Origin of the sequence: Candidatus Amarolinea dominans (genome assembly GCF_016704685.1) — a bacterium.
GTDB lineage: Bacteria > Chloroflexota > Anaerolineae > SSC4 > Amarolineaceae > Amarolinea > Amarolinea dominans.
In genome coordinates, this window is the sequence record NZ_JADIZS010000025.1 from 57672 (window position 1) to 115342 (window position 57671).

Annotated in this window: 40 protein-coding genes, 2 tRNA genes and 4 pseudogenes (2 of these 46 cut by a window edge); 18 read left to right on the plus strand and 28 right to left on the minus strand. The window is 62.2% G+C overall.

Features of this window, described 5'->3' with window-relative positions:
- Positions 1 to 248, plus strand: a pseudogene (locus tag IPF85_RS17205) (AAA family ATPase); it begins 1465 nt to the left of the window's first position.
- Positions 249 to 537: 289 nt separating this feature from the next.
- Positions 538 to 3471 carry a hypothetical protein gene (locus IPF85_RS17210; RefSeq protein WP_343409296.1) on the plus strand — a complete coding sequence of 978 codons (2934 nt, stop codon included), beginning with the start codon at positions 538 to 540 and terminating at the stop codon, positions 3469 to 3471.
- A gap of 166 nt (positions 3472 to 3637) precedes the next feature.
- On the opposite strand, the gene IPF85_RS17215 is transcribed toward IPF85_RS17210, so the two are convergent.
- The 7 genes from IPF85_RS17215 to IPF85_RS17245 form a co-directional block, all read right to left on the minus strand.
- Positions 3638 to 4426, minus strand: coding sequence for an enoyl-CoA hydratase-related protein (locus IPF85_RS17215; protein WP_343409297.1), 789 nt, complete (start codon positions 4424 to 4426; stop codon positions 3638 to 3640).
- A gap of 186 nt (positions 4427 to 4612) precedes the next feature.
- Positions 4613 to 5569: a hypothetical protein gene (locus IPF85_RS17220; RefSeq protein WP_343409298.1), complete on the minus strand. Its 957-nt coding sequence runs from the start codon at positions 5567 to 5569 to the stop codon at positions 4613 to 4615.
- A 26-nt stretch (positions 5570 to 5595) separates the two neighbouring features.
- The gene (locus tag IPF85_RS17225; protein WP_343409299.1) at positions 5596 to 5925 is read right to left on the minus strand and encodes an SCP2 sterol-binding domain-containing protein; all 330 of its coding nucleotides are present in this window, start codon (positions 5923 to 5925) and stop codon (positions 5596 to 5598) included.
- A 68-nt stretch (positions 5926 to 5993) separates the two neighbouring features.
- Positions 5994 to 7178 (minus strand): acetyl-CoA C-acyltransferase, encoded by a 1185-nt coding sequence (locus IPF85_RS17230; RefSeq protein ID WP_343409336.1) that lies wholly within the window; start codon positions 7176 to 7178, stop codon positions 5994 to 5996.
- Positions 7179 to 7209: 31 nt separating this feature from the next.
- The gene (locus IPF85_RS17235) at positions 7210 to 9639 is read right to left on the minus strand and encodes a 3-hydroxyacyl-CoA dehydrogenase/enoyl-CoA hydratase family protein (protein ID WP_343409300.1); all 2430 of its coding nucleotides are present in this window, start codon (positions 9637 to 9639) and stop codon (positions 7210 to 7212) included.
- A 28-nt stretch (positions 9640 to 9667) separates the two neighbouring features.
- Entirely contained in the window at positions 9668 to 10951 is a 1284-nt protein-coding gene (locus tag IPF85_RS17240) for an acyl-CoA dehydrogenase family protein (protein WP_343409301.1), read from the minus strand.
- A gap of 61 nt (positions 10952 to 11012) precedes the next feature.
- Entirely contained in the window at positions 11013 to 12104 is a 1092-nt protein-coding gene (locus IPF85_RS17245; protein ID WP_343409302.1) for an acyl-CoA dehydrogenase family protein, read from the minus strand.
- A gap of 262 nt (positions 12105 to 12366) precedes the next feature.
- On the opposite strand from IPF85_RS17245, the gene mutL reads away from it, so the two are divergent.
- From mutL to clpX, 4 genes are all read left to right on the plus strand, one after another.
- Positions 12367 to 14193 (plus strand): DNA mismatch repair endonuclease MutL, encoded by a 1827-nt coding sequence (gene mutL, locus IPF85_RS17250; protein ID WP_343409303.1) that lies wholly within the window; start codon positions 12367 to 12369, stop codon positions 14191 to 14193.
- Between the two features lie 154 nt (positions 14194 to 14347).
- Positions 14348 to 15820 carry a trigger factor gene (gene tig / locus IPF85_RS17255; protein WP_343409304.1) on the plus strand — a complete coding sequence of 491 codons (1473 nt, stop codon included), beginning with the start codon at positions 14348 to 14350 and terminating at the stop codon, positions 15818 to 15820.
- 18 nt (positions 15821 to 15838) lie between these two features.
- Positions 15839 to 16474 (plus strand): ATP-dependent Clp protease proteolytic subunit, encoded by a 636-nt coding sequence (locus IPF85_RS17260; protein WP_343409305.1) that lies wholly within the window; start codon positions 15839 to 15841, stop codon positions 16472 to 16474.
- Complete coding sequence (clpX, locus tag IPF85_RS17265) at positions 16464 to 17774, plus strand: ATP-dependent Clp protease ATP-binding subunit ClpX (protein WP_343409306.1); 1311 nt, start codon at positions 16464 to 16466, stop codon at positions 17772 to 17774. The genes IPF85_RS17260 and clpX overlap by 11 nt, the downstream gene beginning before the upstream one ends.
- Before the next feature lie 99 nt (positions 17775 to 17873).
- Here clpX and IPF85_RS17270 read toward each other — a convergent pair whose 3' ends face one another.
- Complete coding sequence (locus IPF85_RS17270; RefSeq protein WP_343409307.1) at positions 17874 to 20216, minus strand: histidine kinase N-terminal 7TM domain-containing protein; 2343 nt, start codon at positions 20214 to 20216, stop codon at positions 17874 to 17876.
- Positions 20217 to 20458: 242 nt separating this feature from the next.
- Between IPF85_RS17270 and glp the strand changes: the two genes are divergently transcribed.
- The 3 genes and pseudogenes from glp to moaC form a co-directional block, all read left to right on the plus strand.
- Positions 20459 to 21682, plus strand: coding sequence for a gephyrin-like molybdotransferase Glp (gene glp, locus IPF85_RS17275; protein WP_343409308.1), 1224 nt, complete (start codon positions 20459 to 20461; stop codon positions 21680 to 21682).
- Between the two features lie 80 nt (positions 21683 to 21762).
- Positions 21763 to 22788: a hypothetical protein gene (locus IPF85_RS17280; RefSeq protein ID WP_343409309.1), complete on the plus strand. Its 1026-nt coding sequence runs from the start codon at positions 21763 to 21765 to the stop codon at positions 22786 to 22788.
- A gap of 17 nt (positions 22789 to 22805) precedes the next feature.
- Positions 22806 to 23297 (plus strand): annotated as a pseudogene (moaC, locus tag IPF85_RS17285) (cyclic pyranopterin monophosphate synthase MoaC); the annotation flags it as partial.
- A 382-nt stretch (positions 23298 to 23679) separates the two neighbouring features.
- On the opposite strand, the gene IPF85_RS17290 reads toward moaC, so the two are convergent.
- Positions 23680 to 24885: a response regulator gene (locus tag IPF85_RS17290; RefSeq protein ID WP_343409310.1), complete on the minus strand. Its 1206-nt coding sequence runs from the start codon at positions 24883 to 24885 to the stop codon at positions 23680 to 23682.
- 360 nt (positions 24886 to 25245) lie between these two features.
- On the opposite strand from IPF85_RS17290, the gene hisS reads away from it, so the two are divergent.
- Complete coding sequence (gene hisS / locus IPF85_RS17295) at positions 25246 to 26508, plus strand: histidine--tRNA ligase (protein WP_343409311.1); 1263 nt, start codon at positions 25246 to 25248, stop codon at positions 26506 to 26508.
- Positions 26509 to 26536: 28 nt separating this feature from the next.
- Here the strand turns inward: hisS and IPF85_RS17300 are convergent, their stop codons facing one another.
- From IPF85_RS17300 to IPF85_RS17315, 4 genes are all read right to left on the minus strand, one after another.
- Complete coding sequence (locus tag IPF85_RS17300) at positions 26537 to 27880, minus strand: trypsin-like peptidase domain-containing protein (protein WP_343409312.1); 1344 nt, start codon at positions 27878 to 27880, stop codon at positions 26537 to 26539.
- Between the two features lie 79 nt (positions 27881 to 27959).
- A complete protein-coding gene (locus tag IPF85_RS17305; protein ID WP_343409313.1) occupies positions 27960 to 28670 on the minus strand; it encodes a zinc metallopeptidase in 711 nt (236 codons plus the stop codon).
- 136 nt (positions 28671 to 28806) lie between these two features.
- Positions 28807 to 30720 (minus strand): molecular chaperone DnaK, encoded by a 1914-nt coding sequence (gene dnaK / locus IPF85_RS17310; RefSeq protein ID WP_343409314.1) that lies wholly within the window; start codon positions 30718 to 30720, stop codon positions 28807 to 28809.
- 215 nt (positions 30721 to 30935) lie between these two features.
- Positions 30936 to 31232 (minus strand): YkgJ family cysteine cluster protein, encoded by a 297-nt coding sequence (locus IPF85_RS17315; RefSeq protein WP_343409337.1) that lies wholly within the window; start codon positions 31230 to 31232, stop codon positions 30936 to 30938.
- A 393-nt stretch (positions 31233 to 31625) separates the two neighbouring features.
- Between IPF85_RS17315 and IPF85_RS17320 the strand changes: the two genes are divergently transcribed.
- Positions 31626 to 33644, plus strand: coding sequence for a hypothetical protein (locus IPF85_RS17320; RefSeq protein ID WP_343409315.1), 2019 nt, complete (start codon positions 31626 to 31628; stop codon positions 33642 to 33644).
- Positions 33645 to 34493: a NotI family restriction endonuclease gene (locus IPF85_RS17325; RefSeq protein WP_343409316.1), complete on the plus strand. Its 849-nt coding sequence runs from the start codon at positions 33645 to 33647 to the stop codon at positions 34491 to 34493.
- Between the two features lie 94 nt (positions 34494 to 34587).
- On the opposite strand, the gene IPF85_RS17330 is transcribed toward IPF85_RS17325, so the two are convergent.
- Positions 34588 to 35361: an SDR family NAD(P)-dependent oxidoreductase gene (locus IPF85_RS17330; RefSeq protein ID WP_343409317.1), complete on the minus strand. Its 774-nt coding sequence runs from the start codon at positions 35359 to 35361 to the stop codon at positions 34588 to 34590.
- Positions 35362 to 35659: 298 nt separating this feature from the next.
- Here IPF85_RS17330 and lspA point away from each other — a divergent pair, with 298 nt between their 5' ends.
- Together lspA and IPF85_RS17340 are read left to right on the plus strand one after the other, a co-directional pair.
- Positions 35660 to 36205: a signal peptidase II gene (gene lspA / locus IPF85_RS17335; protein WP_343409318.1), complete on the plus strand. Its 546-nt coding sequence runs from the start codon at positions 35660 to 35662 to the stop codon at positions 36203 to 36205.
- Positions 36202 to 36744 (plus strand): hypothetical protein, encoded by a 543-nt coding sequence (locus IPF85_RS17340; RefSeq protein ID WP_343409319.1) that lies wholly within the window; start codon positions 36202 to 36204, stop codon positions 36742 to 36744. The genes lspA and IPF85_RS17340 overlap by 4 nt, the downstream gene beginning before the upstream one ends.
- 56 nt (positions 36745 to 36800) lie before the next feature.
- Here IPF85_RS17340 and IPF85_RS17345 read toward each other — a convergent pair whose 3' ends face one another.
- From IPF85_RS17345 to IPF85_RS17365, 5 genes are all read right to left on the minus strand, one after another.
- On the minus strand, positions 36801 to 37700 hold the full coding sequence (locus IPF85_RS17345; RefSeq protein ID WP_343409320.1) for a UbiA family prenyltransferase: 900 nt from the start codon (positions 37698 to 37700) through the stop codon (positions 36801 to 36803).
- A gap of 72 nt (positions 37701 to 37772) precedes the next feature.
- On the minus strand, positions 37773 to 38336 hold the full coding sequence (locus IPF85_RS17350) for a M64 family metallopeptidase (protein WP_343409321.1): 564 nt from the start codon (positions 38334 to 38336) through the stop codon (positions 37773 to 37775).
- A 10-nt stretch (positions 38337 to 38346) separates the two neighbouring features.
- On the minus strand, positions 38347 to 39144 hold the full coding sequence (locus IPF85_RS17355) for a hypothetical protein (protein ID WP_343409322.1): 798 nt from the start codon (positions 39142 to 39144) through the stop codon (positions 38347 to 38349).
- 157 nt (positions 39145 to 39301) lie between these two features.
- Positions 39302 to 39374 (minus strand) — tRNA-Ala (locus IPF85_RS17360).
- A 30-nt stretch (positions 39375 to 39404) separates the two neighbouring features.
- Positions 39405 to 39477, minus strand: a tRNA-Ala gene (locus IPF85_RS17365).
- 162 nt (positions 39478 to 39639) lie between these two features.
- Here IPF85_RS17365 and IPF85_RS17370 point away from each other — a divergent pair.
- On the plus strand, positions 39640 to 43044 hold the full coding sequence (locus IPF85_RS17370; RefSeq protein WP_343409323.1) for a caspase family protein: 3405 nt from the start codon (positions 39640 to 39642) through the stop codon (positions 43042 to 43044).
- A gap of 263 nt (positions 43045 to 43307) precedes the next feature.
- Here the strand turns inward: IPF85_RS17370 and IPF85_RS17375 are convergent, their stop codons facing one another.
- From IPF85_RS17375 to IPF85_RS17385, 3 genes are all read right to left on the minus strand, one after another.
- On the minus strand, positions 43308 to 44549 hold the full coding sequence (locus tag IPF85_RS17375) for a sigma-70 family RNA polymerase sigma factor (protein WP_343409324.1): 1242 nt from the start codon (positions 44547 to 44549) through the stop codon (positions 43308 to 43310).
- Between the two features lie 98 nt (positions 44550 to 44647).
- Positions 44648 to 44929, minus strand: coding sequence for an acylphosphatase (locus IPF85_RS17380; RefSeq protein WP_343409325.1), 282 nt, complete (start codon positions 44927 to 44929; stop codon positions 44648 to 44650).
- Positions 44930 to 45013: 84 nt separating this feature from the next.
- Positions 45014 to 46894, minus strand: a complete 1881-nt coding sequence (locus tag IPF85_RS17385; protein ID WP_343409326.1) for a VanW family protein — start codon at positions 46892 to 46894, stop codon at positions 45014 to 45016.
- A gap of 388 nt (positions 46895 to 47282) precedes the next feature.
- Here IPF85_RS17385 and IPF85_RS17390 point away from each other — a divergent pair, with 388 nt between their 5' ends.
- The 3 genes from IPF85_RS17390 to IPF85_RS17400 are packed head-to-tail and all read left to right on the plus strand — an operon-like array spanning position 47283 to position 48842.
- Positions 47283 to 48284 (plus strand): NAD-dependent epimerase/dehydratase family protein, encoded by a 1002-nt coding sequence (locus IPF85_RS17390; protein WP_343409327.1) that lies wholly within the window; start codon positions 47283 to 47285, stop codon positions 48282 to 48284.
- A gap of 22 nt (positions 48285 to 48306) precedes the next feature.
- Positions 48307 to 48591, plus strand: coding sequence for a ubiquitin-like small modifier protein 1 (locus tag IPF85_RS17395; RefSeq protein ID WP_343409328.1), 285 nt, complete (start codon positions 48307 to 48309; stop codon positions 48589 to 48591).
- Entirely contained in the window at positions 48585 to 48842 is a 258-nt protein-coding gene (locus IPF85_RS17400; protein ID WP_343409329.1) for a DUF1952 domain-containing protein, read from the plus strand. The genes IPF85_RS17395 and IPF85_RS17400 overlap by 7 nt, the downstream gene beginning before the upstream one ends.
- A 148-nt stretch (positions 48843 to 48990) precedes the next feature.
- On the opposite strand, the gene IPF85_RS17405 is transcribed toward IPF85_RS17400, so the two are convergent.
- The 6 genes and pseudogenes from IPF85_RS17405 to IPF85_RS17430 all read right to left on the minus strand — a co-directional run.
- Positions 48991 to 52245 carry a hypothetical protein gene (locus tag IPF85_RS17405; protein WP_343409330.1) on the minus strand — a complete coding sequence of 1085 codons (3255 nt, stop codon included), beginning with the start codon at positions 52243 to 52245 and terminating at the stop codon, positions 48991 to 48993.
- A gap of 799 nt (positions 52246 to 53044) precedes the next feature.
- A pseudogene (locus IPF85_RS17410) lies at positions 53045 to 54864 on the minus strand (aldehyde ferredoxin oxidoreductase family protein).
- 249 nt (positions 54865 to 55113) lie between these two features.
- Positions 55114 to 55803, minus strand: coding sequence for a DUF4143 domain-containing protein (locus IPF85_RS17415; RefSeq protein WP_343409331.1), 690 nt, complete (start codon positions 55801 to 55803; stop codon positions 55114 to 55116).
- Between the two features lie 72 nt (positions 55804 to 55875).
- The gene (locus IPF85_RS17420) at positions 55876 to 56211 is read right to left on the minus strand and encodes an AAA family ATPase (protein ID WP_343409332.1); all 336 of its coding nucleotides are present in this window, start codon (positions 56209 to 56211) and stop codon (positions 55876 to 55878) included.
- Between the two features lie 878 nt (positions 56212 to 57089).
- Complete coding sequence (locus tag IPF85_RS17425) at positions 57090 to 57440, minus strand: serine hydrolase domain-containing protein (RefSeq protein WP_343409338.1); 351 nt, start codon at positions 57438 to 57440, stop codon at positions 57090 to 57092.
- A 77-nt stretch (positions 57441 to 57517) separates the two neighbouring features.
- Positions 57518 to 57671: pseudogene (locus IPF85_RS17430) on the minus strand (hypothetical protein); its annotated part runs 191 nt beyond the window's last position; the annotation flags it as partial.

Below are 57671 nucleotides of genomic sequence, written 5' to 3' on the forward strand. Positions count from 1 at the left end.
TGGGCATCATTGATGAATTCTTTACCGGGCAGAACCTGACCTTGCCACCAGGTAGGAACTGGCGCAGTATCACTGCAAACGTGTTTAGCGTGGTAGATGGTAAGCGCATGTTGTTCGAGAACGACGATTCGCTGTTTCACCAGTTAAGAAATGCTAAGCCGCAGTTAAGCGCAATCGACCGCCGACGAAACCACGAGGATGCAAGGTTCTTCAGCAAACTAGTTGCACTGACCAAACCTGTGGGGTGAGCGCCTGAAACTGGGTGGGATGGCACTACCCCCTATGTGGCCTGCACACGGGCGCGCGATCACCTGTTGGTGACGAGCGTCTACCCGGCATCGGAATTTCTGGACGATTTGAGAGTATAGCCGGATGGTAGTGGCTGCCGGCTACGGGCCTGGCTAATGTCCGCTGTTAGGAAATGGGCTGAAACCCAGATCCTCTCCAAGCCGGTCGTCAAGAAGGTGCTGCCGCCGTCGTCATAGGACGATAGCCTGCCCGCTCTCATTTTCATCAAACACGACGAGGGAGGTTCTCATGTCAACGTGGCGGATTGAAATTCATCGGTCGGTGGTGTGCTCCCTTGCGCTACTCCTCCTTGTGCTCCTGATTCCGCCCTTGTCCATCCAGGCCGCCGCGCAGACGCCCGTTGATGGCTGGACCGTGCTGGAAGTGATGCCGCCCGGCCCGCCGACTCAACCCAATCTCCTGCTGAATTCTGGCCTGGAGAGCGGCAGCGCCACCAGCGCCGATCATTGGGCGCCGTATGGGCAGGGCTACGCCGTGGATGCGGTCGTCGCGCACAGCGGCAGTCGCTCCATCCGCCTGACCAACGCCAGCGCCGGCGATGAACGCGGCGCGTCGCAGGTCGTGCAGCTCAACCAGGCCGTCGCGCAGCCGCTCTACTTTGGCGGCTGGAGTCGCGCCGCCAACCTCACCGGCCAGCCCGGCTACGCCTACTCGATCTACCTAGACATCCAGTACACCGACAACACCTGGCTCTGGGGCCAGGTGGTCACCTTTGCCACCGGCACGCACGACTGGGAATACCAGGAAAGCTACGTCCTGCCGGCCAAACCGATCAAGACCGTCTATTTCTACCTCCTGCTGCGCTGGGAATACACCGGCTCCGTTTGGTTCGACGACCTGACCCTGCAAACGCTGCCCGGCGAACTGGCCGTCTTCGATGACGTGCTCGTCGCCGCGCCGCCCACACCGCCCGACCTCAGCGGCCAGCCGCTCCTGAACCTGAGCACCGGCGATGGCCTCGACCTGTCGCTCACCCAAGCCGGCGGCGCGGTCGCGGCCCTCACCCTGGATGGCGCGCCGCTCGTCCCGACCGGCCGCGCCTACACCGGCGGCTTCTTCGTGCGCGATGTTGCCAACGGTTCTGACTTTGTCCACTTCGGCGGCGCGGTCAGCCAGGCGGGCGGCGCCTTACAGCAGACGGCCAGCCTGCCTGCCCTGGGCCTGACCCTGACCGCCACGCTGACTGTGCAAAACGGCCACCTGGACATCAGCGGCGACCTGGGCGATACCAGCGGCCTGGATCGCGCCGTCACCCTCTACTTTGCCCTGCCCTTCGACGCCAGCGGCTGGACGTGGGGCGATTCCCTGCGCAGCGGCCGGCCCATTGCCGGCGCGGCCGAATTCCGCAACACCACGTCCGACGGCTGGAGCGACGGCCCCGTCAGCCGCACCCCCTGGTCGGCCGTCACCGCGCCTGGTTCATCCGCGGCCGGCCTGAGCCTGGCCTTTCCTCTCGACGCGCCGCGCCAGGTGCGCCTGGTGCAGGGTCCGGTCACCCGCCAGTTCTACCTCGCCTTCGACCTGGGATTATCGTCAGCCGCCAGCCTCAATCCGAGCCGCGCCTCTTTCCGCTTCTTGATCTACCGCCACAGCGTGAGCGCCGGCGTCAACGGCATGCGCGCGGCCGCGCAGCGTTACTACGACGCCCTGCCCGCCCTGTTCACGCGGCGCACGCCGCCGGGCGGCGAGGGCATCTGGGTCGCCTTTTCCGATCTCGACGCCATCCCCAACCTGCAAGATTTCCACATCGTCTATCACGAGGGCGACCTGACGCAGGTGCCGTTCGACGACGGCGCGGGCGTCAGCACCCTGCGCTACGTCTCGGAGCCGTGGTCGTACTGGATGGCGATCAGCGATCCGAACGTCAACAACACCGATTACAACCAGGTGTTGGCCTATCTGCAGAATCAGTATGTCAATGGCAGTGGTTGGGAACAGCAAATGGCCGAGGCGACCCTCAGCGCGGGCAGTTTCGACGAGGCCGGCCGCTATCGCTACGAGGCCACGGCCGCGCCCTGGTGCAACAACGGCGGCAACTGCGCGGTCTTCACCGTCAACCCCGACCCGGAGGTCAGCGTGGCGCCGTACACGCGCAACAAAGCGCAGATGGATTGGAATTCTTCGGTGTGGGGCGCGTACAGCACCGTGCCCGGGCTGGACGGCGAGTACATTGACAGCTTCCTATCGCAAGCGCCCGTCTACAACTTCCGCCGGGAACACTTCGCCGCGGCCGCCGAGCCGCTGACGTTCGACCCGGCCAGTCATGCCCTGGCGATTCCGGAGGTGTTTTCGGTCTACGAGTTTGCGCGCTGGCTCAGCCAGGATGTGCATGCCCGCGGCAAGCTGATGATGGCGAACGCGATGTTCCTGGGGCTGCCGTGGGGCGGCGATCTCTTCGACTTCAACGGTTCAGAGGTCAACTGGTACGAGAGCGGGCAGTTCACCCCGCCCAGCGATGACCGGCTGCTCTACCTGCGCACCCTGTCCTACCAGAAGCCGTATGGCACGCTGATGAACATGAACTTCAATCAACTGACCTACAACCGCGTGGAGACCTACTTCCAGATCAGCCTCTTCTATGGCATTTTCCCCAGCATGTTCAGCGCCGACGCGTCCGGCAACCGCTACTGGGATCAGCCCGCGCTCTACAACCGCGACCGGCCGCTGTTCATCAAGTACATTCCGCTCATCCAGGCCATCAGCCAGGCCGGCTGGCAGCCGCTGACCAGTGCGCAGAGCAGCAGCGCCAGCGTCTACCTGGAGCGCTACGGCGCGGGCGTTGGCCTCTACCTGGCCGGCCGCAACATGACTGCCGGCACCGTGGCTCCCACGCTGACCATCTTCAGCGCCGGCGCAGGGCTGCCCGCCAACGGCGCGTTCAGCGTGCGGGAGCTGATCGCCGGCACGCGGCAGCGCGTGGACGCCAGCGGCGGTCAACTCACCTGGACGCCCACCCTGCCGGCCGCCGGCGTCGCCCTCTTTCGCCTTTGTCCGCTCGGCGATGTGGACGACACCTGCGCCGTAGATGTAGTGGATGTGCAGGCCGTCGCCAGCTTCTTCGGTCAGACCGTCCCGCCCGCGCCCCTCGCCTACGATTTCGATCAGGATGGCACCGTTGACCTGGACGATGTGATGTTAGCGGCCGGGCAGTGGGGCTGGTGAAAATATTCTCTCACGAATCGTAACTGCTCACCCTGCAGGCCGATTTGGACAGGATGAACAGGATGTACAGGATTCTTGCTCTGTGGTGTGCAAAACTATCGGCACGAGAGTTCGAATATCCTGTCAATCCTGTGAATCCTGTCTGAATTCCAGGCAGACCCAGCAGTTACCACGAATCGCTAAATTGGGGCGGCCGCTTCTCCACGAACGCGCTGAAGCCCTCCCGCGCATCGCTGCTGCCCAACAGCGCCACCATCTCGTCCACTTCCAGCTTGAGACCGTCGGCCAGCGGCATTTTCAGCCCTTCGCAGATGGCCTTGACGCTGGCCCGGATCGCCAGGCCGCCTTTGGATGCAATTTTGACCGCCAGCGCCAGCGCCTCGTCCAGCACCTTGCCCGGTTCCACCACCTTGTTGACCAAGCCCAGCCGCTGCGCCTCGGCCGCGTCCAGCAGATCGCCCGTCAGGATGATCTCCATCGCCCTGGCTACGCCGATCTGCCGCGTCAGGCGCTGCGTGCCGCCCCAGCCGGGGATGATACCCAGGTTGATCTCCGGCTGGCCCAGCCGCGCCGCGCTGCTGACGATGCGCATGTGACAGGAGAGGAAAAGCTCCATCCCGCCGCCCAGACACACGCCGTTGACGGCCGCGATGACCGGCTTGCGGCTGGCTTCGATCATGGCAAAGGTCGCCTGCCCGAATTCGATCATCGCCCGACCCTGCCCCTGCGCGCCGGCCGCGGCCAGCTCCTTGATGTCCGCGCCGGCCACGAAAAAGCGCGGCCCCGCGCCGGTGATGATGATGACCTTTACCGCCGCATCCTCATGCACCTCCCAAAACGCCGCGTTCAAATCGCTCATCGTCTGCCCATTGAACGCATTCGCCGGCGGATGGTCAATCGTCAAAATCGCAATTCGCTCATGGATGTCTGTTTTTACAAATTGTCGCTCTGTCATGCACATTTCCCTTCTTTACAAACGCTGCTGAATGCTCCGAGATCAGAGATCAGAGACCAGAGATCACCACTTGCCACTCCTCACTTCGTGCCTTCGTGCCTTCGTGCCTTCGTGCCTTCGTGCCTTCGTGCCTTCGTGCCTTTCGCGCCTTCGTGCCTTCGTCGCGCTCCAAACGCCCTCACTCCCCTACCTCCACGCCGGCCAGCGATCATCCCCCGGTCGTTTGACCACCACGCGCGGGGCGCGATCGCCGTCCACCTCCAGCGCGTAGAGATCATAATCGCCCAGGCTGTCGGGCTGCGCGGTGTACACCAGCCAGGCCCCGTCGGGCGACCAGGCCGGCAGTTCATCCGGGAAGCTGTTGCGCGTCAACCGGTACTGCTCGTGCCCGTTCGCGGCCATCACGTACAGCTCGAACTCCCCATCGTCCCGATCCGACATGAACGCGATGCGCCCACCGTCAGGACTCCACGCCGGCTCGATATTGCGCGCCCGGATCGTGGTCAGCGGCCGGGCTTCGCCGCCCTCCGCGTCAACGACAAAGATGTTGGCGTACGGTTCGCCGCTGGCGAAGCGATGAAATACAATCTGTCTGCCATCCGGCGACCAGTCTGGCCCGCCTTCGTCCTGGGCCGCCGCGGCGTTGCCGGTCAACAGGCCGCGCAATCCACTCCCATCGCGGTTGATGACAAAGATCGTGCGGCTGCCCGTGCGGTCCGACACGAAGGCCAGGCGGGCGCCGTCGGGACTCCAGGTTGGTTCGCTGTCTGACTGATCGAGGCTGGCGCCTGAATCAATGGCCTGCGGCTCGGCAAGAGCGTCTGTGACCTCCAGCAGATAAAGCGCCGCGCCGCTCTGGCGAAAACCCTGCACCGCCAGCCGCCTGTGCTCAGGCGACCAGGCTGGCGCGCCTTCCAGCAGGTCGGTCGTGGCCGTGAGTTGACGCGGCGCGGCGCCGGCATCCTCCAGCAGCCAGATGTCATAGTTTTGACCGGTGCTCGCCATCCAGGCGATGGCGCCCAACCCGTCGGGTAGTGCCTTGGCGCAAGCCGTGAGGAAGAGGGCGGAAGAAGCGACCAGCAGAAGAACGAGCAGACGCGAGAGGCGCCGCGTCCACAACCGGCCCAAACGTGCAGGGTCCATGAAAGCGGCGCCTCCTTTAGAAATTGTTACCTGCCCATCTTGAACATCGTGAACAGCCGCGTGGCCAGCATGATGTCACCATCGAGCTGCAGCTTGCCGCTCATGAACGCGCTCATGCCGTTCAGGCGACCGGCGATCATATCCACATAGTCCTGGCTGTCCATCGTCAGCGTCAACGTCGGGTTCTCCAGCAGGCCCTCATTCACCGTACACGCGCCATCCGCGATGTGAATGCCCCAATCGCTGGCGCCCTCACCGGTCAGGTGATACTGAATGGTCGCCTCAACCCCCTCAGCGGCCTCCGGAATGAATGCCGTCGGCATCGAAGCCATCATGCCACGTAGTTTTTCTTCCATGGTTGTTTTTCCCTCGTTTTCGTATTTCGACTCACGTCGTGACCGCTCACTGGGAGCGGCTCGCTATCTTACTGAAGATTCTCGAAAATGCCGGCTGCGCCCATGCCGCCGCCGATGCACATCGTCACCATGCCATAGCGGCTGCCGCGGCGCTGCATCTCGTGGATGATCTGCACCGTCAGCTTGGCGCCACTGCAGCCCAACGGATGCCCCAGCGCAATCGCACCGCCGTTGACATTGACCTTGTTCTCGTCAATGCCCAGCTCCCGCACCACTGCCAGCGACTGCGCGGCAAAGGCTTCGTTCAGTTCGATGAGATCCATGTCCTCCAGGTTGAGTCCGGTCAACTTCAGCACCTTGGGAATGGCCGCGATGGGACCGATGCCCATCACCTCCGGCGGCACGCCGCCCACTGCAAAGCCCACAAAGCGCACCAGCGGCTTCAGGCCCAGGCGCTCCGCCTCCTCCCGTTCCATCACCAGCACCACCGCCGCGCCGTCGCTCGTCTGGCTGGAGTTGCCCGCCGTCACCGTCCCCTTGACATGGAAAACCGGCCTGAGCTTGGCCAACGCCTCCAACGTGCTGTCGCCGCGCGGCCCCTCATCCGTGTCGAAAACAAAGCTGCGTGTCAGGCGCTTGCACGTTCCCATCTCGACCTCGACGATCTCGACCGGCACCGGCGTGATTTCATCCCTGAACCTGCCGCCCTGAATCGCGGCCGTCGCCCGTTGATGCGAGCGCAGAGCGAACGCGTCCTGATCCGCGCGCGTGATCTTGAACTGGCGCGCCACGTTTTCCGCGGTAATGCCCATGCTGGTGTAGGCCGCGGGATGATTGCTCGCCAGCCACGGGTTCGCCATGAACTTGTTGCTGCTCATCGGCACCATGCTCATGCTCTCCACGCCGCCGGCCAGAATGGCCTTGCCCATACCGGTCATAATCTGCTGACTGGCGAGGGCAATGGTCTGCAAACCCGACGAGCAGAAGCGGTTGACGGTCTGTCCGGCCACATCGTGCGGCAGTCCGGCCCGCATCGCCGCGATGCGCGCCACGTTCATGCCCTGCTCGGCTTCTGGCATCGCGCAGCCCAGGATCACATCCTCAATCTGCGACGCTTCGACGGCCGGCGCCTGTCTCAGCACGTCCTGGATCACCCGCGCGGCCAGGTCGTCCGGTCGCGTGGTGCGTAGCGACCCTTTGCCCGATTTTCCCACTGCCGTGCGCGCGGCCGCCACAATGACTGCTTCTTTCATCATCATCATCATTCTATTCCCCTCGTTCGGCCTAGTTGCGCAGCGGCTTGCCCGTCTGCAACATATGGAAAATGCGCTCCAGCGTCTTCGGTTCACCCAACAGGGACAAGAACGCTTCACGTTCCAGGTCCAGGAAGTATTTCTCATCCACCCACTGCGGCTGGCTGATGTCGCCGCCGCACAGGACATAGGCCAACTTGCGCCCCACATGCGCATCGTACGCGCTGATGAAACCGCCCTCCTGCATCAGGTGGATGCCGATCATCAGGTTAGCCAGCGCGTCGCGCCCTGCCGCATAGCAGTTGCGCACGGGATGGTCCGCCTTGTAACCGGCCGACGCCATCGCCAGCACTTCGCGCTTGGCTTCGGCCAGCAGATAATCCTTGTTCATCACCACCACATCGTCCGGGCTGAGGAAGCCAATGCTGCGCGCTTCTTCGGCGCTCGTGCTCACGCGCGCCTGCCCAATGGTCATGAACGCGTTCTGCAGCCAGGGGCCGGGGAACGGATTGTCAACCTTCATGTGTGGCGATACCAGTCGTCGCACGATCTCTTTGCAGCCGCCGCCGGCCGGGACCAGGCCCACACCCACTTCCACCAGGCCCATGTAGGTCTCGGCCGCGGCCACCACGCGGTCGCCGGCCATGGCGACTTCCGCGCCGCCGCCCAACGCCAGCCCAAAAGGCACCGTCACCACCGGCTTGTTGGCTCGGCGTATTCGTTGCAGCGTCTCTTGCAGCCGGCTGACGGCCAGCTCCAGTTGCCCCCACTGCTTCATCTGCGCGCCCATGCCGATCGCGGCCAGGTTGGCGCCCACACAGAACTGCTCGCCCTGGTTGCCGATCACCATGCCTTCATAGTCGGTGCGCAGGCGGTCCATGCCCAGCTCGATCATCTTGGTGACGTCGTCGTCCAGCGCATTCATCTTGGAGTGAAACTCCACCAGCAGCACCCCGTCGCCCATGTCCAGCAGACTGGCGCTTGGGTTGCGCTCGATCAGGCGGTGATGCCGGCGCTCCTTCCACATCGCCAGCGAAACCAGGTTCTCGTCCAGGTCATCCGCCTCGAACTGGCGCCGCAGGGGCCGATAGTGGAACAGATAGTCGCCCTCGCGTGAGTAGAAGTGACGATGCCCGCGCGCCACCATCTGCTTGACCCATGGCGCCACCTTCAGCCCGTCCGCCTCCATGCGCTTGACGGTCTCTGGCACCCCCAGGGCGTCCCAAATCTCGAATGGCCCCAGTTCCCAGTTGAAACCCCAGCGCAGCGCCTGGTCCACCGCTTCTACCGTCTCGCTGATCTCCGGCACCTGGTTGGCCGCGTAGGCCAACGTGCGGCTGAGAACGAACCAGATGAGCTGGCCGGCGCGGTCGTCCGCCGCGGCCAGGGCGCGCAGGCGTTCCGCCAGCGGTTTCGAGCGCTGTTCGCCCACACTCTTCCAGCGCGGCTTCTGCGGCTGCAGGTACTCGAAGGTTGCCGGATCGAGGTGCCAGAACTCCTTCACGCCCCCCGCGCCCGTCACCTGCTTGTAGAAGCCCTGGTTGGTCTTGTTGCCCAGCCAGTTGCGGCTCAACATCCCCTCGAACAGCGTCACCAGGCGCGGCGAAGCCAGCACCTCTCGCTCCGGATCGTCCGGCAGCAGCCCGTATAAATTCTTGCTCACATAATAGGCCACATCAATGCCGGCCAGGTCCGCCAGGCGAAACGTCCCCATCTTCGGCCGGCCGATCAGTTCACCCGTCAGCGCGTCCACTTCTTCCACCGTGTAGCCGTTGGCCAGCCCGTAGTCAATGGTGTAGGACGCCGCGATCTGCCCGATGCGGTTGGCAATGAAGTTGGGCGTGTCTTTGCACACCACCACCCCTTTGCCCAGGGTGCGCGCGCAAAAGTGCGTGATGAACTCCACCGCGCCGGGCAGGGAATCGGGCGTCGGAATCACTTCGATCAGTTTCATGTAGCGCGGCGGATTGAAGAAGTGCGTGCCCATGAAGTGCTGGCGGAAGTCCAGGCTGCACCCTTCGGCAATGGCATGGATGGGCAAGCCAGAGGTGTTGCTGGTCACCAGGCTGCCGGCGCGATTGTCCTCGCCCGGCTTACGGCGCACGGCATCGATGCGCGCCATCAAGGCCCGCTTCATCTCCAGCTTTTCTACGATCACCTCGATGATCCAGTCGGCCGTGGAGACCGCGGCCTCGAAGTCATCTTCCAGGTTGCCCAACTTGATCAGGTTGGCGGTTTCAGACGAAAACAGGTTATCGGGTTTTGTTTTCACCAGGCGGTCGAAGCCGGCCTGCACAATCCGGTTACGTGCTTTGGGGTTGGTCATCTCCGCCGGCTTCAGGTCCGGCGGCACAATGTCCAACAGCGTGACAGGAATGCCCGCGTTCGCCAGGTGGCCGGCGATGGCGGCGCCCATGGTGCCGGCGCCAATGACGACCGCGCGGTTGATTTCATAAGACATGCGTCAATCTCTCCTCTGCGCGCCTGCGCTACTTCAGTTCGCGCCGCGTGTAGCCCAGGATGCGCCGCGCCACAATCAGCGTGTTGATCTGGCCCGTGCCTTCGAAGATGTCGTTGATCTTCGCGTCGCGCATCCACTTTTCCACCAGGAACTCGTGCGAATAGCCCAGCGGCCCCAACAGTTCCACCGCCTTCTGCGTCACCCGCGTCACCACCAGGCCGGCCTTGGCCTTGGCCATCGCCGCTTCCAGGCTGTTCGACTGCCCCTGATCCATGTACGCGGCTGAGCGCACCGTCAGCAGCCAACCGGCCTGAATGTCCATTTCCATTTCCAGTAGGTCGCGCTGCACACTGGTGAGCTTGTACTTCGGCACGCCATAGGGCATGCTGATGCCCTCTTTCTTCAGGGTGTCGCGGGTAAACTCGAACGCCGCGCGCGCAATGCCGATCGCACTGGCGGCCACCCAGGGCCGTGACGAATCGAAAGTCTTCATGGCGCCCTTGAAGCCCTTGTCCTGCCCGTTGCCGTTGCCCTCGCCTGCTTTGGGCGCGTCCAGCGCCCCCAGGATGTTGTCATACGGGATGCGGCAGTCTTCGAAGACCAGGCTGACGGTGTCGCTGGCGCGGATGCCCAACTTGCGCTCTTTCTTCGCCACCGTCATGCCGGGCGTCCCGGCTTCCACCACGAACGGCTTCATCGTCGCGCGCCCGGCCGTTCGCTCGGCCGTTGCCCAAACCACCACCAGGCCGTTGCTCTCCTGGGTCGCCAGCGCGCCGCTCGTGCAATAGATCTTCTCGCCGTTGAGCACCCACTCGTGGGTGGCCTCGTCCAGCCGCGCGGTCGTCCGAATGTTCGAAGTGTCCGAGCCGGCGTGTGGCTCGGTCATGGCCATGGCGCCCCATTTGGGCGCGCCTTCGGTGAAACGGCGCAAGAAGCGTTCTTTCTGCTCCGGCGTGCCCACCGCGTTGATCGCCGCGCCGCCCAGCGCGCTCGACGGCGTACACAGGTAGATGCCGGCATCGCCCCAGGACAGCGCCTCGATCATGTGAATCATCCTGACATTGTTGGTTGTGGCCTTCTTGGGCTTGTCTTCGGCCTTTGGCTGGCTGTCGCCGTTCTTGGCCGGGCGCGGCAAATAGCTGCGCTCGATTTGCTGCATGAACGGCCAGATGAACTGGATGTATTCGATCGGTCGCTCATGCTCATGTTCATCGAAGTAGCGCGACAAGCGACGCATGACTTGCTCGGCCGCCATCTGAGCCAACTTCGTCTGTTGGGCCACCTCTACTGGAACTGAGAATTCAATTGGCATTGGAGTCCTCCGTATCGTACTTGACGTGGGGTGAATGACGACGCGTCGTCGTTCACCTGTCTCAGATCATGGCTAAGCCGGTCAGCGTTCCGAAGCCGCGGCCATTGCGCAGCCACATTTCCACCGGATGTTCTTTGACGTAGCCGTGTCCACCCAGCACCTGGACCGCGCCGTCGGTGACATTCATCACCATCTGATCGGCCTGCATGCGCGCCAGGTAAGCCTCACGTGTCGCATCCCGCCCCTGGTCGAGTTTCCAGGCCGCTTCCCAGGTCATCAGCCGGGTGGCATCAATCTCAATCGCCATGTTAGCCAGGATGAAGGCGATGGCCTGGCGCGAGGCAATCGGTTCGCCGAAGGCTTCGCGCTCTTTGGCATACTCACGCGCATAGTCGTAAGCGGCGCGTGCCTGCCCCACGGCCAAAGCGGACATCGCCACGTTGGTGTGGTTGAGCAGGTTGCCGAACTGGCACCCCTGCTCACCGCCCAGGCGGTTACTGGCCGGCACCCGCACACCTCTGAGCGTGACCCGGTACAGGGAAAGCGCGCTGAAACCCATGGTTTTCTCGCGCGCGCCGATGGTCAGCCCGGCGATCGGTGCATCCACCAGGAAGGCCTGCGTCTTGCCATCTTGCGCGGCGTAGACCAGCAGCAGGTCGGCGCGGTCGGCCAGCGGTACGAAGGCCTTGACGCCATCGAGGACATAAACGTCGCCGTCACGCGTGGCCGTTGTTTGCAGTTCATTCGGATCGAATTGGATACGCGGCTCGATGAGCGCGGCCGTGGCAGGGTAGAAGGTCGCGTCACAGAAACGAGGTAGATAGGCTGCTTTCTGCTCATCGGTGCCGCACAGTAGCAGCGGCGTGGTCACCAGGCTTGGCGCCAGCAGATGCAGGCTGGTGGCAATGTCCCCCCAACCCAACTCTTCGGCAAAGAGGGCGCCTGTCACCGCCGACAGCGCGCCAAAACCGCCATACTGGTCAGGAATGGCGCTTGGAATCAGTCCCAGGTCCCAGCCAGTGGCGATGACATCATCAGGGATGGCGCCATGATCATCGGCTTCACGGTAAACCGCGCGCATGTTGCGGCTGGCAAAACGCTGAACGGTTTCGGTCAACATGCGCTGTTCATCTGTCAAGTCAAACGAGTACATGCTCTACGCACCTTGTTATTTGATTTTTTTCAAGCAGATCAATGGCGATCGAAAGGGAAGCTCAAATGTATGATACACCCTTTAACGCATCGCGTCAAATCAAACCGTTTTGTCAGTAGTTCCAGATGTACCCGGAATCGAGGCTTCAGCCGGCCTGCCACAGGGTTCTCTCCAGATGTCTTCAGCGACCACATTCGGAATTCCTGCCTTTGCGTTGAAAATAGCGCAAAAATGCCTTGCATGTGCTACAATCGGTTGCATCATGGCTATTATGATTCTACCACCCGATGTGGTGGGCAAAATCGCTGCCGGCGAAGTGGTCGAACGTCCGGCCTCGACAGCCAAAGAGCTGATCGAAAACAGCCTGGACGCCGGCGCGACGGATATCCGCGTGGAGATCCGTGAGGGCGGGCGGCGCCTCCTGCGGGTGATTGATAACGGCTGCGGCATTCCCCACGCCGAGGTGGAGTTGGCGGTCGCACGCCACGCCACCAGCAAGCTGCGCACAGCCGACGACTTGCAGCACATCACGACGCTGGGGTTTCGTGGCGAAGCCCTCAACAGCATTGCCGCTGTTTCACAGATGACCATTCTCACCCGCAGCGCCAGCGAAGAGACGGGCGCCCAGGTGCGTCTGGAAGGCGGACAGATCGTGGCGCGTGAAAGCCACGGCGCGCCCCCCGGTACGATCATCACAGTGGAAAACCTTTTCTTCAACATGCCGGCCCGCCTCGCCTTTCTCCGTCAACCCCAAACCGAGGGTGGGCACATTGCGGAGATGATCGCCCGCTATGCCCAGGCCTTCCCCGAACGGCGCTTTAGCCTGCTGGCCGATGGCCGCCTGGTCTTTCAGTCAACCGGCAGCGGCGCCCTGACCGATGTCCTGGTCAAGGTTCACGGGCTGGATGTGGCGCGCGAGATGATCCCCGTCGGCGTTTTCGGAGAAAATCGCCCCCCCGTCGGCGTTTTCGGAGAAAATCGCCCCCCCGCCAGCCTGACGCCCACGGTTTGGGGCTACATCGGCCTGCCGTCGCAACACCGGGCCAACCGCAACCACATCACTTTTTTCCTCAACCGTCGTTGGATTCAGGACCGCACGCTCACTTACGCCGTGCTGGAGGCGTACCATACCTTTCTGCCGGTGGGCCGCTATCCCCTGGCCACGCTGCTGATCGAACTGGAACCGAGCCTGGTAGATGTCAATGTGCATCCGACGAAGGCCGAAGTGCGCTTTCGCGACCCGCGCGCGGTTTACCGGGCCGTGCAAAAAGCGGTGCATCAGGCTCTCATCGAACAGGCGCCGCTGCCCAGCGTCACCCTGCCCGCGCCGACCCCAGGCTGGGGCCAACCCGACGGCTGGGAGGAGCGCCGCCAGGCCTTGCTCAACGCCGGGCAGGCGCCCCAACAGCCTGAACTAGGCTTGCCGCGGTCCGCCCTTGCGCCGGCTCCGCTGCCGACGCCTGACGAGCAGGGGGTAGCGCCGTGGCCTGCCGAGCCGCCGACCGCCTCCGACCTACCGATGCTGCGGGTTATCGGCCAGGCCGGCGCGACCTACATCATCGCCGAGGGGCCTGATGGCCTCTATTTGATTGACCAACACGCCGCGCACGAACGCATCCTGTATGAAAAGATGACGGCAGAGATGCAACGCCATGCGGTGCCCAGCCAAGCCCTGTTGGAACCGATCACGTTCACACCGCTGGGTCACCATGCCGGCCTGCTGGCCGAATATGCGGCCGTGCTCAACGACCTGGGTTTTATTCTGGAGCCTTTTGGCGGTCACACCTACCTGGTGCGCAGCGTGCCGGCCATCATGCACCGCGCTGACCCTCATCAAGCCACGCAGGAGGTGCTGGAGGGCCTGGCACAGGAAGAAGACCTGGTCAATGACGCGCGCGAGGCGCGACTGGTGCGCATCATCTGTAAGCGGGCCGCGATCAAAGGGGGCCAAACGCTGTCCTTGATCGAAATGCGCGAGCTGATCCGCCAACTGGAGGCTTGTCAAAGCCCGCGCACCTGCCCGCACGGCCGCCCAACCATGATTGCGCTCAGCGCCGTGCAACTGGAAAAGTTCTTCGCCCGGCGTTGAATCCTGAACTTGCTATCTATTATGTGTGTGTTATACTGCAAGCGGGAAAAAACCCCCTTCCCCGCCGGGGAGCGGGCGCAATTCGTGCTCGCTTGCAGTACATAATCTTGTGCTGATTTTCCAACCATGAAACCCCAAAAGGAGTAAACAAAACTTGTCAGAACCATATCAAGTCGCTGTGGAAGCGATGGAGAACCGCCAGGCGCGAGTGACCATTACGATCGCCGAGGCGCTGGCCGACCCCGTTCTGCGCAAAACGGCCAGGCGCGTGGCGGGCGAGATTCGGATTGCCGGTTTCCGACCGGGCAAGGCCCCCTACGAGGTCATTGTGCGCCGCGTCGGCCGCGAGGCCCTGGTGCAAGAGTCTCTCGATGCGCTCTTCGATCTGGCCTACACAGACGCCATCGCGCAAAGCGAACTAGCGCCCAGTGGTCGGCCCAGTCTCTCCGACTACACCGCCGAGCCGATCTCGCTGACGCTGGTGGTGCCGCTGCAGCCGGTCGCTGACCTGGGCGACTACCGCTCGAATCTGCGCATCCCCATGCCGCAGGTCATAATAGCAGATGAAGATGTGGATAAACTGGTGGATGAGATGCGCGACCAGCGCAGCGCTTGGTCACCGGTTGACCGCCCGGCTCAGTTCGGTGACATGGTAACGGTGGACATCAGCGGTATGGCCGGCGAGGACCAGGTGATCCAGCGCGAAGGCTGGGACATAGAACTGAGTGACACCGATGATGGCCTGGTGCCTGGCCTGAATGCTGCGTTCGTCGGCATGGCGATCGGCGAGACCAAATCCTTCGTGTTGACCTACCCTGACAGTTCAACGTCGCAGTGGGCAGGGCACGCGGTAGAGTTCAACACCACGATGCAGGGGGTCAAGGCCAAGGTCGCGCCCACCGATGAGGAATTGGCCCGGGAAGCGGGCGACTTCCCTGATTATGCCGCACTGCGCGCCCATCTGCGCGGCAACCTGGAAGAGGAACGCCGTGGCCAGGCTGAAACAGACTACCGTCATGCCGTGCTGGAAGCCGTCGTCGCGAACGCGGTGACGCTCGACTTCCCTCTGCAGTTGGTCGAAGATGAGCAGGCGCGGATGCTCGAAGAGTACAAAGACGAATACCGCAACTTGGGCCTGGACTTCGAAAGCTATTTGCGCTATACCCAGCAAACGGCGGAGCAAGTGAGCGAGGGGCTGCGCCCTATGGCGGAGGGCCGTGTCAAACAAAAACTGGCCCTGGCCGCCACCGCGCGCGCTGAGAATGTACACCTGCATGCGGAGGATTTGGAGTCTGAGATCGAGTCCGTGGCACGCACCATGAAGGACGATCAGGCTGAAAGTTATCGCACTCTGATGCATTCAGAGGGTGGGCAGATGTACCTGCTGGAACAGTTGATCAACCGGCGTTCGCTGGATCGCCTGGTGGCCATTGCCCAGGGCAACCCGCTGCCGCCCGATGTGCATGACCAGGACGAGGGTCACGACGAGGGCCAGGACGAGGGCCATGACGAGGGTCATGACGAGGGTCACGACGAGGGTCATGACGAGGGTCACGACGAGGGTCATGACGAGGGTCATGGCGAGGGTCATGGCGATGAAGAAGATCACAAAGACCACGAAGAATAGAAGAAAGAAAAAAACCAGATGCTACCGCAATCCTTAATTCCGATGGTCATCGAACAATCGGGGCGCGGCGAACGTGCCTATGACATCTACTCCCTGCTGCTCAAGGAACGCATCATCTTCCTGGGCACCCCGGTCAACGACCAGGTGGCAAACCTGATCGTGGCGCAGTTGCTCTTCCTCAACCGGGAAGACCCGGAACGTGACATTCAATTGTATATCAACTCGCCGGGCGGACACATCTACCCCGGCCTGGCGATCTACGATACCATCCAGATGATCCAGGCGCCGGTTTCGACGGTGGCGGTGGGTTGGACGGCCAGCATGGCCACGGTGCTGCTGGCGGCAGGGCGCAAAGGCAAGCGTATGACGCTGCCCCATGCCACGATCCACATGCACCCGGCCGGCGGTGGCGCCCAGGGGTACGCGCCCGATGTGGAAATTCAGTTGAACGAGCTGATGCGTATGCAGCGCATGTTGCATGCCATCCTGGCCAACCACACCGGCCAACCGGCCGAGCGCATCGCAGCCGATTTCAACCGCGATCACTACTTCAGCGCGCAAGAGGCCGTGGCTTACGGCCTGGTGGATGCCGTGTTAGGCGAACCCCCGGCCGTGGTGCAGGCGGCAGTGGAGCTAAGCCAGAATGGTCAGTAAACCGGACAGCGTGTCCGTTTGCTCTTTTTGCGGTCGCAAGGCGAGCGAGGCGGCCCGGTTGATCGCCGGGCCTGAAGGCGTTTTCATTTGCGATGAGTGTGTGCGCCTGTGTCAGGAGATCCTGAACGAGGAGAACCTGAAGGCTGCGCCCACGGCGCCGCCACTTTTCGACCATATCATGTCGCCCAAAGAAATCGTGGCGCGTCTGGATGAATATGTGATCGGCCAGGACCGCGCCAAGAAGGTGCTGTCGGTGGCGGTTTACAATCACTACAAGCGCATCGCCAACGGCGGCGACACCAATGAGGTGGAACTGCAAAAGAGCAATATCCTGCTGATCGGGCCGACCGGCTCAGGCAAGACGCTGTTGGCGCAGACGCTGGCCCGTATCCTCGACGTGCCCTTCACGATTGCCGATGCCACCAGCCTGACCGAGGCGGGGTATGTGGGCGAAGACGTGGAAACCATTCTGTCCAGCCTGCTGCAGTCTGCCGAGTGGAACGTGGAGCGGGCACGCCTGGGCATCATCTACATTGACGAGATTGACAAGATCGCGCGCAAGTCGGGCGATAATCCGTCCATCACGCGTGATGTCTCCGGCGAAGGTGTGCAGCAGGCCCTGCTCAAGATCATCGAAGGCACCACGGCCAATGTGCCGCCGCACGGCGGGCGCAAGCATCCCAATCAGGAGTTCGTGCAGCTTGACACGCGCAACATCCTCTTCATCTGTGGCGGCGCCTTCACCGAGCTGGAGAAAGTCGTCGGGCAGCGCATCGGGATCAAGGGACAGTTAGGCTTCAGCCAGGGACACGGGGATTCCGCACTGCAGCGTGAAAAGGCACGCGCGATACTCCTGCGTCAGACCATCCCCGATGACCTGATGCGCTTCGGTTTGATCCCGGAATTCGTGGGGCGCCTGCCCGTCACCGTCAGCCTGGAACCGTTGGACGAGAAGGCTTTGATTGCCGTGCTCACCCAACCCAAGAATGCGTTGGTCAAGCAGTTTCAGCGCCTTTTTGCGCTCGACAATGTGGAACTGGTCTTCACAACCGATGCACTGCAGACCGCCGCCAGCGCCGCGCTGAAGCACAAAACCGGTGCGCGTGGCCTGCGCAGCATCATCGAAGAGACGTTGCTCGACGTGATGTACGAAGTCCCATCACGCCCCGAGGCGGCGAAGTGCATCGTCAACGCCGACACCATCAGCCGGCGCACGCGGCCCCTCTTGCTGAACCAAACCGGCCAGGCCATCCGCTGGGGGTCAGATGCCGATCCCGATCATCTCGAATCAGCCGCCTGACAAGGCACGCACAACGCAAACTACTCCGCAAGGCCAAACGGAACGCATAGAACACAAAGGAACGGCAGATTAGCGGCGCCTTTGTGTTCTATGCGTTCTTTATGGCAAAAAATCGTCCGATTTGGAATGACGATCACCCAGCGCCCAGGCGGGCAGCCAAAAAGTGAAGGTGCTTCCATGCCCAACGCTGCTCTCCAGGGTCAGCCGGCCACCATGAATCTGCGCAATCTCCTGGCAAATAGCTAATCCCAGGCCGGTGCCCGGGCGTTGACTGGCCCGGCCAGCCGCCCCACGGAAAAAGCGACCGAAGACCGCTGCCTGTTCCTCGGCGCTGATGCCAGGCCCATTATCGCGCACGCTGAGCGTCACCCAGGGCTTGTCATCGTTCACCTGGCGCCTGGTGATGATCTGGATCAGGCCCCCCGGCGGCGTGTAATAGATGGCATTGGTCAGCAGGTTGCTCAGAACCTGGATCAGCCGATGTGCATCGGCGTTGACCGTGGGCAAATCGGGCTGTAGATCGGTTTCCCAGCGATGACCGCGCTCGGCGATCAAGCCGGCGCGATGATTGACCCAGGACTGCACCAGTTCGTTCAAGTCCGCGGTGGCCAGGTTGGCCGGCGCTTTCTTCATGTCCAGGCGTGAAAGATCGAGCAGATCTTCGATCAGGGTTTGCAGTAATGCGGATTCTTTGTGCAGCGTTGCCAGGTATTGCGGCTGTTTCTCTGCCCGTCCTGTCTCCAACAGACGCAGATAGAGCTTGATGTTGGCCAGCGGGGTACGGAGTTCGTGGGAGATATTGGACACGAACTCATTCTTCATGGTGTCCAGTTCCTGCAGCTTGATATTGGCGGCGCGCAGCGCGGCGGTGCGCTCGCTGACGCGTTGTTCAAGCTCGCTGGCATAGTGCTGGGTGGTGTCCAGTAGTCGGGCATTTTCGACGACGACGGCCGCCTGGCTGGCGAAGATCGTCAGCGTTTGCACGTCATAGTCGGTGAACCCGGCCTGGTCGGCGCTGCGCATCACGTTGATGACGCCGGTCGCTTGACCCTGCCACAGCAGCGGAGCGCCCATGGCCGCGCGAAACGAGTGCTCACTGGCATAGGCGGCCGCACGGTGCTCCCAGGCCGGATAATCGTTGACGATCAGCGGTTTTGCCGTGGCCGCCACCATGCCGGCCACTCCTTCGCCAAATGGCAACACCAGGCCGGTGAAGTCCTGTTCGGTCTGATAGCTGACCAGGCATTGCAGTTGGCGACTGCCGGGCTGGCACAAGTAGAGATCGCCGCTGCTGGCATCCAGCAGGTTGGTGGCCTGTTCCACCAGTAATTTCAGCAGCGAGGAAAGATCGGTGGTACGGGTCATGGCAAACAGGGTGGTGTAGAGACTTGCCAGGCGTCGGCGTTCGCTGATGTCATGGATTACCAGGACTCTGCCCCGGATTTGCTGGCGCATGTTGAGCAGGGGGGTCAGCCGCACCTCGTGGGTGAAAGTCGGGATGACCGGCAATGATACGGAACCAGGCGCGACTGCGTCCGGTCGGGCCGGCACACTGGCCTGCTGGTACTGCTGCAAGAGGTCCGGCCGGGCCGCCAGCACCTCTGTCACTGCACGGCCGACGATGGCGGCCGGTGTGACGCTGAGAAGGCGCCGAGCCGTGGGGTTGGCGTCTACCACGCGGTCGAGAGGATCGAGCACGATGATGCCGTCGGCGAGGTTTTCGATCACCATATCACGCGCCACGGGCACCAGGTCGAGGAAGCGAAAACGAAAGAGCGCCGCCATATTGAGGATGCCGGTCAGCGCAAGCCCAAACGTGGTCAGATCGAGGTGCGGCAGGGGCTGCACGCCGGTCAAGTAGAGTAAGCTGCCGATCCAGGGCGGGAAGGCAGAGAGCAGCACGACCGCGGCCTGCCAGCGGTGATCGCCGGACGCCCGGATGAAACGCCAGCCGAGCAACAGTGCGCCTGCAAGCAGCAACAGATAGGTGTACGCAATGAGGGCATAGAACAGCGGGCCATACTCGATGTCGAGCATGGGATAGGGTGTGTTGGTGTCAAGCTGCACCTGGATGTAGAAAAGCCTGTGCCAGTCGTTGGTCGCGATAGCCAGGAGCGATAGAATCGCGGCCAGGACCAACGCGGCTGCAAACAGGTTGGGTACGCGGCGGTTGAAGCCAGCCTGGCGCAGCGTGAACAGCAGCCAGGCGCCCGGCACCAGGACGATGCCCAGGTATTCGAGCCTGGCCGCCCACAGCTTTTGCTCCATGCCTGGCAACAGCCATTCCAGGGCGTAGAGAATGGTCCACCAGGTGACCGCAAACATCAGGATGGCGAATGGCCGTGACCCGGGAGCCAGCGGTCGGCGCCAGGCCACCACGCCCACGAAAAGCGACAGGGCCGACGATAGGATGAGTAGAAAGATGACAGACCCAAGGTTCATGGCTTCTTCTCAACTGCGAGGGCATGGTGCATCCTGTGATCAAACTCATCAGAAAGGCAAGCACAGACGAGTCAGTATCAGTATACATCAATTCCAGATGACTGGCAATGCACCCGATGACGCAGGGGTCATGCCGAAGATACTGATTCCAACCCGGGTTTTTGATCTTGGGATTTGGGATTTTGCCGGAAAATCAGTTACAATGACTCTGACAATGTTGAGTTTTTAGCAGGAGCCTGTCCATGCCTGAGTCACCCTATGTCATGCTCTCTGTGGATGCCGCGCTGCGCCTGGTCCTGGCGCACGCGTCGCGGTTGACGCCGGTGCGCCTGCCCCTGCGTGCCCTGGGCGGTCGCGCCCTGGCGGAAGACATCGTGTCGGCCGAAGCCATACCGCCGTTTGCCGCCGCGGCCAAAGATGGCTATGCCGTCATCGCGGCCGACGGGCCAGGCTGGCGACGTCTGGTTGGCGAACAGATGGCCGGTTACGTGGGCAACGAACGGGTGACGCCGGGCGCCGTGGTGCGCATTACCACAGGCGCCCCCCTTCCGCCCGGCGCCGACGCCGTGGTGATGGTTGAGCAGACACAGGAGCAGGCTGGCCTGGTTGAGATCCAGACCGGCGTGGCGCCCCTGGCCGATGTGCGGCCGCCCGGCATTGACCTGGAGGTGGGTCAGCGCGTGCTCAGCCAGGGGCAACGCCTCGGCCCGGCTGAGATCGGCCTGCTGGCGAGCCTGGGCCTGCCCGACGCGCTTGTTTTCCCCGCGCCACGCGTCGCGGTCCTCTCCACCGGTGATGAACTGCGCTCACCGGGCGAGACCCTGGCGCCCGGTCAGATTCGCGATAGCAACCGTTTTAGTTTGATGGCAGCCGTTCAGGAAGCCGGCGGTGAGCCGCTCGACCTGGGCATTGCACGCGACCGCCAGGGGGACCTGGAAGCGTGTATTCGTGATGGCCTGCTCGCGGCCGACACCCTGGTGACCTCCGGCGGGGTCTCGATGGGCCAGCTCGATCTGCTGAAGCCGCTGCTGGAGATGCAGGGCACGGTCCATTTTGGGCGGGTCAACATGAAGCCGGGCAAGCCACTCACATTTGCCACCATTGCCGACAAGCCGGTGTTTGCCCTGCCCGGCTTTCCGGTCTCGTCGCTGGTAGCTTTCGAGCTGTTCGTGCGCCCAGCCCTCTTGCAGATGCAGGGACGCGCCGACCTGGCTCGCCTACAAGTGGCGGTGCGGCTGACTCATGCGGTGCATCATGATCCCCAGCGTTGGGAATTTGTGCGAGCCGTGGTGCGCCGCGAGGGGGACGCGCTGATTGCCACCACCACCGGCTCACAAAGTTCGGGCCGCCTGTTGTCCATGGTGGGCGCCAATGCTCTGCTGCAACTGGCGCCGGCCGGCAGTGGTACACTGCCAGCCGGCGCGCTGGTGAGCGCGCTGTTGCTCAACTCCAATAGCCCCCGTTAGCCTTCCCCCCTCATTTTCCCCCTCATTTCCCCCTCATTTCCCCCTCATTTCCCGTCCATTCCCCCGTCGAAGGACATCTTATGCCAGTTTGGCCTGATCTACGTAAAGTGATCGAACAACTGCGCGAGCTGGACGTTGGCGCGCTGCGTGGCGCGGCCGAAACCCCGCCGCGAGTCGTGGTGTTGGGCGCGGCCAACAGGCTGCGCGATGGCGTGATCGCCGCGCTGCTGCAGGGGCCAGGCGGGCCGCTGCCGGCGCAGGCGTCCCTGGAGACGTTGAACTGGCCCGCGCTGCCCGAAGCCCTGACGCCCTTGCGCGAAGCCGAACTGGTGCTGCTGTTGCCCAGCCCGGCGGCTTCCACGCGGCAGGTGGAGCAGGAGCTGATTGCGCGCTTGCAGCAGCGCCAGGTGGCCGTGGCGGTCATCAGGGAGTCGGGCGCCGAAGATGGCTGGTTCGGCGCGCCAGTGGTGCGCTTCGACGTGGCCCAGCCAGATGCATTTGGCCGGCAGATGGCCCTCGGTCTGGCAGCCACCGTGCCCATCGAGCGCTGGCCGGCCCTGGGGCGCCATCTACCCGGATTGCGCGATGGCCTGACCGAACGGCTGATTGCCACTACCGCCCAGAATAACGCCATTTATGCCCTGAGCACCGGGCTGGCTGAAGTGATCCCGGTCTTCGACATCCCCTTCAACGTGGCCGACATGGTCATCCTGACCAAGAACCAGGCCCTGCTGGCGTACAAGGTGGCGCTGCTCTATGGCCTCCCCGGTGAGCCGCAGCAGGCGCTGACCGAATTGGCCAGCGTGGTGGGCAGCGGGTTCTTGTGGCGACAGGTGGCGCGGCAGTTGGTGGGGCTGGTGCCGGTGTGGGGAATCATTCCCAAAACCGTAGTGGCCTATGCTGGCACCTATGTCACCGGTGAAGCGGTGCGGGTCTGGTGCGCCAGCGGGCGGCGCCTGGAACGTAAAGCTCTCAACCAACTCTATCACCAGGCGACGCTGCAGGGCAAAGCGCTGGCGCAGCGTCTCAGTCAGCGCCTGCCACAATCACAGCGCGGGCTGACCTGGCCGAAACTGCGCCTGCCCTGGTCGCGGCGCGGCGCCTGAGCTTGGGAGGCTTTGGCATGAATCAGCCGTCGGGCGCGCCCGCGCTGTCACATCTGGACGCCGAAGGCACGGCGCGCATGGTGGACGTGGGCGCCAAACAGGAGTCGCAGCGCGAAGCCGTGGCTGCGGGTGAAGTGCGCATGGCGCCGGAGACGCTGCGCCTGCTGCGCGCCGGCAATGTGCCCAAAGGTGATGTGCTCGGCACAGCGCGCGTGGCCGGGATTTTAGCTGCCAAACGCACGGCTGAGCTGATTCCTCTGTGCCACCCGTTGCCGCTGACCTATATCGGCGTGGACTTCAGCTTCGACGAAGAGACGAGTCGCGTGCTCATTACCGCCACGGCGCGCTGTCAGGGCCAGACCGGGGTGGAAATGGAAGCACTCACGGCCGTCAGCGTGGCGGCGCTGACCATCTACGACATGGCGAAGGCGTTGGAAAAGACGATGGTCATTGGAGAGATTCGTCTGCTGCGGAAGACGGGCGGTAGGAGCGGGGAATGGGAGAGGCCGGAGAAGCGGAGAAAGCGGAGAAGGGGAGAAGGGGAGAAGGGGGGGAAGGGAAAAGGGGAAGGGGGGGGGGAAAAGGGGAAGAGGGGAAACGGGGGAGGGGGGGAGGGGGGGAGGGGGGGGGGGGGGGGGGGGGGGCGCGGGGGGGGGGGGGGGCCGGGGGGCGGGGGGGCCGGGGAGGGGGGGAAGGGAAAAACGCCCCCCCCCCCCCCCCCCCCCCCCCGCCCCCCGCCCCCCGCCCCGCCCCGGCCCGCCCGAACCTCTCGGGATCTCTGATCTCTGTTCTCAGATTCGAGATACTGAACCGCGAAGACGCCAGGAGCGCAAAGAACTTTTTTTCTTGGCGTCCTGGCGTTTTCGCGGTGGATTCCTGTTTGGTTCCGGCTTAGGACGTGCGGCGGCCAAAGAGAGAGCCGGCTGCTTCGAAGAGACCGCCCGCGGGGGCGATGCGTTTGTCATCGTTGGAGGCGACCAGGTCGGCCAGTTGGAAAATGGCGCGCGTCACGTTTTGCTTGGGGTGACTCACCACCACCGGCACACCGCGGTTGAGGCTGTACTGTACCAATTCGTGGTTAGCCGGCACTTTGACAGCGATCTTCTGATAGAGAATTTTCTCGATATCTGCCGGCTGCAGCTCATCGCTCGGGTTGAACTGATTGAGAACCACGATCAGGTTATCCAGGGTTTGGCCGTCGGACCGCGCCAGTTCCATGAGCAGCTTGGCGTTGCGACAGGTGGAGATTTCGGCCTGCACCAGCAGCACAATGACGTCGGCAATGTTGATGAACGTCTCGGTGAAGTCGTCAATCACCGCTTGCGTATCCACGATCAGGTAATCACACATGTCTAACAGCGCACTGGCAACCTTGCGGACTGCGGCCGGTTGCACCGGCTGTAAGTCGGCCAGATGGGCAGGTGCCAGAATGACATCAACGCCGGCGCTGTGGGTTGCCATCACCGTCCGCACCAGTTCGGCGTCGAGCCGATCCACGCGTGCCAGCAGGTCCGCCAACGTTCGGGTCTGGCGCAGGTTGAGGGCCAGGTCAATATCACCCAATTGGCGGTTGCCGTCCAGGAGCATGATTTTGCGGCTGACAGTTTTGGTCAGAGCGAGCGCCAGGTTGGTGGCGGTGAAGGTGCGTCCGATGCCGCCTTTGGGGCCGCAGACGGTGATGATTTTACCGCGAGAGGCGGGGGGGGCGGCTTTGGGCTGGGTGAGGGCGCGGCGCTCCAGGAGCATGGTCACACGCACGACCATTTCACGCAGGTCAACAGGCTTGGTCAGGTACTCGTCGGCGCCGGCCTTGAGCCCCTCGATCTTGTCCGTCACCTGCGCCAGCGCGCTGAGCATGATGATGGGCAGGTGTACGAATTCCGGCTTGGCACGCAGATATTGAGCAACCTCGATGCCGTTCAGATCGGGCAGCATGACATCGAGAATGAGAATATCAGGTTTTTCGGTTTCAGCTTTTTTGATGGCGTCGGTGCCGGTGCCGGCGGTGATAATTTCATGCCCCTCCGCCTTGAGTGCATATTCCATCAAGCGAACCAGATACGGTTCGTCGTCCACGATCAGTATTTTTGCTTTCATGGTCTGACGCTCTGAAGCCTCCATGGTTGAGTTGGTTTGGTGAATCGAGCATGATTGCAACCCTGGTTGCCAATGCCTGCAACACTAAAGACGTGACGACTACGGCAACGATACGGCTATTGTTCAAGATCGGAGACCGCGGCTGAAGCCTTCGCCGTAGTATACCGTAGCCGGGCTTGTATGACAATGTGCCGCCTGAGGTGGCCGCGTTGCCAGTTAGACGTCTCCGCAGCAGGATGGTATACTGCAAGCGGGCGCGGCCGGCCCCCTTTTTCCCGGGGGGGGGGGGGGGGGTCAGTCCCGCTTGCAGTATAGAATAAGCAAACCTGTGCGTGCAATCTTACGGTTATGAGGCCCATTATGCCCTACGCAGCGCCGACCGGCGCCAAAGACATTCTACCTGAAGAATGGCCCTTCTGGCGCCACATCGAACAAAACATCCAGCGCATCACCGCGCTCTACGGCTTCGAGCCGTTGGGCGTGCCGATCTTTGAATCCACGGCCCTCTTCACGCGTGGCGTCGGTGAAGGCTCCGACCTGGTGGTGCAGAAAGAGATGTACTCCTTCCAGGACAAGAGCGGCGACGAGCTGACCCTGCGGCCGGAGTTCACGGCCGGCATCATGCGCGCCTACGTCGAGAACGGCATGCATACGCGCCCGGCCCCGCTGCGCCTCTACGCGATCGGCCCCATCTTTCGCCAGGAGAAGCCGCAGGCCGGCCGCTACCGCATCCATCATCAGTTCAATGTCGAGGCACTGGGCGAGGAAGACCCGGTCATTGATGTCGAGGTGATGAGCATCGCCTGGGACTTGTACGACGCCCTGGGCTTCAAGGGCCTCTCGTTCATGATCAACAGCACCGGCTGTCGCGAGTGCCGACCGGCCTTTGTGCAGGCGCTGCGCGACTACTTCGCGCCGCTGGCTGAGCAACTGGGTGAAACCGACCGCACACGCCTGGCGCGCAACCCGCTGCGCCTGCTCGATTCCAAAGACCCGGCGATGGAGCGGCTGCTGGCTTCAGCGCCGGTGATTCATGATTTTCTGTGTGAGAGTTGTCGCACGCACTTCGCCACCCTGCGCCAGTATCTGGACCTGCTTGGGCGGCCGTACACCATCAACCCGCGGCTGGTGCGCGGGCTGGATTATTATGTCAAAACGGTGTTCGAGGTCTGGGCGCAGGACATTGGCGCGCAGGCGGCCGTCTGCGGCGGTGGGCGTTACGATGGGTTGATCGAAGCGTTGGGCGGGCCGGCCGTGCCGGGCGTCGGTTTTGGCTCCGGCATTGAGCGCATCATCCTGGCGCTGAAGGCGCAGGGCGTGCAGGCGCCGGCTCTGCCCTTGCCCCTGGTCATGCTGGTCTATCGTGGCCCCGCCGCCAAAGTGGAGGCCATCCGCCTGCTGCAAACCCTGCGCCAGGCCGGCATCGGCGCGCTGCTGCCCTACCGCGACAGCCTCAAGGCGCAACTCAAGCAGGCGGACCGGGCGCGGGCACGTTTTGCGCTGATCCTGGGCGATGACGAACTGGCCGCGGCCAGCGTCACCGTGCGCGACCTGACCAGCAGCCAGCAGGTCAGCGTGCCGCGCAGTGAGGTGATTGCCTGGCTACGCGCCCACGGCGTATAGACAACCGCAAAAATTGAATTTGCCAACCCTACTGGCTGCGTTGGGGTCGGCGGCCCAGTTCTACCGCGATCTTCTGTTCCTGCCCATCACGCAGCACCGTCAGCGTCACCGTGTCACCAGGGCCTTTGTAGGTCTCCAGGTAGATCAGGAGATCGTCGAAACGCGCCACCGGCTGATCATCAATGGCCGTGATGAGATCGCCGCCGGCCATCTCCGGGCAGGTCAGCTTGTCAACCGCCTGCGAGCCGCCGCGCAGGCCGGCCTTGTCGCTCGGCCCGCCGTTGGCGACTTCATTGACATACGCGCCGCGCACTGCAGGATCAATCCCCAGCACGTCGGCGCAGAAGGGGCTGAAGGTGCTGCCGCTGATGCCCAGGTAGGCATGGCGATAGACGCCTTCGTTGATCAGCGCGGGCACCACGCGCTCGACAATGCTAATCGGAATGGAAAAACCAACGCCCGAATTGGCGCGCACGCCATTCGAAGTCTCGATCTGCGCGTTGACGCCAATCACTGCGCCATCCATGTTGAGCAGAGGGCCACCGGAGTTGCCAGGGTTGATCGGCGCGTCGGTCTGGATCACGCTGGGAATGTTGAACTGCGTCAGCGAGGAGATGGAACGGCCAATGGCGCTCACCACCCCCACCGTCAGCGTGCCGTTATAGCCAAACGGATTGCCAATCGCGGCCACGCGCTGTCCCACCTGCACAGCGTCCATGCTGCCACGCGCCACCGGCACCAGGGCTGCCGTGGCGGGATCAACCTTCACAACCGCCAGGTCTGAATCAGGGTCGGCGCCGATCACCTCGGCCGTGGCCGACGTGCCATCTGAGAAAGTGATGCGCACCCCCTCCTCGCCTTCAATCACGTGCGCATTGGTGACGATATGGCCTTCCGCGTCCCAGACGAAGCCTGATCCTTGACTGACCGGTACCAATTCATCGGGGTTCTCCGGCGTTGGAATGCCCATCCCCGGCGCCACCTGTTCGCCGGCCCGGCCCAAAACCGTGATGTTGACCACGGAAGGATTAACCCGTTCGTACAGGTTGGTCAGAAGTGCCGTTTCGATGTCTGCACCAGCCGGCGCCTGCACGGCTGTAGGCAGGACGGGCGCGGTTGGCGGGTTGGCCGGCGCCGACGGTTGCTTGGCCGGGGTCGCGGTGGCACGCGGTTGGGAGCGTGCCGGCGTCGCGGTGGCCGGCGCGACCTGGCGCGTGATCGCCGCGGTTGGCTGCAGGCCTTGTAGAAAGTCCGCCCGGTCCAGGCTTGGACGAACGGCAAACCAGGCGCCGACGGCACAGATGCAGAGCAAAAGCAATGCACCGGCCAGAACAATGATAGCAACGATCAGATTGCGTCTCGAATTCGACATGCAGATACCTCGTTTCTAAAGCAAAGATTCTGCGCAGAGTGTAACGCAGAATCACATCGGAAACAGAGCCGCGCCGCGATCAGTCGCGCCGGCGGCCGAACAAAATGTAGGCATAGTAGAGCAACGTCATAATCGCCTGCACGGCCGCTGCCACGTAGGTGAGAGCGGCGGCGTTCAACATGCGATTGACCCCATCCATCTCGCCGCGATCCAGGATATTCTCGGAGACCAGGACTTGCTTGGCGCGGCGGCTGGCATCCAGCTCGACCGGCAGGGTCACGACAGCAAAGAGGGCCACCGCTGCGAACAGGATCAAGCCAGCGAGCGCAATATAGTAGCCCAGCGAGCCTTCGACCTGGCCGCCCAGGAAGAAGCCAACCATGAAGATGATCGGACCGAGCCAGGAACCCAGTTGCACCGTCGGCACCATCTGTGTGCGAATTTGCAACGGCCAGTAGCCTTTGGCGTGCTGCAAGGCATGCCCGCTTTCGTGCGCGGCCACGCCAACGGCCGCAATCGAACTGTTGCGGTAGACATCGGGCGACAGGCGCAGGGTGCGGCTGCGCGGGTCATAATGATCGGTCAGCATGCCCTGCGTCTCCTCCACGGTCACGTCGAAGAGACCAAAGCTGCGCAAGATCGAGCTGGCCGCTTGCGCGCCGGTCAGGCCGCCATTGGTGCGCACCTGCGAATACTTACTGAACGCGCCTTTCACCATGGCCTGCGCAACAAGGCCCAGGATCAGCGCCGGTAATGTAAACAGGAAATAGAGTGGATTCCAAAACCACATTTTCGACTCCTTCAAGCCCCTCTGTGCTGCAAAACATGGGTCAACAAGCGCGCGTATTATATCACAGACTTGCCGGTTTCGGAAGTCGGAAAAGAATTCGGAAGCCTGCAAAGCAGACCTCCGAATTCTCAGAAGGTTAGACCGGCCTGAACTCGCCTTCGACTACATCTTCGTCGCTGCGCCGGTCGCCCTGGTCATAGCCGTCGGCGCCGGTTGGGCCGTGACCGTTCGTGGGACCGCCGCCAGCCTGGCTGTACATCTGCTGTGAAAGCGCATAGCTGGCCTGCTGTAGCTGCTCGCTGGCCTGGCGAATGGCGGCCGTATCCTCGCCCTCCTTCAGCTTACGCAGCGCGGTCACTTGCTCCTCGATGCGCCTCCGATCGGCAGAAGGCACCTTGTCGCCCAGATCGCGCAGCGCCTTTTCCACCGTGTAGATCAGGGCATCGGCATTGTTGCGCGCCTCGATCAGTTCCTTGCGTCGCTTGTCGGTGGTTGCATTGCGTTCCGCCTCACGCACCATGCGCTCCACATCATCCTTCTTCAGATTTGTAGAGGCCGTGATGCGGATGGATTGCTCGCTGCCCGTAGCTTTGTCCTTAGCCGCCACATGCAGGATGCCGTTCGCATCAATGTCGAAGGTCACCTCCACCTGCGGCAGACCACGCGGCGCAGGCGGCAGCCCTTCCAGGTTGAACATCCCCAGGCTGATATTGTCGCTTGCCAGGGGGCGTTCGCCCTGCAGCACGTGAATCGTCACGGCCGTTTGCCCATCCTCCGCGGTGCTGAAGACCTGACTCTTCTTGACCGGAATCGTCGTGTTGCGCTCGATGACCGGCGTCATGACGCTGCCCAGTGTCTCGACGCCCAGGCTCAGCGGCGTCACGTCGAGCAGCAGCACATCCTTCACTTCGCCGCCCAGCACGCCGCCCTGCAACGCCGCGCCGATGGCAACCACCTCGTCCGGGTTGACCCCCTTGTGCGGCTCCTTGCCATTCGTCAACCTGCGCACCAGATCCTGGATCATCGGCATACGCGTCGCGCCGCCCACCAACACCACTTCCTTCAAGCCCTCAGCTTGCAGGCGTGCATCCTCCAGCGCCTGCTTGAACGGCTTGACGCAGCGCTCCACCAGGTCGGCCGTCAACTGTTCGAAGCGGGCGCGCGTCAGGCGAACCTGCAGATGCTTTGGCCCGGCCGAGTCTGCGGTGATGAACGGCAGATTGATGTCTGTCTCCATCACGCTCGACAGTTCGATCTTGGCCTTCTCGCTCGCTTCCTTGAGACGTTGCAGCGCCTGGCGGTCCTGGCGCAGGTCAATCCCATTCTCCTTGCGAAACTCATCGGCCACATGAGCGATGATGCGCTGATCCCAATCATCGCCGCCCAAGTGGGTGTCCCCATTGGTGGACTTGACCTCGATCACGCCTTCGCCCACTTCCAGCACCGACACATCGAAGGTGCCGCCGCCCAGGTCGAAGACCAGGATCGTCTCATTGGTCTTCTTGTCCAGGCCATAGGCCAGCGCCGCGGCCGTCGGTTCATTGATGATGCGCTTGACATCGAGACCGGCAATCTTGCCGGCGTCCTTCGTGGCCTGGCGCTGTGCGTCGTTGAAATAGGCCGGCACCGTAATCACCGCCTCGGTCACCGGCTCGCCCAGGTAGGCCTCCGCGTCTGTCTTGAGCTTCTGCAGAATCATGGCCGAGATTTCCTGCGGCGTATGCGTCTTGCCGTTGATGGGCAGACGCACCCGCGCATCGCCGGCCGGGCCTTCGATGACAGGATAGGGCGCCATTTTCTGCTCGCTCTGCGTCTCCGCCACGCGGCGCCCCATAAAACGTTTGATCGAGAAAATAGTGTTTTCCGGATTCACCACCGCCTGGCGTTTGGCCGTCTGCCCAACCAGGCGCTCCCCGGTCTTAGTGAACGCCACCACCGACGGAGTGGTGCGGCCGCCCTCCGCGTTCGGGATCACCGTCACATCGCCGCCTTCTACCACGGCAATACAAGAATTCGTCGTTCCCAGGTCAATGCCTACAATTTTTCCCATCGCTTCCCTCCATTGATACCATGTCTATGTGAACTCAGCAACCAGCCTTTGCCTGCACCTGATTTCCGTGCTTGCATGACAAAAAGGGCACGTTGTCCGGGGGCGTGTCCAGACTACGTGCTCTATTCTAGTCGTCTTGTGTTAGATTTGCGCTAGCGCAGTGTTAGGAAAGTGTTAGAGGCGTTGACAAAGCGCGAGGCGTCGCCCAGGCCAATTCAGGCCGGATCGCCGTCAAGCCTGAAAAGGGTCAGGGCGTCGGTCGGTGCTGTCACCTGCTCCAGCCAGGTCAACCAGGTCAGGGCCTCGTCGGCAGAGTCGCGGCACATCTCTGGCATGGGACGCAGCCGTGTGCAGACCAATGGCCGCGTGGGCAGGCCAAACAACAGGCAGCGGTTATCGGCCGTCAACTGCACGCAGCGCACCCCGGCCGGCTTGCCGCTGGGCATACCAGGAATCGGGGATGAAATCGAAAGGGCGATGCAACAGGCCCCGCAACCCACGCGACAATCCATCGGTTCAGGCTTCTTCCAGGATATTGCGGTCGTCAAGAAATTCGACAGGCTCTCCGTCGGCGCCATTTTCCCAGGGCGAAAAAACCAGAACTCACCAATCGTGAAACTTGCCGGCGCCCACACTCGCATCATTTGCGTGATGAATCCACCTCGGCCATCAGGGACTTCAACTTCGGCACGCGGCTCATCGAATTCTGGCTCATAGGTAACTTCCCATCCCCACATGCGGCCCTGATACGATTTGCCGCCGTGATGAAGCTGCCAGCCAACGCCCTCACATCATCGAGATCGGGAACTGACACAGGAACAATGACAGAAGAACACAGACAAGGAAACAGGCATGGCAGGCCCCGATTTCGCCTCACCCGCCGGTCATGTGCTACAATTGGGGCCATGACCACGCCATTCACGCGCCAACTGACTTTCGATGAACTGGTCCATGCGCCCGATCAGGGTCTCATGGTGAATGCCCCATTTCCTGCGGAGTTCGCCAACGCGCTGGCCGAAGTCGAGGCGTTCCACAAGCACCTCTTTCGCCCCAACACCTATTTGCACAAATGGTGGGCGCGGCGCTGCGGCTCCACCTTTCGCACCATCCTCAAGCAGTTCGTCAGCGACCCTCAACGCCGAGACTACTATGCGCCAGGCGGTCTGGCAGGCAAGATCGTGCTCGACCCCATGATGGGCGGGGGAACCACGCTGCATGAGGCGCTGCGATTGGGCGCCAGTGTGATCGGCGCCGATGTTGATCCCATTCCCATTGTCCAGGCGCGCGCGTCGTTGACGCAGGCGCCGCTCAACGAACTACGCGCGGCCTTCCATGCTTTCTTTCACGATCTACACCGGTTGACCGGCTCCTATTATCAAACCGAATGTCCAGAGTGCGCACAGACGGTGGATTCGCAGTTTACCCTGTACGGTCTACGCAAGCAATGTGCTTGTGGTGACGTGGTTCAGGTTGATCAATTCGACCTGCGCCATGAGGCTGGGCGCGTGATTCGCATCTGGCCCGAAACATGGGCTGTTAGTGACGACACTGCATCGCCGGCCGGCGCAGCCAGCCCGGTGCGCCTCGTCACCAAGGACGATGCTGCTTGCACCACCTGCGGCCAGAAATACGCCGAACGGTTCGATCTGCCCTTCTACGCACGTTACGCGCCTATCGCCATTGCCGGCCAATGCCCTGAGCACGGATTCTTCTTTCGGTCGCCCGCTGAAGCCGATTTGACCAGGCTGCGGTCGGCAGACGCGTTACGCTGCCAGCTCGATTTCAGCCCGTTGTGCGCTTTCGACATTGCTCCTGGTCCAAAATCTAGTGATTTGTTGACACGCCAGGTGCGTTCCTACCTCGACCTCTTCTCGTCGCGCCAACTCCTCTACCTGTATCATGCCGTCCGACTGGTGCAGGGCTATCGAGATGTCGTCAGACTCAATCTGGCCCTGTTGATCTCGACCTCGCTTGAGTTCAACGCCATGCTGTGCGGTTACAAAGGTTGGTTCAAGAACCGGCCGGGCGCAATTCGCCATGTGTTTGGTCTGCATGCCTATGTGTTTCAATACACGGCGGCCGAGAACAATCCGGTCAATGGACGGCGAGCATCGGGAAATCTGCAGGCCCTCTTTCGTGACCGCATCGAGCGCGGGCGACAATGGGCGCTGGCGCCTGTCGAACGCAAATGGGACGCCAATCGTCAATGGCAGCAGGTCAAAATCGTGGGCGAAGTAGATGGCGGCATCGAAGTAACAGACGAGTCATCCCTGCAGAACAGCGAGCAAGCATTCTGGCTGATCCACGGCGACTCACGCCGCCTGCCCCTAAAAGATCACGGGGTGGACCTGATTGTCACCGACCCTCCCTATTACGACAGTGTTCAGTACAGCGACCTGGCGGCCTTTTTTCGCGTCTGGCTGGCGCGGCTGCTGCCAACCGAAGCCAATTGGACTTACGACACAGCCCACAGCGCAGTGGCATCAACGGCAGCCAATGGGGACACCAGTTTCATGGCAATTCTGGGCGGCATTCTGCGTGAATGCGCTCGCGTCCTCAAACCAGGGACCGGTCGGCTGGTCTTCACGTTTCATCACTGGGACCCCAACGCCTGGGCGGAGCTGACCCTGGCTCTACGTCAGGCTGGATTTTGCCTCGTCAACGCACACGTGGTGTTTTCCGAAAATCCTATCTCCGCACACATCGCCAATCTCAACGCGCTCAAACACGATACCATTCTCACCTTTACGCTGCGCACCGATTCCACACCGGCACACTGGCCCCCCCTGACTCAGATAGATACCCTCGACAGCGAGACGTTCTGTCGCGGCTGCAGCGCGGCCATCGGTTGGCTGCTGGAGCAGGACTGGTCACCCGAACAGATTCGGGCAACGTGGAGACAGCTCATTCCAAAGAGGAAATAGATGCCAAGCAACAATCATCCAGCCGAGATATTCGGATATCCGATTGACAATGTCTCGCATGAGGCGCAGCAAGACCGGCAGCGTTATTGGTGCCCGTTCATGAGCCGGGTTTGCAGCAAGACAAGCCGCCTGCTCGATTTCCCATTTGGGGTCTGTTCGGTGCAGCGTCATAACGGTATTCGGACGACGTGTCCACACCGATTCGAGGAACCCGGTGTTTCAGGCGGAGCACCGCGAGTTATCGAGGACATCGCACGTCACTACTTTGGAGATCTCAACAACGTGATTTCGTTTACCGAAGTTGGACTGCCAAACATCGGTGTGATTGATTATGTGCTTGTTCGTCACAAGCCGATGAAAGCCGAAGTGGACGATTTCGTCCTTGTCGAATTTCAGACAGACTCCACAACGAGCACCGGCGCCATTGTGCAAGCGATTCGAGATTTCATGACGGGACAAGATATCACTGACCGATCGTACGCCTTCGGGATGAACACTTACGACACAATCAAACGCGCAGTCACTCAACTTCTGAACAAAGGCATCGTGTACGAGGCTTGGGGTGTCACCTGCTATTGGGTGATTCAAGAGTACATCTACGCCGACTTGGTGCATCGGTATGGGTTGCGAGCCGACGGTTATGTATCCACTCACGCCTCACGGTTTGCGCTGTATGGCTTGGTTCCCCATGAAGGCCGCCTCACGCTGAAATCCACCCGTTTCGTCTCGACTACGGTGGACGAATTGTTCCATGCGATGCGCCATAATCCTGGCTTGCCTGACAAACAGACCTTCGTCAACAGCCTGAATGTCCGATTGCACGATCGCTTGAAGCTCAATTTCAGCTAATCGTGAGGCTCAGACACCCGTTACGGGCTGTTCGACGTAACGGTCGTTTGCTCAATTTGGGCGTGCAGCAGCCGGCGGCTGGCAAACCCAATCATCACGGTACGCGCACCGCCATCGTTACCGTAGCCTGCGCCGTCGGCATGATGATGATCTCGTTGATGTTGACGTGCGCGGGGCGGGTGGCGCAGTAGACGACGGCGTCCGCCACATCGTCCGGGGTCAAGGGGGTCAGCCCCTGGTAGACTTTGGCCGCACGAGTCTCGTCGCCGTGGAAGCGCACCTGGCTGAATTCTGTCTCCACCATGCCGGGGTCCACCGTACTTACCTGCACACCCGTGCCCAGCAGGTCTATGCGCATGCCCTGCGTCAGCGCGTTCACCGCGTGTTTGGTCGCACTGTAGACATTCCCGCTCGGATAAACCTGGTGCCCGGCGATGGAACCGATGTTGATGACATGTCCAGAGCGGCGCGCCACCATGCCCGGAATGACGGCCCGGCTGACGTAGAGCAGGCCCTTGATGTTGGTGTCAATCATCTCTTCCCAATCGGCCAGTTTGCCCTCGTGCAGCTTATCCAGCCCGCGGCTGAGGCCCGCGTTGTTGACGAGGATGTCTACGACAGCCCAGGCCGCGGGCAAACCGCCGATGGCGGCCTCGACAGCCGGCTGGTCGCGCACATCCAGTTGGATCGTATGCACTTCGACCCCATCCTGGGCGTAGATGGCCGCGGCCAACTTCTGCAGCCGGTCGAGCCGCCGCGCAGCCAGCAGCAGCCGCGCCTCAAGGCCGGCGAACGCGTGCGCGCACGCCGCGCCAATGCCGCTGCTGGCGCCGGTGATGAGAACCGTCTTGCCGTTCAGTGAACGCATGATGAGACTCCTGAGTCAAGGATGATAAAACGTCTTGCGGCAGACATTATAGGCGAGAGCGGGCGAGAGCAAAAAAGTGTGCTATGCGCCGGTCGCGGTTCAGTCCAAACGGCAGGTTGTGGTACAATAGCCGCGGAGCGGGGAACGCGCTCAAGAAAAGCCGCGGGCCTGTCCGCAAGGGATGCAGGGGATGCAGGGATGCAGGGATGCAGGTGCGGGCCCGCGGGGGGGCGGGGGGGGGGGGGGGGGGGGGGGGGGGGGGGCGGGGGGGGGGGGGTCAGGCTCCAGGAAGGTGATTGTGTCGAAACCAAATGTGCGTCAGTTAGTCATGATTATTCTCGGCGTATTGCCGCTGCTGGCCCTCGATCAGTTCAGCAAACGCCTGGCGATCACCCAACTAAAGGGAACGCCCGGCGTGGCCTTCATTCCGGGCTATTGGGATTTTCAGTACGTCGAAAACCGGGAATCGGCCTTCAATCTGACCGGCTGGATTCCGGAAACGATTCGCACGCCGCTCATCGTGGCTGTCAGCCTGACGACGCTGGCCGTCATCGCCTGGTATGTCCTGGCTGCGCCACGGCGACCGCTGATGCTGGCCGCGTTCACCGCCATTGCCACCGGCGCCGTGGGTAACAACCTGCTGGATCGGCTCATGTACGGCTTCGTGGTAGATTTCATTCACTGGCACATTGGCGACACGTTCGACTGGCCGGTCTTCAATGTGGCCGACAGCCTGGTGGTCGTGGGAGTTGGACTGCTGCTGCTCGACACCTGGCTGACACGCGACGATGTGCCGGCGGAGTCCAGCCCGGTGAATCAGCCCCAGGAGTTAGGGGCGCCATGACCAACCGCCGCTGGCTGCGTGCGTTCACGCTCCTGGCTCTGTTGATCGTCCTGATCCTCTTCATCATCTTCCAGGGAATCGAGACCCAATTGAAAGCCGCCGGGGCTGCCGGCGGCGTCATCGAGCTGGAACTGGCTTTTTCAGCGGAGCGCGCCGCGACCCTCATTCAGGCCTGGCCGGCCGGCGGCAGTGACCTGGCTCGCCGGGCGCTGTGGCTCGATTTCCTCTTCATCGTGGGCTATGCCGGCGGCCTGACCGCGCTGCTCGTGCAGTTGGCGGCCAGCCCGCGCTTGACCTCGTGGGCGCCCGCCCTGCGCCGCCTGACGCCGCTGCCGCTGATCGCCGGCGCGCTCGATATCCTCGAAAACATCTGCCTGCTCGCCGTAGTGGCGACCATGCCATCGGCTGGCCCGCTGTCTCTCCTGGCCGGCGTGTTCGCCAGCGTCAAGTTTGCATTGGTTGGGATAGCGCTGCTCGCCGTGCTGCTGGCCGGGGCATGGTCGCTGCGCCGGGAATCCCGAACCGGTGCGAGAGGTTGACCAGCCAGGGCAGCGCCGTCACGCCGGAGACGTGACCTACGGGCCGCGGGCTGGTTCTACATTAAAGGGGCGCCCACCATGCCGCCGAACCACCAGGCCAGCAGCGTGACCACACCGATGATCAGGGCCGGTTCCTGGAAAGGCCCGGTGGTATCGCCCTGAAATCGGCGCGAGTCGGATTGGCGCAATTGGCGGATCAGGACAAAGGGCGCCAGCACAAAAGCCACGACCATCACCCGCACCGGCACGATGCCCAACGCCACACAGGCCACCAGCAGGGCCAGGGCCAGCACAATCATGCCGTAGACCAAAATATGGGCAAATCGTTCGCCGGCCAGCCCCACGGTGTTGACAAAGCCCGCCTGGCGATCACATTCGAGATCGCGCAGTTGGTTGAAAAGCTGGCCGTACAACGAGACGGCGACGACAAACCCACACGGCAGCAGCCAGCGCCAGCCGCTCACATCGAAGGTGAAATAAGCGCACAGGAATTGCAGCGCGGCCAGGAGAAGCACGTGCGAAGCCAGGTCCGCGCCCGGAATGGCCTTCAGGCGCACCGCGCGCCAGGAATACAACAGGCCGAGCAAGAGACACAGAACGCCCAGCACGAAAGGACGCCAGCCGGCCACGGCATAGAATGCCGCCGACCCCATAGCCACCAGAAAACAGGCAATATAGGCGGTCCGCGGCGCCACATGACCGGCCGAGATGGGGTTACGATGTACTTTCTTGGCGTCGCGTGCGTCATCATCCGCATCTTCGACATCGTTGATCATGAAGGCAAACGCCACAGCCAACAGGTTACCCAGCAGCGTGGCTACAAGAGGAATCGAGAACTGAAAAGCGCCGGCGACATTGAATCCAAAAAAAGTCGTCACCAGAACGAAGGCAAGAAACTCATCGACGCGCGTCAGGCGCCAGGCCAGGGTGGCCCGGCGGGTAAAAGAAGAGACCATAAATTTTTCCTTTCTTTGGCAAGATTGAACTAAGCAGCGGGAGTCAAGCAGCGGGAGTTAAACGATGAAGCTTTACAGGGTCAGATGTCCGGACACCAGCGACACGTCAACGATATCAATGTCGCCATCGCCCGTGCCGCCGTTGTCTACGTCGAAGTTGGGGTCATAGCTGCCATTCTGCACAAAATCGTTCCAGGCGCGAGCCACGCGGGTGATATCCAACACATCGGTTGCCCCATCGCAGTCGGTGTCCGACCAGGCGTCGCTGAAGGGCGCCAGGTAGCCGCCGATAATGGCGCGGCAGACCGGGCAGAAGACGCCGCTGGCCGGCTCGCTGCGGATGCGCAGCATCAGACAGTCGTTGGTCGCCCGGTACCACTCGTTGTAGGTGCAGCCAGGAATACAACTGGTGCCGGGCATCCCATTCCAACGGGGGCAACTGGCATTGTCGTCACAATTTGCACGCAGGGGATTGCCTCCATTGTTGGGGCCAAAACTGTACTCATCGCCGAGCAGGGCGAAACTGTGGCTGAACTCATGAATGGCGACTTGCGGTCCGTACTGCGGGAAGCGATGGTAGGCGACGGCAAAGTTCACGCTGCCCGAACCGCCGTACTCGTTATTGTTGACCAACACGATAATTTTATCATGAGGGGGCCTGGCTGGCGAGGGGCAAGATGATGTTACCGTTACAGCAGATCAGGCGCGGGGTGCCAAAACAGTTGTAGTTGCACTCCAGATCGGTCGTGCTCGCAATCGCGCGCACGTTGATCACATTCGGGCGCGCGCTGTACGGTTCCACCTGGCGGAAGTAGTTTGCCATATAGGACACATCGGAGCGAAACATGTCCAGGCTGGCGGTCGTCGTGTAATCATCGCCCAGGAAGAGCAGGTCCAGGCAGTTGTCGCCACAGCAAGGGGTCGAAATGTCTTCCCAGATCGTCGTAGGGGATTCGCCTGCGCGTTGCACCCGGTCATGCAGCCCTGTCTCGCGCAGCAACAACGTGCCGTTCAGATCGTAGATTTCGATGCCATCGGCGCCGGGTAGATCGGGCGCCGTCACAACTGTTTCCAGGACGGCTGGCATCACCACCGGATGTGGAGCTTCCGGCTCATCTGCCCAGGGCGCACCCCAGACGGTCCGGCCCAGGGCAAACTGCTGCGTCGCCAACGCGTTTCCCCTGGCGTCAAGCAAAAGCAGCGTGTAGAGGTCATTCGTGTCCACCGGGCTGCCATTGTCTGGCATGAAACCGGTGCGGCCCTCGATGGCCGTCAGTCTGAACTGACCCGCCTCCACGTGCAGGCTGAATAGCAGAATCGGTTGTGAACTGCTGGCTGCGGCCAACGCCCCCCATCCCAGCAGAAGGCCCAACGCCAGCAGCAGGCTGGCGCCTAACTGGGGGCCAAACCGGCGCCAGGAGACGTGCGCATCATGGGCAAGCATGGCAGTACCTCCACAAGGAATGGGGACAGGCGGGCGGCAATCACAACGCCTGCATTATAACCATCGGTAGAGAAACCCCAAAATCAGCCCCGATTGCCTCCGGCGCCCCCGATTGCACCCAAAAAAAGACCCCCCGCAACAGCGAGAGGTCATGAGGTGGAGCTGAGGGGACTCGAACCCCTGACACCTACACTGCCAGCGTAGTGCTCTCCCAACTGAGCTACAGCCCCGAAACTTACAAAACCGATGATTCCGAACAGTGGAGCTAAGGGGATTCGAACCCCTGACCTCATCAGTGCGATTGATGCGCTCTCCCAACTGAGCTACAGCCCCAAGTCAGGGCAGAGTATACCTGCCAGGCCTGTTTTTGTCAAGCTGTCAGTTGACAAAGTTTCTGCTTGCCTGTATGCTACGCTGGCCGGGCGGTCTCCAGTGCCCGGCGCGCTCACGGTTATGTGGACCATACGTCAGGCTCTATTTCTCCAGGAGGTAATCATGGCTCCATCGAGCATCACGACCACGGGCGGCGTGCGCCGATCCTTGCATATTGCGGTTGACAAGTATCGCCATGCCGGGCCGTTTCTGCCCAATCTGGCAGGCTGCGAAAATGACATTCGCGCGATGCGTCAACTGCTGACCAGCCGCTTCGGCTTCGAAGAACGCAACGCCGTTTTGCTCATCAACGAGCAGGCCACCCGCCAGGCCATCACGGCCGCCTGGCATGGCTTGACCGAACAGACGCAGGCCGGCGATACCGTCTTCATTCAGTACAGCGGCCATGGCTCGCAGATGCGCGATGTGCATGGCGACGAAGAGGATGGCATGGATGAGACCATCCTGCCCCACGACACCCGCGATCCGGGCCGCCAGGTGTTCGACATCACCGACGATGAGATCAAGGAGTGGGTGGATGCGCTGCTGGCAAAAACCGACAACGTGGTGCTCCTGTTCGACTGCTGCCACTCGGCCAGCGCCACACGCCAGGTGGGCGCGCCGACGGTGCCCACGCGGCGCGCGGACCCTGATCCGCGCGACCCGCCGCCCGCCGCGGCCGGCGCCCGCAGCGTGGACGTGGTTGAACACGGCCCAAGCGGTTGGTTTCCGCCCAACGAGCGCCTGGTGTTCATGGCCGGCTGCCGCGACAATGAAGAGTCCAACGAACACCGCGCGCCTGAGGGCGGGCGCTACGGCGCGCTGACCTATTTCCTGATGCAGTCCATGCAGTCCGCCGCGGCCGACGCCACGTTCCGCGATGTCTTCGAGTCGGTGACGGCCGAGGTTTCCTCGCGCTACCGCCAGAATCCGCAGATCGAAGGCGCACTGGATCGGCCGCTCTTCGCGCGTGAATTCTCCGGTCAGCAGCCCTTCTTCTACGTCAATCGGGTGGATGCCGCCAACCGCCTGGTCGAGATTGGCGCGGGAGCTGCCCACGGCATGAGAACGGGATCGCAGATCGCCCTGTTTCGACCACGTACACGGCGTTTCGACAAGGACAGCAACCGCCTGACCACCGCCACGATCGTCCAGGTAGGCGGCATCAGCAGCCAGGCGCGGTTGCCAGATGATGTAGACCCAAATAGCGTGCCCCTGCGTGCGCGCAGCGTGGAACTGGTGCGCAATTCGGGCGATCAACGCCTGCGTGTGGCGCTGACGGCCGAGGCCGGCCAGGAAGCGGTGTTGGCCGGGCTGCAGGACGCGCTGCCCGCTTCCGGTCGTCTGCGCATCACCGATGAAGGTGAAGGGGCCGATGCGCAAGTCCTGGTGCAGGCACAGGCCATCAGCCTGATCTTCCCTGACGGCCGCCTGATGATGCAGCCGGTCCCGGCGCAAGCGCCCAACCTTGAAAGCGACGTCCAATCTCGTCTGGAGGCGGTCGCCCGTTTCCAGAACGTCCTGCACATCGAAAACCCCAACTCCGGCCTGGTCAATGCCCTGGAGATCCGCTTCGAACGCCAGGCGGCGGCCGGCGCCAACAGCGGTCAGACGCTGGCGCCGCAGCAGGGCGGGCAACTGGTGGTCAGGGAGCGCGAGCCGTACTTGATGCGCTTCACCAACCGTGGCGCGACGACGGTTTATGTCACCGTGCTGGCCCTGAGCGCCGATTGGCGGATTCACAAACTCTATCCAGTACTTGAAAACGACTTCCCGCCGCTGGCGCCCGGCAAGAGTCATGCACTCCCGTTCGACGAGGGCAGTCTCATGACCGAACTGCCCTATGTCGCCAACGAAGCCACCGACTTCTTCAAGTTCTTCGTCACCAGCCAGCCCACCGACTTCTCCGTGTTGACGCAGGCCGCAAGCCGTGATCCGGATCTCGACCACGCGTCTCCCTTGCAGCGCTTGCTCTGGCAAGCGGCAGTGAAGCCCGGCAGCAAGTCGGCGACGTCCGTCTATGCGCAGGGGGCCGATGATTGGGCTACCGTGACGGTCGGTCTGACGGTGCGGCGTGAGGGCGCGGCCGGGCTGCCGGCCACCACCCTGGCGCCTGGCTTCAGCAGTGCGCTGCTCAAGGGCACCGGCGTGATCCTGCGCAAGGCTCCCGATGTCAGCGCCACGCTGAACCCCGGCGAATGGCGGCCGGGCCTCGGCGCGGGCGAAACCGCCTTGCCGCCGCCCAACCTGCTGGCCGATTTTCCGGGCATCGAGCCGTACCGTTTCGCGCCCCCGCCAGGCGCAGCACGGCGCAGCGCCGGCGCAGCGCAGGGTGCAGCCTATGTGGACCTGGCCGCGCAGGACGGCGCGCTGAGCTTCGATGTGCCGGTCGAGGAGGGAACGCAAGCCATCATCGCCATCGCCACCGACGGTATGGCTTACTATCCGGTCGGTCAGATGGGCGCGACCCCTGACGCGATGGAGGACATGCCTGGCCTAGTGGGCGTGCGCGCCGGCACTCGCGGCGTTGGCCTGCCGATGCAGTCGCTGCAGATTGACTGGCTGCCCCCAAGTCCCACGACGCGCGGGGTGGGGCGCACCCTTCGCCTCTATCTGTACAAGATCAGCGGCCAGGAGATTCCCGACATCGGCCTGCGCCACGCGCAGGTCAACGCGGCCGGTGAGGTAGAGTACACGCCGATCAAGGATGGCGATCTGGAAGGGGTCTCTAAGGTGGCCCTCTTTGTCCACGGCTTCACCTCAGACTCACGTTGGATGGTGCAAGGCCCGGCGCAGTGGCTGAATTCGGAGGGGCTGGACTATCGCATCATCACGTTCGATTACGAGACGTTCAACACCTCGGTCTCCGACAACGCCAAGACCCTGCAGCAGGCGCTGGTCAAAGCAGGGTTCCGGCCGGAGGATGGGCGCCAGCTCGATCTGTATGTCCACAGCCTCGGCTCACTGGTGTCGCGCACCATGATCGAAAAATGGGGCGGCGCGGCGTTTGTGGATCGCCTGGTGATGGCGGGGCCGCCCAACGCCGGCACGCCGCTGGTCAAGTACGGCAAGCAGGCCATCACCTGGCTGGGCAGCGTGCTGCTCAACAGTGCGGCGCCCACCGTTCCCGCACTCATCGGCAGTTGGTTCCTGAAGCAGGCGCTGCAGCGGGCCATCTCCACGGGGGACATGGAGCCAGATTCGCCCCTGCTGAGCGAAATCAACGGGCTGACGCAGCCGGACCATGTGCCCTACCTGGTGCTGGCCGGCCGCAATGAGGAGCGGCCCGTTTCACCCAATGCCACATGGAAGCAAATTGCGCTCAAGACATTGGGCGATGTGGTGGATTTGGGGTTGGACGTGCTCTTCCAGGGACAAAACGACCTGGCAGTCGGGGTCAAGAGCGCGCGCGGGGTGCGCGGGGGCGATTACCCGGCGCTGCGCGTCGTGGAGATGACCTGTAATCACTTCGGCTACTTCGGTTCGCCACAGGGTCAGGAAGCCATTCTGCGCTGGCTGGCGTCCTGATTCTTTCACAGGACAGACGACAGCAGCCACGAATTCGCGGGCACAAAAGGGGGGGGGGGTGGGGGCAAAAGGGAGAGAGGGGGAAGCCAGGGGCGCCAAGAAAAATCTCAAATCTTCACGACCTGTTGAATCCTTGCCGCCTGTACGAAAATCAACCGCGAAGATGCCGAGAGCGCCGAGGAAACCCTAAATCTCGCGACCTCGCGCCCGCCGGTTGAATCCTTGGTGGGCCGGATGGATGGCTGAGCAGTTTCCGCAAGTTCTCAGAGATAGTCACGCAACTGGCGCGCCCGGCTGGGGTGGCGCAGGCGATTGAGGGCTTCGGCCTCGATCTGGCGGATGCGCTCACGCGTGAGGCCAAACTTGTTGCCCACTTCTTCCAACGTATAGGTGCGACCGTTGTCCAGGCCGTAGCGCAGACGCAAGATGCGCGCCTCACGCGGCGTCAGGGTTTCCAGCAGTTCCTCTAATTTCTCACGCAGCAGGCTGTTGCCCGCCACATCGGGCGGCGAGGGTGAGTCTTCATCCTCGATGAAGTTGCCCAGCGTGCTCTCTTCCTCTTCGCCCACCGGCTGTTCCAGCGACACCGGGTGGCGTGAGATGCGCAGCATCCAGCGTACCTGCAGCGAGTCCAGCCCCATGGACTCGGCGATCTCTTCGGGCTGCGCCGGGCGGCCAAGTTTTTGCTCAAGCTGACGTGCCGTGCGGTACAACTGGCGGATGCGGTCGCCCATGTGTACCGGTAGGCGAATGGTGCGGCCCTGGTCGGCCAGCGCACGGGTGATGGCCTGTCGGATCCACCAGGTGGCGTAGGTGCTGAGCTTGTGGCCGCGCTCCGGCTCGAATTTGTCCACCGCGCGCATCAGGCCCAGGTTGCCCTCCTGGATCAAATCGGCAAAGGGCACGCCCTGGCCCATGTAGCGCTTAGCCACACTGACGACCAGCCGCGTATTGGCGCGAATCAAATGCTCGCGCGCAGCCTCACCCTGGCGCGAGAGTTCGAGCAGGCGATCGGTCTCCGGCGGCCCCCCGTTACGCAGACGGCGGCGCGCCAGGCGTCCTTCGGCCAGTTGCTTGGCCAGGGCCATCTCATGTTCGGGCGTGAGCAAGGGCACTCGCCCCATCTCGCGCAGGTAGAGCGTCAGCGGATCATCGGTCGGCATCTCGCTGAGATCGAGATCAATGCCCACCGCCAGCAACTGGATGGGGTCAATCTCCTCAACGCTGACCTCGTCCGGCGGCGGGCCAATTTCGGCCTGGGCCGCTCCTGCATCGGGGTAGATTTCGATACCCAGTTCTTGCAGGCGCGCGAATAAATCTTCCAGGGCTTCGATCTGGTCTTCCGCCTGTGGCCAGATAGCCAAAATATCATCGAACAGCAAGTAGCCACGGGATTGTGCCAACCCCTGTAACTGAGCCAGCGCCTGCCCGACTTCGAGCGTCGTGGCCTGAGCCTCTGTTCCATTGGTGGCGGCTGTGTCCCCGCGAACAGCCAATGCCTTCAATAGGCACCTCCCATCTAACGTTGCGTAAATCTACAAGCAGTATAACATACGGCTTGTCCAACGTCAACAGTCAAATCTGACAATTCAGAACTGAAAGTCTACCAGCCGCTGATCTTGAACAGGCTAAATTCGCCCGTATACGGTTCACGTGCCACGTCAACCTGGCTGACCACTGCGGCGGCCGGGCCATGATGACACCAGGACACCACAGAGGCAACCGCGGCAGCCTCGCCCTCGAACACGGCCTCGACTGCACCGTCAGCGCAGTTGCGCACCCAGCCGGTGACGCCGGCCGCCTGCGCCTGTCGCCGCGTGGACTGGCGAAAAAAGACGCCCTGCACCACGCCACGAATCCACACATGCATACGAATGAACTGCATCGTCAAGACGCCCTCCCGCCGGCAGCGGTCACTGTGGTGGGGGCGGGTCTTGCGCCCGCCCGTGGTCGGGTCATGCTGGGATCATCAACCGCCCGCATCTGGCGTTGGGCCGACCAGGTACACAGCGCGCCAGGGCTGATATTTGCTCACGAACTTGTCCTGCCGCAGCACCTGCTCGCCCTGTTTGATGACGCGCGTCACCACCACGTCGCGTCCGTCCACGGCCCAATCCACCTGTTTTTTGACGCCAGGCGCCAGCGACGGATCAACCTGGTAGAGCGGCGGCTCAGGTTTGCGCACGTTGCTGGTCTCAGGCCCAATCCGTTCCACCGTGCGGTTGGGTTTGGTGCCGTAGAAGTTGAAGGTCAGCCGTCCCTGCGTCAAATCCAGCTCCGGTTGGATTAACACGTAGGCGCCGGTGTCGTTACGAAAACGGAAATCTACGCTCGGCGTGAAGATAGTCGCATCCATGCCTGGCTCGCCATACCAACCGACCACGTACCCATGCGCCCAACGCTCGACGATGGGCATGCCGCCCCAGAATGCGGCCCGGAAGACCGTGGTGGAAACCTGGCAGATGCCGCCGCCGATGCCGACCGCGGTGCGGTCGCCCCAGATGACCAGCGCATCCTCGTAGCCATTGGCGGCCGACACATCGCCCACGATGCGATTGAAGGAGAAGATGCCGTTGGGCGGCACGACGACCCCCTCGAACTGCCGGGCGCCTTGCGCGATGTTGGCAACACGGGCGGCGCTGGAGCCTTTGAATGTGGTGGCGCCGCTGGCGATCAGTTCACGAATGCCCATTCGATCCAGGTCACGCATATCCACGGCCGGCTTGACCACCTGCAAAGGGAGATCAATCTGAGCGCGGCCCGTGCTGAGCGCGGCCAGCGTGCGCGTCACCGTTTCAGCCACGTCCAACACACGGCCGGGTTGGCTGGGGGACAAGACGCTCAAGCGCCCGGCGGTTGGATCAATCGGATCAAAATGGAGGCGTGCGTCAATGGTCGCCCGCGCCAGGCTGGCGGCCAGGGATTGGGCGTAAGCGCGCACGGCGGCTTCATCCACCTGCAGCGTCAGGCTGATGCCGCCGGACGCCGAAGGTTGAGGGATGATGTGCAGCCAGCCGGCCAACTGCACCGGATCGAGCGCAAATTGCAGCGGCGCTTCATCCTGGGCCGCGTCGCCGGCGTAGGCCAGAAGCAGCGGCGTGCGCAGCAGGCGCCGCGCTTGATCCGCCACCGCCTCGACATCATGTACGAGCGGCGGAAGTTCATGCACCACCACGTCCACCGTACCCGATTCGCCTTGCGCCAACTGCGCCTGCACCGCGGCCCATGTGGCCTGCAGATCGGTATCGCGCCCCGCCTGGGCAACGGTCGTCACCACCTGCAGCCCGTGGATCGTCACCGTCGCGTCGCGCGCCGGCCGATCAATGGACTGGGCCACGCGCTGGAGAAGATCGGCCGCCTGCACCTCGCCAACGGTCAACGCCGGGGCCAGGTTGGCGCCTGCGCGTGCAAGCCGCCACTGTGCGGCCAGTGAATCCAGCGGGTTGGCCTGGCGCCCCAGTTCATAGGCGCGCTGAGCCGTGGCCTGTGCATCCACCTGCAGGCCCAGGTCGGCGCTGGCAAGCGGCCAGGCCTGTCCCGCGTAGCGCAAGAGGATGGTCGGCCCCTGAAAAGGCGTCAACTGTTCCTGCAGCCGCGCCGCGGCCTGCTCACGCGTCAGTTCGCTCAGATCCACGCCGGCCACACGCACCCCGGCAAAGACGCGGTTGGCAAAGCGCAACTGCACCGCGGTGATGGCGGTCAGCAGCAGCAGGGCGCTCAATCCCAGGCAGAGACCAAAGAAAAGCACGATGCTGGGGCGCCGGCGAGGCGGTATCCGCCCACGTAGGGATGCATGGCGGGGCAGCGGCGGTGTGGACTGGCGTCTGGGCGCAGTAGATGTCGTTGTCATGATCGAATGATAACATCATTCACGCCAGACGACAATCCAGCAAATCCAAATGGTCCCGGAATCGAGGCTTCAGCCGGTCTTGCCACAGGGTTCTCAAGTGCCCAATAACCGGCTAAAGCCTTCATTCCAGATGTCTTCAGCGACCACATTTGGAATTCCTGGACAAAGTTGGCGGCGCTGGACGTATCGGGGTCTGAATGATATAATCGCCCGGCTTACGGCAATCATCTCACGCACGCAAGGGCAGCATGGACCAGATCGAACGACAAATCACAGTGAACGGCGAAATGTTCGCCTGCCTGAATGCCATTTCGGGCGCGCGCCAACCGGCAACGCCTGTGATGCAAGCGGTCAGCCTGGGGTTGGGGCAGGCCGGGAGGCGCGGGTCATGAGCGCCATCACCTTGCCCGGCGCTGCGATCCTGGTCACCGGCGCCAACGGCTTCATCGGCGGGCACCTGTGCGAGCATTTGCAGCAGGCCGGCGCGCAGGTACGCGGCTTGGTGCGCTCGCTGCCACGCGCGACCTGGCTGGCCGACCAGGGCATCAGCCTGATCGAAGGCGGCCTGGACGAACCGGCCGTGCTGGCGCGGGCCGTTGATGGCTGCGCGGCCGTGATTCACACCGCGGCCTGGACCGGCGTCCCCGACGATCCGGCGCTGGGCGAGGCGGTCAATGTAACCGGCGCCGAAGCGGTGCTGCAAGCAGCGCTGACAGCCGGCGTGGCCCGTGTGATTCACTTCAGCAGTGTGGCGGTTTATGGGGTCAACGCCAGCCCGCTCATTGACGAAACCGCGGCCACGCCCCTGGTAGGGCAGGCTTATCCGGATAGCAAAATTCGCGCCGAAGCCGTGGTGCGACGCCTGGCCGCGGCCGGCCTGGACACCGTCATCGTGCGGCCGGCCAGCACCTACGGCCCGCGCGGCGCAGCCTGGACAGTCGGCCCGGTGGAGCAGATCAAGAGCGGGCGCCTGCGCCTGCTGGCCGGCGGCCGCGGGCTGGTCAACCTGGGCTACATTGACAACGTGGTGCAGGGCACGCTGCAGGCGCTGACCGCGGCCGCCGCGGCCGGTCAGACTTACAACCTGTGCGACGGCCAGGCCATTCCTTTTCATGAGTTCTACGGCTATTACGCCCGCATGATGGGGATTTCCCGCCTGCCCAGTGTGCCGGCATGGGCGGGGAAGCTGGTGATCTCGCCGCCGGGCCGTTGGGCGCGGCGACTGCTGGGTCGGCAGGCGACCGGGCGCTGGTCGCTGCACTATCTGCAAAACAGCAGCCGCTTCGCCATCACGAAGGCGCAGCGCGAACTGGGCTATGCACCCACGATTGATGTGGCCGAAGGGATGCGGCGTACGGAAGCCTGGCTGCGTCAGACCGGCGTGATTTGAAGCAGAACGGAGGACGTCTATAATGAAAGTGCATTTTTCGCCACCCCTGCGCCCGATGGCCGGCAGCAAGACCGTGGATTTTGACCTGCCGGAGGGTGCGACTATCCGCAGCCTGGTGGACGCCATCGTGACCCGTTTCCCGGCCATGCGACCGGAGCTGCTGGACGCAGATGGCAATCTCTATCTGCATGTGCATGTCTTCGTCAACGGCCGCGACACCCATTTCCTGCCGTTGGGCATGGACACGCCCTTGTCGCTCAGCGATGTGCTGAATGTCTTCCCGGCCGTAGGCGGTGGCGCATGGTGACAGAAACACGCGACTTGCGCGGCATCCCCCTGTGGCTGGTGCGCGAATACCTGGTGGAATTGGGCGGCGCCGCGCAATCAGAGCAGCACGTCATCGGACCAGGCTGGGAAGTACATCTGAGTCAACTGGCCGACTTCCAGATCGGATCGCTGCGCATCGGCGAGATACGCATGGAAGTGACCGGCCAGGCTGACATCATGCCAGAACTCAAGGCGCGCCTCGACCGCAAACTCATCCGTGCGGGGGGCTAATCCAAACAAGTTGTGGATGCGGTCTGATAGCGCAAGTTCCAGGGCAAACCAGCAGGGACTGATTCGGACCACAACTGCTCCGTACGCACCAGGGTGTCGCGCAACCCTTGGCGCGTACGGAGCTTCGATCAATGGCGCCGAATGTTACTCATGGAATCAAGGGAAACCAGCGCGTCTCGAATGACGGCAGGCCAAATAGGTTGGTCTTATAGATGCCCCCGGCTGTTGCAGCCCACAAGGTGCCGCTAGCCAGACCGCGTTGTACCAGCAGTGACGCGACGCCGCCGGGCAGGGGAGCACCCAGGGGTTCCCACCCGGGCGGGGCTGCACGCCAAACATACACACCGCCATCACACAAACCTACAACCAACAAATCCCGATCTGCATCCAGGGCACATGCGTGTCCGTTAGGCAGGCGTCGGTTGAACTCGCTCCAGGTAACGCCCAGGTCAGTGCTACGCCAGACACCGCGTGGTTTTGTGGCCGCGTAGAGTATGGTTGCACCCTCCTCATTCATGGTAACCAGGCCAACCACACTCTGTATTCTCACCGGCGCACCGGTCAGGGTCCAGGTTTGCCCGTGGTCATCGGAGAAGACCAGCCCGCCGTCGCCGCCAACGAAGAAGCGGTGTGCCTGTGCGCCCCGATTCACGATCAAGGCGACCCTGGGATACGGCGATAGTGCAGGTAATAGTTTGATTTGCCAGGTAACAGCACCGTCCACGGACACCACTGCCTTGGCGCCACCCCAAGCGCTGTCAGAGGACTTCCAGGCGACGAGAGCAAGGCGGCTGTGGATAAAATCAGGTGCAAAGGCAGCCGCCGAGCTGGAATCGGGCTCCAGCCCTAGCTCGGCAGGAATCGGCCGCCAGGTCTGCCCGCCATCGGTCGTCAGTTGATCGCTTACAAGCGCCGTGCCATCCAGCCCAAAGGTGGACGATTGTGCGAGCGCCCGGTGGTAGAATATCAACTGCGCGCCAACTCCAGGCAGCCATGTCCAGTCACGGTCAGTCCTGCTCTTGACCAGGAGACCGTCGGGTGTGGCAGCCCAGGGAGTGTTCGCCTCGCCAAGCAGATCGGTCACGGCCGTGCCGGGCAGACCATCCTGGGGAACCTGCCAGGTGGCGCCGCCATCCGTAGTCATCATGAAACCATCTCCCCGCCCAGCCTGGCTCCACCACATACGCCGGCTTATCGCGTAGTCTGGCGCAAAAGCGATGAATATCAGTCTATGATCGTTGGACATGGGCCCAAGCAGCGCCCAGTTTTCTCCCCCATCGGTCGAAAGGTACCCCTGTCTTGATGTCCAGATGGCAAGCGTATGATCGGTCGCGTAGAAAGGTGACAAGACAAGTCCGCGCCACGAGTCATGGTCATTTTGGAGATTATGAGCCGCTACAGGGTGCCAGGTGATACCGCTATCGGTACTGCGGCTGAGTTCAGGGAGGTAAGATGACAATGCGAAGGCGGTCTGATCCTGGGCAAAGGTTGGTGAGAACGCGGGCCATGACCTGTCTCGCAGGCCTGTTGGTTGCCACGAAAGCCCGTCATCAGTTGAGCGCAGGATCTGATTTTCATAATCCACGATCAGCAATACCCGTGCGCCCTGGGCATTCGATGCCACCTTGAGCCTGTCAATACGCCGACCCGCCAGGTCGCGCAGTCCCCAGGTGTCGCCTCGATCGGTCGAGCGCCAGAACCCCGAGCGATACGCCGCTGCGAACAGGATGCCATCGTCGTCAAAGGTTGGCGAGGCGACGATTGACTTCGGACCAAACGCGATGGCATCTCCCAGGCGTGTCCAGGTTTGCCCCCCGTCGGTGCTGCGATAGGCGGTATCGTCCCAATCTCCACTGACCACCAGCGTCGAAGCACCTGCGTACACCAGCGATCCGTGGAAGCGCTTAACCGGCAGGTTGAAAGGCTGGCGGCTCCAATGAACGCCATCCGAGGAGCGGGCCGATTGTTCCCCGCCGTACCTGACGGTGACGGCGTTCTGGGGACTGCCTACGAGCGGCACCGTGATCTCGGTGGGTGCGCTGCTTCCCACCGGTCCCTGGTCTTGCCATGTCATGGGCAGCGGCGGCAGCGGCGCCGGCCAGGTTATTGGCGCAGGCAGCGGCACCCGCGGCGGCAGCGGATCATCGGGCGCAAAGACCTGCAGCCGGTTGTTCCCGGTATCGGCCACGACGACGCGGCCGTCGCTCAACGCGATCAGCGCCTGCGCGCTGGCCAACTGGCCCTGGCCGCTGCCGAAACTGCCAAACGTAAACACATACTGGCCGCTTTCGCTGAAGGCCTGCACACGGCTACCGTAGAGGGGGCTCTGATAGGGCGCCCGCTCGCGATTATCGGTATCTAGCACGAAGAGGCGTCCGCGTTGGTCGGGGGCCAGCCCAGATGGATAGACGAAATTGCCTGGCGCGAGCGCGGTGTCCGCATGACTGCCCCACGCCGTCGTCGCCAGACCGCGGAAGGTCGTTCCCCGAATGACTGGTGGATAATAGCGGTCTAGGCGAAACATCTGCCCCGTGGAGGTCAGCTCGATGTCTATGAACGACGCCGACGAAGACCCGGTCAGCCAATCGTTGAGGTAGACGCCATTCAGGCTGGTCTGCGTAGTCAGGCCAATTGTTTTCACATAAAACAGAAAATCACCAGAAATCGCAATGGCGTTGACGCTGGACTGTACATAGTTATTTTCGATAGGCATGCTGAACGTCGCATCGAAGCGACCATCTACAAAGCGCTTGATGCGTTCATTGTATCCCTCCTCCAACACATATAGTCGCCCCCAGCCATCAACCGCAATATCCTTAGGGTAAACCAGGTTCCCCTGACCTCCCACGGGCGTGAGAGTTCCCAGGATGTTGCCAGCGCCATCCAGATGGCGGATACGTCCCACAAAGCGCTCCAACACGTAAAAGGTTCCATCAGGCGCGGCCGCCAGCCGATCAGGGTGATAAAACATCAGGGAAGTTCCGCTCCCCCAGGCATCCAACTGCTGGCCCACCCAGTTGTAAACCACCACTTGTGGGGCCGATGTCAGAACATACACGCGATTTGCCGTAGCCGCTATGCCGAGCATCCAGCCTGTCACGGGAAAACTGTTCAGGAAGGCGCCCGTCGCGCTGTAGTGAAAGACATGCTCCGTTTTCAGATTATGCACCCAGAGGCTGCCATCCGGCGCGCAGGTCAGGTCTCCTGCGTTCTCGATGTAACCTGGCTGTCCCGTTTCACTACCGATTCTGGTAAGCGTGCCATCCAGGGCGACCCGATTCACCCCACCAAAAGCGTATGGGTAGTAGAACTCACCAGCCGCTCCCACAGCCAGCGCCAGGTCGCCGGGGTAATCCAGTTGATGGTACGCTTCTAAGAGGCCGGTCGCACTGAAGCGCGTCACGCGCCCGCGTCGCAAATCGAAAAGGTAAGTCTGCCCGGCACGAGACTCCGATGCTTGAAGGTTCAAACAGTGAGTCATCGTCGAATCCGCCCGGATGCCCCACACTACGCACAAAAGCACCTGATCGGGTAAATACCTGGCCGCGACTGTTATGATAATCCGCCACATAGACCCGGTCACCAAGGACGGCGATTCCGGCTGGGCCATAGAATTCGCCATTTCCACTGCCCAGGCGGCCAAACGTGCGTACAAAAGTACCGTTGGATGTAAACACCTGAATGCGATGACTACCCGTGTCGGCCACGTAGACATTTCCATCCCCATCAGCGGCAATAGCCTCTGGAAAATAAAACACACCAACGGGCGCTGCGTCGCCCCACGTGGCAACCCAATGATAACCGGCGGTTTCGTCCCCAGAAGCAATCGTTGGAGCAGGAGACGCAGGCGCGTCTTCTTGCGCCTTGACCGGTAGCGTGAGCGTGAGAGCGACCAAGCTGATCATCAAGAACACAACTATCATCAGATAACGTCGCATCATTTCCTCCCTCTATCGTGACATCAATTGTGCTGTGCAAAAATGGAAAATCATGCAATTGCCGACACCCCTATGATCCGGGAAACCAAGGATCCGGCGCTGGAGTGGGGTGCGGCTACTGACGTGTGGTCATGAGTATTATAATCGGCTTGCCCAGGAAAAGAAAGATCGTCACAACGCCAAACGCAACGGGGGCACGTCAGCCGTGTCGGCTAACATGCCCCCGTTTGTTTCCCCGTTCGCTGCCGACAGTCGGCAGAGGTCTTACAGAATTTCCAGTTCCTTCAGCTTGGCCTCAGGCACGACGCCGTTGACCCAGCCGCGCATCTTGTAGTATTCCACCAGCATCAGGTCCAGCTCGCAGACATGGCCCTCGGAGCCAGGCATGGTGGACGCTTCATGCGTGAAGCGCGTCGGCAGGGCATCGCTGCCCTCGCGGAAACCGTTCAGGTTGTTGTAGTAGCGCTCCAGGTTGTAGATGCGCTCGCCTGTCTTGAGCACGTCGTCCGCGGTAAACGGCCGGCCCGTGAAGGTGCTGTATTGCGCCGCATACTCCTCGGCGCCTTCGGCAAAAGACGAGAACTTGCACAGATCCAGGCTGTCGGTGAAGGCAAACAGGTCTTGCAGAATGCGCAGCATGTCGCCCTTGCCTTCCCAGGCCAGCGGGTCCATCTTCCACGGAATCAGGCCCAACTCCACGGCCGGCGTGTAGCCACGCAGGTGGCAGGCGCCGCGGTTGCTGGTGGCATAGCCAATGCCCATGCCCTTGAGGCCGCGGATCGTAGGCCGGGATGCCCTGGCCCTTGCAGGTCATCGCCAGCTCGTCATGGCCGAAGTAGGCCGCGATGGCGTTGGCGCCATCCGCCATGACGCTGCCGAGGCCTTCGCGGAAGGCGATCTTGCGTGCCCATTCCGCCATGCCGGCCACGTCGCCCCAGGCCAGTCGGCCATCCCCATTGGTGTAACCGCGCTCGGAGGCTTCCATGTAAACAGAAAGCGGATGCCCCGATTCGATGGCGTCCATGCCGTAGTCGTTGCACAGGTCAATCATCTTGGCCACGCCGGCCGCGTCGTTATTGCCGCAGTTGGCGCCCATGGACCAGGCCGGTTCGTACTCCAGGCTCTCCATGTGCAACCCCAGCCAGGGGCCGCTGGTGATTTCCACTTCCTTCTTGCAGGCCACCGGGCAAGCATGGCAGGTGGGGTCATTCACCAGGATGTGCTCCTTGACCCACTCGCCGCTGATCAACTCGCCATTTTCGCCAAAGGAGGTCACCTTGCTGTTGAACGCCGGCAACGCGCCCATCGTGTTGCTGATGTTCATCAGCACGTTGGTGCCATAAACCGAGAGGCCACCCTTGCGCGGGCTGGTGACATTCTTCTCGTCCATGATCGTGGCCAGGGCGCGGTCATGGGCGCCCTTCCAGGCCTCTTTGTCCGCGGGGCGCGGCCGATCCTGGTACTTGCCGCGAATGACAACGGCCTTCAGGTGTTTGCTGCCGCCCACGCAGCCGGTGCCGCCGCGGCCGGAGGCGCGGTCATTCTCATTGATCCAGCAGCCAAACCTGACCAGGTTCTCGCCGGCCGGGCCGATGGCAATCACGCTCAGGGTCTTAGGCTCGCCATAGCGCTCCTGCATGATCTTGACCGTCTCATGCACACCCTTGCCCCACAGGTCGCTGGCATCGTGCAGCGTCACCTCACCGTTTTCGATATAGGCGTAGACCGGGGTGGCCGCCATGCCCTTGAAGACCAGGCCATCGAAACCGGCCCACTTGAGGCGCAGCCGACCAGCCGCCATGATGCGAATCGGTGACGGTGCCGGTCAGCGGTGACTTGGTGACGATAGCCATGCGCCCGCTCATGTTGGCGTCGGTGCCGGTCAGCGGGCCATTCATGAAGCACAGGATATTGTCCGGGGACAAGGCGTCCACCTGCGGACCGTTGTCGAAGACATACTTGACACCGAGACCACGCGCACCGATGTACTTGAGCGCATCTTCTTCAGCGATCGGCCGATAATCCACCTGGCCGGCGGTCAGGTCCACCCATGCTACACGGTTTGTGTAACCCATCAAACTCATACCCACCTCCTTGTTGGTACTGACAGAGATTCAGCAACTACGATCATCGTAGCTGCGCCTAACCGGGTTCAGAAGAAACAAAAGGCCGTTATGCGAATTTTGCATAACGGCCAGGAAAACGCTGCTGTGTTGTGGTGCCGAGAAGAACGGTCGAATCGCCGGCTGCGCCGGCGCGTGGTGAGAGCAACAGGCATAGGATGCCGCCCCCAAAGGATAGAGATCGAAAACTTGGGATAGCTTGATTATACGTCAGATAGCCTGGGAACGCAAGATCGAACGTTTGCGGCTCTGATCGGCCTCACTTCGCCGGGGGCGATCGTTTCCCACAGCGCTAATCGGCACTGCGAACAAGCCAGGCCCAAAACCCACACTGGCTTCTCCATCGTACAGGACGACCCCGACGACAAAACGTTCACCCGCATCCGCTTGCAGCTTCCTCAGACCACGAAAATCTGTCTCTGTCACGGTGGCAGCCGCCTTGACTTCGATCCCGGCAACGGCGCGTACACCTTGTTCCAGGACAAGGTCTACCTCGGCGCCGTCGTTATCGCGAAAGTGGTAGAAAGACAGGGCGGTCTCGTGCCAGCTCGCCTGCCGTCGCAACTCCTGAAAGACGAACGTCTCCAGCAATTGACCGAACAAGGCCCTGTTCTTCAGCAACGCAGGGCCATCCAATCCGAGCAAAGCTGCGGCCACTCCCGTGTCGCCCATGTGTAGTTTCGGGGTTTTAATCAGGCGGCTCAGTTGGCTGGTATGCCAGGGCGGCAGATGTTCCAGCAGGAAAACGCGCTCCAGGAGCGTCACGTAATCGCGGATGGTTGGGCGGCTCAACTGGAACGACCCCGCCATCTCAGCGATGTTCATCAGATGAGCTGTCTGACCTGCGCCCAGTTGCAGCAGGCGCGGGAGCGTATCGAGCGAGTTGATGCGCCAGGTCACGGATATCTCGCTGGACGAGCGTTTCAACATAATCGCGGTACCAGACCATCCGCCGTCGTTGCGTTGTGCGAGTCAGCGCCGCTGGGTAACCCTAAGCCACGATACGTTCGGCGAGTTCAGCGCCCAAACGGTCATAGCGCCGGTTCTTGAATTCCTGAATTGAAGAGGCGATCGAGAAAGGCGGAGGGCTACCGGCGATCTCGCATTGAGCCAGCGGATGTAATCGTAGAATCTCGATGCGCCCGGCCAGCGAGTCTGCCAGTTTGGCACCAGGAGCACATTGGCCGAACCGGTCAGGATGAAACGACCTGCCGTGCGCTGACGGTCCACCGCCGCCTTGAGAGCCAGGAACAATTCCGGTACACGCTGAACCTCATCCAGGATCACTTTTTCGGGCAGGTCGGCCACGAAACCGATAGGGTCGAACCGCGCTACAGTTGCACATCATCGTCGAAGGGGAGATGTAGGTGTAGCCGCCGCGTCGCAGAGTTCGGCCAAATGAAACATTTGGGTTCGGCCAAATGAAAACTTGGGGTTCGGCCAAATGAAACCTTTGGGTTCGGCCAAATGAAACCTTTGGGTTCGGCCAAATGAAACCTTTGGGTTCGGCCAAATGAAACCTTTGGGTTCAGCCATGAAATATACCATTTGGTATAGTAACCATATGGTATAAGCGCCTGCTGCCACAGATCAGCGTAGTGGAGGCCAGGTTCTGCAGCTGCGCCCACCAGACCTGGCGAAAGACCAGCGCAATCAGGTAAGACGGGTTGGCCGCAGCCGCTGACCGGCGTCTATTCCGGTTTGATGCCAACAGCAAGTCCATCACGTCGAAGGCCGCAAATCCTGCTGGATACCACTCCGGGTCCGGTTTGAGCCAGTTGTCCATGGCGATTACGGCAGTTCGTCATCGGGCGCAACTGGATGGGTATTGACGCCGTCGTCTACGCCCGCATGGCCGGCTAGCCGAAAGCCAGCCTTTCACCAACGTACCATCCCCAGCCCATACTCTCCAACATACGGTCCATACCAGGGCCGAGAGCATCCATCCAGGGGGTGCTGGCAACCGATGTCCACATGGCGTTGATGCTCTCGGTTGCAGCAAACGCCTGCTGTTCAGCTCGCCCTTGTTCAGCATGAGCCGGGCCCACCTGGTCATGTCGTCGTTGATTCGACCAGAGGCCGGCGGCGGAACATCTCTGGGGTCAACAAAATGCTCCATCGCGGCGGCGCTGCCATCTTCGGCGGAGATGTACCGGTCACATACAGGTCAGGATGGACCTCGTCCATCACAAAGTGGGAATTCGCCATGCCAGCGCTTCCAGCCAGCGCTGGTGCATGTAGCTCTCGAACGGCTCGCCAATCACCTTGACGATGATGGCGCCCAGCATCGAGTAACCCCAGCCACTGTAGTTCCATGCTTCGCCGGGCGCCGAGATCAACTGCTCATCGCTCAGGGCGCACGGCTTGTTCGAGCGGATCAATCGTCGGGTCGAGCGGGCATCCCAAGGGATCGGCACGTCAGGCAGGCCAGACGGCTGAGCAGCATGCGCACCGTGATATCCTTGTAGCGCGGGTCGGCCATGCGTGAAGTACGGCAGATAGGCAGTAACCGGCTTGTCGAGGTCAATCTTGTGCAGGCTCCACCAACTGCATGACGGCCATCGCGGTCAGCGACTTGGAGATGGAAGCCTGGTAGAAACGGATTGGGGGTCATCGGCCGGTTGCTTGCAACGTTGGCAAGCCCAAAACCCTTGTTGTAGACCACCTGGCCATCTTTGACGATGCAAAGCTCGAAGCCGGGCACCGGGTAGTCTGTCATCGCTTTCTTGACGATTGTTTCGATCTTGGCAGTCGTGGCGTCGTCAAGC

Coding starts and splice junctions, on each gene's coding strand:
- IPF85_RS17340 (WP_343409319.1), top strand. CDS start 36,202: ATGACCAACCGCCGCTGGCTGCGTGCGTTCACGCTCCTGGCTCTGTTG.
- IPF85_RS17280 (WP_343409309.1), top strand. CDS start 21,763: ATGCCAGTTTGGCCTGATCTACGTAAAGTGATCGAACAACTGCGCGAG.
- IPF85_RS17385 (WP_343409326.1), bottom strand. CDS start 46,894: ATGACAACGACATCTACTGCGCCCAGACGCCAGTCCACACCGCCGCTG.
- IPF85_RS17260 (WP_343409305.1), top strand. CDS start 15,839: ATGCTACCGCAATCCTTAATTCCGATGGTCATCGAACAATCGGGGCGC.
- glp (WP_343409308.1), top strand. CDS start 20,459: ATGCCTGAGTCACCCTATGTCATGCTCTCTGTGGATGCCGCGCTGCGC.
- IPF85_RS17400 (WP_343409329.1), top strand. CDS start 48,585: ATGGTGACAGAAACACGCGACTTGCGCGGCATCCCCCTGTGGCTGGTG.
- IPF85_RS17270 (WP_343409307.1), bottom strand. CDS start 20,216: ATGAACCTTGGGTCTGTCATCTTTCTACTCATCCTATCGTCGGCCCTG.
- IPF85_RS17395 (WP_343409328.1), top strand. CDS start 48,307: ATGAAAGTGCATTTTTCGCCACCCCTGCGCCCGATGGCCGGCAGCAAG.
- IPF85_RS17225 (WP_343409299.1), bottom strand. CDS start 5,925: ATGGAAGAAAAACTACGTGGCATGATGGCTTCGATGCCGACGGCATTC.
- dnaK (WP_343409314.1), bottom strand. CDS start 30,720: ATGGGAAAAATTGTAGGCATTGACCTGGGAACGACGAATTCTTGTATT.
- IPF85_RS17215 (WP_343409297.1), bottom strand. CDS start 4,426: ATGACAGAGCGACAATTTGTAAAAACAGACATCCATGAGCGAATTGCG.
- IPF85_RS17245 (WP_343409302.1), bottom strand. CDS start 12,104: ATGTACTCGTTTGACTTGACAGATGAACAGCGCATGTTGACCGAAACC.
- IPF85_RS17235 (WP_343409300.1), bottom strand. CDS start 9,639: ATGTCTTATGAAATCAACCGCGCGGTCGTCATTGGCGCCGGCACCATG.
- IPF85_RS17305 (WP_343409313.1), bottom strand. CDS start 28,670: ATGTGGTTTTGGAATCCACTCTATTTCCTGTTTACATTACCGGCGCTG.
- IPF85_RS17290 (WP_343409310.1), bottom strand. CDS start 24,885: ATGAAAGCAAAAATACTGATCGTGGACGACGAACCGTATCTGGTTCGC.
- IPF85_RS17325 (WP_343409316.1), top strand. CDS start 33,645: ATGCCAAGCAACAATCATCCAGCCGAGATATTCGGATATCCGATTGAC.
- IPF85_RS17345 (WP_343409320.1), bottom strand. CDS start 37,700: ATGGTCTCTTCTTTTACCCGCCGGGCCACCCTGGCCTGGCGCCTGACG.
- IPF85_RS17300 (WP_343409312.1), bottom strand. CDS start 27,880: ATGTCGAATTCGAGACGCAATCTGATCGTTGCTATCATTGTTCTGGCC.
- IPF85_RS17220 (WP_343409298.1), bottom strand. CDS start 5,569: ATGGACCCTGCACGTTTGGGCCGGTTGTGGACGCGGCGCCTCTCGCGT.
- IPF85_RS17210 (WP_343409296.1), top strand. CDS start 538: ATGTCAACGTGGCGGATTGAAATTCATCGGTCGGTGGTGTGCTCCCTT.
- IPF85_RS17330 (WP_343409317.1), bottom strand. CDS start 35,361: ATGCGTTCACTGAACGGCAAGACGGTTCTCATCACCGGCGCCAGCAGC.
- IPF85_RS17380 (WP_343409325.1), bottom strand. CDS start 44,929: ATGCAGTTCATTCGTATGCATGTGTGGATTCGTGGCGTGGTGCAGGGC.
- IPF85_RS17390 (WP_343409327.1), top strand. CDS start 47,283: ATGAGCGCCATCACCTTGCCCGGCGCTGCGATCCTGGTCACCGGCGCC.
- IPF85_RS17355 (WP_343409322.1), bottom strand. CDS start 39,144: ATGCTTGCCCATGATGCGCACGTCTCCTGGCGCCGGTTTGGCCCCCAG.
- mutL (WP_343409303.1), top strand. CDS start 12,367: ATGGCTATTATGATTCTACCACCCGATGTGGTGGGCAAAATCGCTGCC.
- IPF85_RS17370 (WP_343409323.1), top strand. CDS start 39,640: ATGGCTCCATCGAGCATCACGACCACGGGCGGCGTGCGCCGATCCTTG.
- IPF85_RS17230 (WP_343409336.1), bottom strand. CDS start 7,178: ATGAAAGAAGCAGTCATTGTGGCGGCCGCGCGCACGGCAGTGGGAAAA.
- clpX (WP_343409306.1), top strand. CDS start 16,464: ATGGTCAGTAAACCGGACAGCGTGTCCGTTTGCTCTTTTTGCGGTCGC.
- hisS (WP_343409311.1), top strand. CDS start 25,246: ATGCCCTACGCAGCGCCGACCGGCGCCAAAGACATTCTACCTGAAGAA.
- IPF85_RS17315 (WP_343409337.1), bottom strand. CDS start 31,232: ATGGATTGTCGCGTGGGTTGCGGGGCCTGTTGCATCGCCCTTTCGATT.
- IPF85_RS17320 (WP_343409315.1), top strand. CDS start 31,626: ATGACCACGCCATTCACGCGCCAACTGACTTTCGATGAACTGGTCCAT.
- IPF85_RS17240 (WP_343409301.1), bottom strand. CDS start 10,951: ATGCCAATTGAATTCTCAGTTCCAGTAGAGGTGGCCCAACAGACGAAG.